Genomic DNA, 55,924 nt, shown 5'->3' with positions numbered 1-55,924 from the left:
GATCGGTGATCCACCCGTTCTCGGCCCACATCGGAGTCTCGTAGTTGGAGATCATCACGACGTCGAACTCCCCGCCTTCGGTGGCGACGGAGGCGGTGATCTTCGCGCGGGCCTCGTTTTCCGGAAGCGAAACGAAGCGGACGTCGATGCCCGGATGCTTGGACCGGAAGTCATCCATCAAGGAGATCGCGTCGTTCATCTGCGGGTTGGAGACGATGGCCACGATCAGGCTGGTCTTCCCACCCGCCGTCGCCTGTCCCGAGCAGGCGCTGAGCCCCGCAGCGGCCACGGCACCGATCCCGGCGCCCATGAATCCCCGGCGGCTGAGGGGAAAATCCCGTATCGCCATTATCTGCTCCTCGCTCGAGCGACCGCTTCGCTCATGTGATAACCATCAAGTGCTCATTTGTTATGTGACTCTAGTCATATAAGATCATTTGAGCAAGACATTCAACTCACATGAGTCGGACCCGAGGGAGTGCCGACCTAAACGAAGGAATCCACCCCATGCCCGAACGGCACGAGGAAATGTTGGCGCAGATCGCCAGCGAGTACTACCTCGAAAACACCTCGAAGGTCGAGATCGCCAAAACCCACGGGATCTCCCGCTTCCAGGTCGCCCGCTATCTTGATGAGGCACGCCACGAAGGCATCGTGCAGATCACCATCCGTCGCCCTGCAGCCGTACCCGTCGAAGAAGCGGAACTGGCCCGCGCCCTGGGCATCACGTCGGTGACCATCGCTCCGACCCCGACGGGAGCCCTCGACGAACGCGACCGACTGGCCCGTGCGGCAGCAGCAGTCGTCGCCGGGGTCGTCACCGAGGGGTGCCGACTGGGGGTCTCCTGGTCGCGCACCTTGCAGGCCATGGCCGGCCACCTGCCAACACTGCCCGGTTGTGACGTCGTCCAGCTCGCCGGCTCCATCACGGTCACCGGCGGCAGCGGTTCGGGGGCGCTGATCCATCGGCTCGGGGCAGCAGCCGGTGGCCGGACCTGGCCCCTGCCGGCCCCGCTCATCCTTGAAACGGCCGAGACGGCAGCGAGTCTGCGCCGCCAGCCGGAGATCTCCGACGCCCTGAAGGCGGCAGAGGACCTCGATGTCGCCGTCGTCGCCCTGGGCGATTGGGTCCCCGGGAAGTCAACCGTCTATGAACGCCTCTCCCCCACCCAGCGTCAGGCCGCCACCGCGGCGGGCACCGTCGCCGAATGCTCGGGCCGACTGCTGGCCGCCGACGGTTCAGCGGCCGCGGCAGGGGTCGATGATTGTGTCATCGCCGTCTCGCTGGCCCAGCTGAAAGCCACCCCGCAAGTCGTGATGGTCGCCCCCAGCCCGGACGGTGTCGCGGGGGTCCGCGCTGCGGTGGCCGCCGGAATCGTGAACCATTTGGTCCTTGGCCCATCACTGGCCCACGCCCTGGCCACGGAACTTGACCTGATTGAAGCAACCGCGACGGAGGATCCAGCATGAGCGACGTCGTCGTCGGCATTGATTCCTCGACCCAGTCCTGCAAGGTGCTGGCCCTGGATGCCGCCACCGGGACCGAATTGCGTTCGGCCAAGGTGGCCCACCCCGATGGGACCAGCATCGATCCGCGGATCTGGGCCTCCGCCCTGCACCGCGCCTGGAAAGAAGCAGACCCTGCGGGGGCAGGTACGGTGATCGGCGTCGGGCTGGCCGCCCAACAACACGGCATGGTCGCCCTGGACGTGTCCGGGGAACCGGTCTTCGAAGCGCTGTTGTGGAACGACACCCGCAGCGCTCCCGAGGCCGCGGCCATGGTCTCCGACCACGGGGCGGATTTCTGGGCCCGGGAAGTGGGATCGGTGCCGGTGGCCTCCTTCACCCTGACGAAGCTGGCCTGGTTGGCCAGGAACGAGCCCGAAGCCGCGGCACGGGTACACCGCGTGGTGCTGCCCCACGATTATCTGAACCACGTGCTCACGGGCCGCTGGTTCACCGATCGCTCGGATACCAGCGGCACCGCCTACTACCACCCCGCTACCGGATACCTCCCGGAACTGCTGACCGAATATTTCGGTCGCGCCCCCGAACTACCCGAGGTGATCGCCCCGGATGCCGTCGGAGGCCGTCTCCTGCCCGAGTTCGGGGCCGACGGTGCGGTCGTCTCGGCGGGCGCCGGCGATAATGCCGCAGCCGCCCTGGGCCTGGGCCTGCAATCCGGGGAAATCGCCGTGTCGATCGGCACCTCGGGCACCGTTTTCGCCTCCGTACCAGATCGCCCCACCGCGGATGCCACGGGGGCGGTGGCCGGTTTCGCCGATGCCACCGGTGGCTATCTCCCCTTGCTCGCGGTCATCAATTCGGCTCGGGTGATGGCCTCCACCGCCGAACTGCTGGGCGTTGGGCTGGCCGAATTCGACCGGCTCGCCTCCTGTGGGGACCCGTTGGCCGGAGGACTGAACCTCATGCCCTATTTCGATGGCGAACGCACGCCGAACCTCCCCGGGGCCACCGGGAGCCTGACCGGAATGAGCCGGGCCTCGTTGACCCGGGAGAATCTGGCCCGGTCCTCCGTCCTGGCCGTGATGAACTCGTTGGCCGATGCCGCCGAAGCCCTCTCCGAGGTGTCCCGACCGGCCCAACGGGCCCTACTGATCGGCGGTGGCGCGCGATCGGCATCCTTGCGCGCGGTGGCCCCCGAACTGCTGGGTATCGACGTGGACGTCCTGGAAGCCGGCGAATACGTGGCACTCGGGGCCGCCCGCCAGGCGGTGTGGTCAGCGACGGGCGAACTTCCTGCCTTCGAACGCCGGATCGAGACCCGACTCAGCCCCTCCGGAGCCGGCTGGGGCGCGCAATCCCGCAACCTCTACGCCACCGAACGCACCCGCCTCTACGGGGTGTAGGCCCCTCGTCGAGGCAGTAGCAGGGAGTTGGAGTCCTACGTCCAGCCATCCGCGCGCAAGGTGCGCAACAAAGCCAGCGCCCCGCCGTCGTCCAGGATGGCCAGCGCCTCCAGGTAGGGCCGGGTGAACTCCTCCTGGTCGGCCAGATCGCCAAAGAGTTCCCGGTCGCGCAGGAACGCCAACGGGTCCTGATCCTGGGCGGCCGCCGCCGCCAGGACCCGGTCGCGGAGCCGGTCCACGACCTCGATGGGTTGCCCGGCCTCGTCCACGCCGCGGGCGTAGCGGGCCCAGGAGGCGACGATCGCGGCGCTGAGGCGCACCGCACCGCCGTCGGACAGGTTCGCACGGATCACGGGGACCAGCCAGGTGGGGATCCGGTCGGAGGATTCGGCGGCCAGACGGGCCAGGGTGTCCTGGACCTGTTCGTTGGCAAACCGTTCGATGAGTTCGTGCCGGTACGCGTCCAGATCGATCCCCGGCACGGGCTGGAGGGTGGGGGTGGCTTCGCGTTCCATATAGGCGAGGAGGAACTCGACGAGCAGCGGGTCGGAGCAGGCCTCGTGGGCGAAGCGGTAGCCCGCTAGATAACCGAGGTAGGCGATGCCCTGGTGGCTGCAGTTGAGCAGGCGCAGTTTCATCAGCTCATAGGGTTCGACGTCGTCGACCAGCTGGACTCCTACCGACCCCCAGTCGGGGCGCCCGGTGGGGAAACTGTCCTCCAGGACCCATTGAATGAAGTCCTCGCAGACCACCGGCCAGGCGTCTTGAACCCCGTATTCGGCGGCAATGGCAGCCCGGTCGGCCTCGGTGGTGACCGGGGTGATCCGATCGACCATGGAGTTCGGGAAGGGCACCTGCTCGGCCACCCACGCCCCGAGCTCCGGATCCTTCAACCGGGCAAAGGTGGTGAAGACCTTCGCGGCCAGATGCCCGTTGCCTTGGATGTTGTCACAACTCATCACCGTGAACGGTTCGATCCCGGCGGCTCGGCGGCGACGCAGGGCCTCGGTGACGAACCCGAACGTGGTGGTTGGCACGGCCCCCTCGGCCAGATCCGCGGCGACGGCTGGGGTGGTGGCATCAAATTCCCCGGTGGAGGGGTTGTAGTTGTAGCCGCCCTCGGTCACGGTGAGCGACACGATCCGCACCATCGGGTCGGTGAGCTGCTCCAGGACCAGCTCGGGTTCGTCCGGGGCATAAAGGTAACGGGCGATGGAACCGATGACCCGGGCATCACGGGTTCCGTCGGGGGCCTTGGCCACCAAGGTATACAGCCCGTCCTGGTCGGACATGACATCGCGCATGCGCTGGTCGTGGGGCATGAGCCCAACCCCGCAGATGGCCCAGTCCAGGTCCTGACCCGCGTTCATCAGCGCGTCGAGATACATCGCCTGGTGGGCCCGGTGGAATCCTCCGACGCCGAAATGCACGATGCCGATCCGTCGTTGCCCCAACGGATACCCGGGCACGGAGACCGGGTCCTTCAGTACGGGCAGGGCCCCGGCATTCAGACGAGTCATGATGTGCTCCGATCGTGATGTAGCTAACAATCAAGAGCATAACATATGAGCATCTCACCATACTCAAATGAGCATACGAGTGAAGGGTGGCCCACTTGCTAGGGTGGGGCTTCGTGAACAGCTCAGATCCTTCCCGCGGTAATTCGGTGTGGCGCGCCCCCGGAATGCCGGCATTGCTGTCCCTGACGGCCGCCGGATTCGCCGGATTCGCCGCCCTGCTACCCATGGCCCCGCTGTGGGCCGTCCGCGGCGGCGCCGACGAGGCCGGATCCGGCCTGGTCAATGGCGCACTGCTGCTGACCACCGTCCTGACCCAGGGGTTCGTCCCCCGGCTGCTCCAGCGTCTGGGCACTGGTCGCGTTCTGGCTGCCGGCCTGCTGCTGCTCGGCGGACCGTCCCTGCTCATGCTCCTCTCCGACCAGCTCGGCTGGATCCTGGCCCTGTCACTGATCCGTGGGGTGGGGTTCGGGATCCTGACGGTCACCGGTTCCGCGGCGGTGGCCCACCTGGTGGCACCGGCGAGGCATGGTGCCGCCATCGGCGCCTACGGCGCGGCGATCGCAGTACCCCAACTGCTCCTGCTGCCTGCAGGACCCTGGTTGGCCGACACGATCGGCTTCTGGACGGTCTTCGCCCTGGGGACCCTGCCGCTGCTGGGCATCGTGGCGGCCCCGCGACTGGCGCTGGCCCTACGTGAACGCGAAGCCGAGCAATCCCGTCGCCGCCCGGCCCCGGCGACCCCGGCCGAGGAGAACACGACGACCGGGAAGCGACGGGCCCCCCGGCTTCCGGGCGGACTGCTCCGTCCCATGCTCCTGCTGCTGGCCGTCACCCTCGCCGGTGGGGCACTGATCACCTTCGTCCCGCAGATGAGCTCCTCGCCCGCCGCGACGACCGGGGGACTGGCCCTGCTCACCGCGACCGCGGCCCTCAGCCGGTGGCGTCTGGGCGCCTGGGCCGACCGGCACGGGACGAAGGCCTTCCTGTGGCCGCTGGTCCTGCTCACCGCCATCGGGCTCGTGCTTGCAGCCTGGGCCGTGAAGGATCCCGACGCGACCCGCGTCCCCCTGCTGCTGGTGGCCATGACGATCATCGGCATCACCTACGGAGGCCTGCAGAACCTCACGTTGCTGCTCTCCCTCTCGGCGGTGAGGCCCTCCCAGTACGGGACGGCGAGCGCCGTCTGGAACATGGGCTTTGATGCCGGAACCGGTCTGGGATCGGTGCTCGTGGGAGCCCTGGCCGCAGGGCTGTCCTTCCCCATCGCCCTGTTGGTGGCCGCCGGAATCTCGCTGGCCACTCTGCCTCTGGCGCTCATGCGCCAACGGGCGGCTCCTTCGGCCTAGGCTCAGGGGATGAAGAACACCGAGAAGGCGGCCGCAGAAGCCCGCAAGGCAGCTCGCAGCGAGTGGTTCGAACGCGCGGCCCGACTCGGCTACGTGGCCAACGGGGTGCTGCACGGCATGCTGGGCCTCCTGGCGTTGAACGTGGCCTTGGCGCGTGGCGGGGACGCCGACCAGTCGGGCGCCATGAGGGCACTCTCCGCGCAACCCGGGGGCGGGATCCTGATCTGGCTCTGCTTCCTGGGCTGCCTCCTGCTGGCAATCTGGAGCCTGACCCAGGCCGTCGTTCCCAGCCACAAGGGTGCCGGCTTCATCGTTAAACAGGCGGGCACCGGCGTCGTCTTCGCGGCCATCGGCACCACGTTCGGCAGCTACGCCCTCGGCGCCGGAAAGGACTCCTCCCAACAGAGCACGTCCATTTCGGCCACCCTGATGTCCTCACCCGCCGGAAGCGTCGCCCTGATCATCGCCGGTCTGGTCGTCATCGGCGTCGGGATCTACTTCATCTACTCCGGCGTGGCCAGAAAGTTCACCAAGAGCCTGCGCCGGCCCTCCAGCCCCACGGTGCAGCGCACCCTGATGATCCTGGGCACCGCGGGTTACGTGGCCAAGGGGCTGACTCTGGCCGCGCTGGGACTGCTGATCGTCGTCTCCACGGCACAACACGACCCCGAGGACTCCACCGGACTGGACGGGGCCCTGAAGGCAGTGCGCGATCAGCCGTTCGGGTCCTTCGCCCTCATCGCGATCGCCGTCGGCCTGCTGGCCTACGCCCTCTTCTTGTTCATGCGCTCGCGCTATGACGAGATGAAACAGGGTGCCGGGCTCTAGGAGCGCATCAGGTTGCGCCGCTCGATCGCCGGGCAGGCATCCATGACCACATCCAGCCCGGCAGCCGTGGCGCGGGCCGCAGCGGCCTCATCGACGACCCCGACCTGCAGCCATACGGCCTTCGCGCCGATCTCGATGGCCTGGTCCACGACCGCTCCGACCCGCTGCGAGTTCACGAAGCAGTCCACGACGTCGATGGTCCCGGGGATCTCGTCGAGCCGGGTGTAGCCCCGCTCCCCGTGGACGGTGTCCCCCTTCAGCGAGACCGGGACGATGTCCATGCCCAGGTCATCACGCACGATCCGCGCCACCCCGACGGCGGCTCGCATCGGATTATTGGACAGACCGACGATGGCCCAACGGGCCGGGGTGGTGAGCAGACGCCGGATGGTGTCCGGATCGTTGATGTGGTGCTGGCGCAGCTGTGGACCGTCGGTCCCGCCATCACCGAGTACCGGCTCGCGCAGCACCGGTTCGGAAAGCACCGGATCGGACACGTTCAGGACCGGCTCAGTGGTGCGCAGCTGCGGATCGGTGGTGCCCAACGGTGGTCCTTCGACCTCGGGAACCTCCGGTTCAACGACGGCTCCGCGACGGCCGGTCCCCGCAAGGTCGAGACCTGGCGGTGCCGATTCCCCGGGGGTGGACGGCGGACGGACCGGTGCCGCGGGGATGTCGACATCGGCAATATCGGCCTCCGGGATATCGGCTGCGGGGATCTCCAGATCGGGGATCCCTGCCAGCTCGGCATCGGACGGTTGGTTCTGCGGTGCTGGTTCCGTCATGGCCACCACCCTACAAGGCCCGTCGACGCCCGTCAGCCCACCGGGGTTGCCTGCTGCGTGGCCGCTGCCGAGCAACCGGAGAAAGCTCCCCGGTAGACGGCGGCCGGGTGGTTGTCTTCCAGAGTGGCGCCCCGGCCGAAGACCTTTTCCCGCAGGGTGCCGGGCGCGTACTCGCTTTGGGCCAGACCGCGGGCCCGCAACTCCGGCAGGACCCCCTCGATGAAGTCGGTATAGGAGCCGGGAAGTATCTGGTTGACGATGTTGATCCCGTCGATCCCGGCGTCCTGCCAGCGCTCGAGTTCGTCGACGATTTGTTCGGGGGTCCCCGAGATCTGTTGTGCTTTCGCCCGCGAGCGGGCCAGATCCCCCACGGTCGGCTTTCCGCCGGGCACCGAGGCGATGACCGCTTCGAGGATTCCGCGGGCCCCTTCGGTTTCGATATCGCCCAGCGGGGTGTCCAGGTCCAGGCCCCCCAGGTCCACGCCGATGCCCCCGCCGATATGGGCGATCAGGGCGTGGGGGTCCAGGTAGTCGTCGTACTCCGCCTCCTTGCGCCGGACCTCGGCCTCGGTGCTGCCCACCACGAAGGACAGTCCTGCGAAGATCTTCGCGTCCCCCGGTGACCTGCCCGCTTCGGCCTCCAGCGCCCGGATGGCCGTGGCTTGTTTGCGCACGTAGTCGGTGGTCGGGGCGAACAGGAACGTGGCCTCGGCATGGGTGGCAGCGAAGGCCTTGCCTCGCGGTGAGCTGCCGGCCTGGAAGAGGAACGGGGTGCGCTGCGGGCTCGGCGAGGACAAATGCGGGCCTTCGATCGAATAGCGCGGGCCCTGGTGGTGGATCTTATTCACCCGGGCCGGATCGGCATAGCGACCGGTCTGCTTATCGGCCAGCACAGCCCCATCCGCCCAGGAGCCTTCCCACAACTTATAGACCGCCGCCACGTACTCCTCGGCCCAGTCATAGCGGTCCGCGTGGGCGGCCAGGCCCGTCGCCCCGAAGTTGCGGTGGGAGTTCTCCAACACGCTGGTCACGATGTTCCAGGCCACCCGGCCACCCGAAAGGTGGTCCAGGGTGGAGAACTGGCGGGCCATCTGGAACGGGTCGGACTGCACCACCGAGCTGGTCAGCGCCAAGCCGATCTGAGAGGTCGTCGCGGCCAGCGCGGAGGCCAGCACCAGAGGGTCATTGGAGGGAACCTGGAGACCCTTCTCCACCAGGGAGGCCCACCCGCCCCCATGGTTGCCGTAGAGGCCCGCCACGTCGGCGAAGAACAGGGCATCGAATTTTGCGTCCTCGAGTTGGCGGGCCAGATCCACCCAGAGTCCGAGTTCGTTATAGCGGTGCTGTTGCGCCTCGGGGTGGCGCCACTGGCCTCCCAGGATATGGCTGGGGGTGTTCATCAAAAAGGCGCTCAGCAGCAGGCGCGGGCGTTGGTTGGTGCTCATGCTCGGGTGGTGTCCTTCGGAGTCGTGGTGGCTTCGCCGATGCTGTTCAGGCCGATGGGGATGGTGGCGTTGATATGGAAGTCACCGACGGAGCGGGCCTTGAAGGCCGCCGGGTTGTGGGTGGCCACGGTGCGGGCGTTGCGCCAGTGCCGGTCCAAGGATTTTCCGCGGCTGGTGGCGGAGGCCCCGGTCACGTCGAAAAGGGCCCCTGCGGCATCGAGGACCAGCGGCGGGACAGTCACCTGGGCTTTCTGCACGGCGATTTCCGCGCGCAGGAACGCCGCTTCCGTGTCCAGGGCCACAGCCGGATCGACGGCGGCGTCCAGGTCGCGGGCCGCTGCAGCAACCACTGCTTCGGCGGCATAGACCCGTGCGGCGAGGGTGCCGACGTGTTCCTGGATCTGTGCGTCATCGCGGAAGAGTCCGCCGGAGCCGGTATTGAACGTGCGGGTGCGGGCGGCGACGAGTTCGGAGGCGTCGCACAGGGCGGCCCGGCCGATCCCGGCCAGCACGGCCAGCAGGACCAGTTGGAAGAACGCCGGTTCCAGCGTGCTGGTGACCTTGCGGGAAATGATGTTTGCAGACTCGACGGCCACGTTGTCGAAGATCGCGGTTCCGGTGCCGGTCAACGGTTGGCCGAAGCCGTCCCAGTCATCGTGGATGGTCACCCCGTCGGCCCCGACCGGAACGACGGCGTACTGCCGGCCTTCGACACCTTCGGTGCTGGCCATCACGACCACCCAGTCGGCGAAGATGCTGCCGGTGGTGTAGTACTTCGCACCGTTGAGGACCCATCCGCCGTCGTGCTCGCTCAGTTTCGTTGCCGTGGTGCCCAGGGCGTTGCCACCGCGTTCGGTGGCCGCATTGCCGAAGATCTGCCCGGCCAGCACCCGCGGGAACCAGGTGTTGCGGAAGTCCCGCGGCTGCAAGGCGATGGTTTCGACGAAGGAAAAATGTGATCGCAGCAGATGGGCCACGTTGGAATCGGCGGCAGCCAATTCCACCAGCAGCCGGAACAGGTGTTCATGGTTCACCGGGTTCCCGCCGTATTCGGCCGGCACCCGCAAGGTGGTGAAACCGGCCTCCTGGAGGCACCCGACTTGTTCGAAGGGAAGCACATGGTCCTGTTCGCGGGCGACGGCGTCGACGGCGATGGCGTCGAAGACGGGGCGGAAGCGTGCGGCCAGGGCAAGATAGCGGGCTTCGGAGCCCTCCGGCACGGGGGTGTCGAAGGCCGGTGGGGTGGTGGTGGTTTCACTCATGGTCGTTCCTAACTGACGAGGGTATGTTCGGGCTCGGAGACGGGGCAGGCGTCTTGGCGTGCGTCCAGATCCCGCGCACTGGTTTCGGGGGAAAGCAGGGTGGTGACGACGGTGAGCGCGCCGACCGCAACGAAGTAGGCGATGACCCAGATCGGGCTGCCGCCGCCGGCGGCCAGCAGCGCGGTGGCCACCAGCGGGGCCAGGCCACCGCCCAGGACTGAACCGATCTGATAGCCGATGGACACCCCGGAAAAGCGGACCCGGGTGTCGAAGAGCTCGGAGAAGAACGCCGCCTGCGGCCCATACATCGCGTCGTGGCCGATGTTCATGCCCAGCACGACGGTCAGCACGATCAGCACGAAGCTGCCGGTATCGAGCAGCGGGAAGGCGATCAGGGCAACCAGGATGCTGAATATCCCGCCGAAGAGGTAGGTGCGCCGGCGCCCGATCCTGTCCGATACCCAGCCCCAGAACGGGACGGTGACCAGTCCGAGGGCGGAGGCGATGAGAATGGCCTGCAACCCGGTTTCGCGGCTGATTCCGCCCTGGGCCAGGTAGGTCAGGATGAAGACCGTGTAGACGTAGTAGAACGCGTTCTGGGCGATGCGCAGCCCGGTGGTCAGGGCGACTTGGCGGGGATGGGTGCGCAGCGATTCCAGCACCGGGCGGCGGGAGACCTGCTGCGTTTGAACCACCTGTTTGAAGGAGGCGCTGTCCTCGATCCTCAGCCGCACCACCAGACCGACGACGACCAGCAGGATGCTCGCCAGGAACGGCAGCCGCCATCCCCAGGCCAGATAGGCGGCATCCGGCAGGGCTGATTCCAGTCCCAACAGCACCGCCGTGGCCAACAGCATGCCCGCGCTCGGGCCGATTTGGGTGGCGCTGCTGGTCAGTCCGCGGCGTCCGGGGGCGGCGTGTTCGACGGTCATCAGGGCGGCTCCCGCCCATTCGGCACCGTAGCCGATGCCCTGGGCCACGCGCAGGATCAGCAGTAGCGCCGGGGCAATCCATCCGGCAGTGTCGTGGGTGGGCAGCAAACCGATCGCCGTGGTGGCGATACCGGTCAGCAGCAGGGAGGCAACCAGCACGGTCTTGCGTCCGATCCGATCCCCGTAGTGCCCTCCAAGAAGCCCACCAATGGGGCGGGCGATGAACCCGACGGCATAGGTGGCGAAGGCCGCCATGGTCCCGACCAACGGGTCGGCCGGTGCGAAGAACAGCGGGCCGAAGACAGTCGCCGCGGCGAGCCCGTAGAGCACGAAGTCGTAGCCCTCGATCGTGGTGCCGATGAAGCTGGCGACGGCGACGCGTGAACGCATCCTGCGGGTTGGCGGGGTGGGCGTGGTGGTGGTCATGGTGGTTCCTTTCCATCGGTCCCGGCGGAAGCACCTGCCCGAAACGGGTGGTTGCTGCGGAGTCAACGAGCCAGGTCTCTCGTCCGCTCTGGATGGTGGTTCTCGTAGGTGCTGCTAGCTGGTGGCCAGTTGTGCTCCCGCGAGCCGGTAGTCGGCGGCCCGGTGGCTGTCCTTGACCCGGTCCCCGGCGCCGAAGAGCTTCTGGCGCAGGGTCCCCGGCGCGTATTCGGTGGGGTAGGCACCCAGGGCCTGCAGTTCGGGGATGACGAATTCGACGACGTCCTCGAACGTGCCCGGGGTGATGGCGTAGGCGATGTTGAAGCCGTCCACGTCGGTGTCCTCGACCCATTCGACGAGCTTCGCGGCGACCTGGGCCCCGTCACCGACGGTGACCGGGCCGAAACCGCCGACGCCGATCCATTCGGCCAACTGGCGGATGGTCCACGGTTTGCCGTCATCCCCGGAGGCCTTCTTGAACGTCTCCACCGAGGACTGGATGGCATTGGACTTCACGTCCTCACCGATCACGTCGTCAAGGTCGTACTGTGACATGTCGATTCCGGTCCAGCCCGAGAGCAGGGCCAGCGACCCGTTGATGTCGGCGTAGGAGGCATAGTCGGCGTATTTGTTCTGCGCCTCCTCGTCTGTGGCAGCGGTGATGATCGTCTGCATCGTGTAGATCTTCACGTCGTAGCGGTCGCGGCCGGCGGCCTCGACATTGTCCCGGATCCTCCGCACGGTGTCGGTGAGGATTTCTTTGGTCGGACTATTCACGAAGACGGATTCGGCGTTCGCCCCCGCGAATTCCAGGCCGCGCGGGGAGGCACCGGCCTGGTAGATGACCGGGGTGCGCTGCACCGAGGGTTCGGTGATGGCAATGCCCGGGACCTTGAAGTACTTGCCCTCGTGGCCGATCTCGTGGACCTTCGACGGGTCGGTGTAGACCCCCGATTCCCGGTCGCGGAGAACGGCGTCGTCCTCCCAGGAACCCTCGAGCAGCTTATAGACCACTTCGAGGTACTCATCGGCGTGGTCGTAGCGTTCGTCGTGTTCCATCTGGTCTTCCTGGCCCATGTTCCTGGCTGCCGAGGGCAGGTATCCGGTCACCACGTTCCAGCCGAGGCGGCCGTTGGTCAGGTGGTCCAGGGTCGCCAGTCGGCGGGCGAACGGGTAGGGGTGTTCGTAGGCGGTTCCGGCGGTGACCCCGAAGCCGAGGTTCTCGGTGACGGAAGCCATCGCGGAGACCAGCAGGAACGGGTCGTTGACCGGGACCTGGGCGCCGGCGGAGAGCGGGGTGGAGTTGGTGGATCCGTAGACGTCGTAGGTGCCCAAGACGTCCGCGATGAAGATCCCGTCGAACAGCCCCTTCTCCAGCGTCTTGGCCAGTTCGGTCCAGTAGCCCAGTTCCTTATAGCGCCACGCCTGGTCCTGCGGATGACGCCACAGCCCCGGCGATTGGTGGACCACGCAGTTCATGTCGAAGGCGTTCAGGCGGATCCGGCGGCGTGCTGGTGTGGTGCTCATTTTTCTCCTTCAGGGGTCTTGAGGTCGCCGACGGCGCCGAGTTTGCGCGGCGTCGCGGCGTTGACCTCGTAGTCGCCGACGATGCGGGACTTGTACATGGCGGGGTTGTGGGTGGCTATGGTGCGCGCGTTGCGCCAGTGGCGGTCCAGATTGCAGGCGGTGGAGGTCGCCGAGGCGCCGAGGCCGTCGAAGAGCTTACTGGTCGCCTCGAGCACGAGTGGTTGGATGCTCGTCTGGGCCCGGTTGGCGGCCAGCTCACTGACCGCGTACTGCTCCGCGGGGCTCAGCCCCGGTTGGCCGATCACCGATTCGAGTTCGGCGATGGCGGCCAACAGGATCGCGTCCACGGCACAGGCGGTCGCCGAGATCTCTCCGATGACCTGCAGGACCTGGGGTTCATGCCGGGAGGGGACGCCGGTTCCGGTGGTGAAGGCGCGTTCACGCAGTTGGGTGTGGGCGCGGGCGTCGGCGAGGACCGCCCGGGCGATACCGGCCTGGACGGCGAGCAGTACCAACTGGAAGATGGCCGATTCCGGGTGGACGTCCAGCACCTCGGGGTCCAGGAGCGTATCCACGGGAACCCGGGCGAATCCGGTGGTCCCGGTGCCGGTGAGCTGTTGGCCGAATCCGTCCCAATCGTCGTGGATGACCACCCCCGAATGCTGGGTGGACACCACCGCGACGTGGCGTCCTTCAACCGCTGGCGCCATGGCGGTGACCGCCACCCAGTCGGCGAAGATCGTCCCGGTGCAGTAGTACTTCTGCCCCGTGAGCATCCAGCCGGCCTCGGACTGTTCGACGGCGGTGTTCAGGTGGCCCAGGTCGTTGCCGCCGCGCTCGGTGTAGGCGTTGCCGACGATCTGCCCGGCGACGAAGCGGGCGAACCAGCGCGCCTTGACCGCCTCGTCGTGGAGCAGCAGCACCGATTCGACGAAGCCGATATGGGCCCGCAGCAATTGGGCGATCTGCGAGTCGGCCTCCCCCAGCTCGATGAGCAGGCGGAAGGAATCAACCAGCGAGGCGCCGAAGCCGCCGACCTCCCGGGGGACCCGCAGGGCACCGAAGCGGGCCTGGTTGAGCCAGCCGACCTGTTCAAAGGGCAGGATCCGCCGGGCATCTCGGTCGGCGGCGCCATCGGCGATGCTGGCGAACACGGGTCTGAAGACCGCCGCGAGTTCGTCGTAGTGTCCGTCGGCGGGCACGCCGGGGGTCAGTTTGATCAGGTGTCGCGGGGTCGCTTCGTCGATCGGCAGGGCAGCCACAGAACATCACTCCATCGGTTCCGGCGTGAGCACCTTCCTCCCGACGGATCGGGAAGGGGTTGCTGCGGCGTCATCGAGCCAGATCTCTCGGCCGCTCTGGATGGTTGTTGTCTCCATTGGGCCACATCATGGGCCCTCAGCGCCACCGTTGGAGTCAACGGAAACCACTTTTCCGGGGTGTTTCAGCCCAGGTTCCGAGCCCCAGGCAATCCAAGCAACATCGAATATTTCCGTTATTTGCACGGGTTCTGGACACGAAAGTTCAATCCGGGCACCTCGCAGGAAACATCAATGAAATATTTCGCAACGCGTCGTGTGAAGTTGCTTCTTCTGGTGCCGGTGGCCTTTAGTGGAAAGGTACCCATCCCGAGCGGCCGAGAGATCTGGCTCCGTGACGCCGCAGCAACCACGCCGAACAAGGCCCCGCCACCCCGCGGAACCCGTCACCGGCGAAGGTGCTTCCGCCAGGAACGATGGAGCTGAGTTCATGAGCATTGCCCCGACCCGTACGACCGACGCACAGCAGACCCGCCTCGGGGGCTCCGTCTCCCCGAAAGCCCACGACAAACGCATTCGTTCCCAAGGGACGTGGCAGGGATCCATGCGGACGAAGATCCGGATCCGGGCCTTCGGCTTCGAAGTGGACGAGCCCGAACCCGTTGGCGGGACCGATACCGCCCCCACTCCCATGGAATACATGGTCGGCGCAGTCAACGCATGCCTGGGCGTGGTGGTCGAACAGATCGCCGAGGAACTGCAGATCGGTCTCGAAGCCATCGAGACCTATTGCCTGGCTACCCAGGACACGCGCGGATTCGCCGGTACCGCCGATGTCCAGCCCTTTTTTCATTCCTGCCGGATCGCCGTCCACGTCCAGACCGGAGAACAAGATGCCAGCCGGTTGGACCAGCTGACGACGTCCGTGGAATCACGTTGTCCGGCGCTGACCCTGATCCGCGCCGCCGGCGTTGTCGTGGATCTCCGCTGGCATTTCGCGGAGTTGATCGATGTCGACGCTCCTGAAAGGGAATGCAACAACGCGGATGCCCTCTCTCGCGGTCTCGACTCGCGGTCCCGAAAGGTGGAGCAGTGACATCGGCGGGCGCATGGACCATCGGCTTAGCCGTGGGCTATACGGCTCTTTTGCTCTTTGGCGGCCGCTGGTCCCGCGTGCGCGCAGGGCGTCCCGGCGGACAGGGCTTCTTCGATGGCGGCCGTTCCTTCAGCCCTTGGACCGTCGCCTTCTGCATCACGGGGCTCTTCTCGGGCTCTTCATATATTTCCATCATGGAACTCAGCTATCGGACCGGGATTTCCGCTGCCTGGTACGGAGTGGCCGAAACGGTGCAAATTCTGCTGATCGCCTTGTTGCTGGTGAAACCGCTGCGGGAGAAGCTCGTCGTGACGGTCACCGGCATCATCGGTGATCGGTTCGGTCGGGCGGCTAAAGCCATCGCGGGCGTCATTACGGCGGTCACTTTCCCCATGTGGTCGGTGGCCACAACGATCGCCTTCGCCTCGGCTTTGACGGCGTTCACCGATTTGCCGCTGCAATGGACGGTCACTGCGACCGCGCTGCTTCTGTTGGTTTTTCTCTGGTCGGGCGGCATGAGGTCCGTGGCATTCAATCAGACGTTGAACTGCCTGGTCTTCGTCGTCATGCTCGTCATCGCGGGCTTCGTAGTGTTGTCGAATCCCGGCCCCGGCGGTTGGCAGGAATTGGCAGCCACCCGTCCGGCGATGGTCGACCCCGGAAATGCCGGGCTGTCCCTCATCGTCGCCTGGTTTGGGACATTCATCGTCAATGTGCCGCTGGCGCAGGCTGCCTTCCAAATGACCATGTCCTGCCGCTCTCCGCGTGACGGCCAGAAGGGCCTGTATGCGGCAGCCCTCTTCGGGATCCCCTTCATCGTCCTCGGTGCCCTGGTGGGGACCTCCGCAGCCATTGCGGTTCCCGACCAGGAACTTGGCCTCGTGGCTGTCCCCTATTACATCAGCGAGACCCTGCCGGCGCCGCTGGTCGGCCTCTTCTTCCTTGGCGTCTGGGCCTGCGCCATGGGCTGGGCGGGGCCATGCCAGTTTTCCGGAGCCACGTCCCTGGGCCGTGATGTCGGCAGCGCATTACGCCCCAAGGCCACCGAACAAGATCTGGTTCGCTACACCCGGTACTCCTTGGTTGCCCTGACGGCCTTGATGATCCTTTACGGGATCCTTCGCACCGAGCAGGCTGCCTGGTGGAACGTCCTTGCCTGGACCTTGCGCAACGGGGCCACGTTGGCGCCGGTTCTCGCGGTCTTCCTTTGGCCGTTGGCCAGCCGTCGGGCAGTACATGCAGCCATGCTTTCCGGGTTCCTTGCCGGCATTGCCTGGAACCAGCTCTCGGGCTGGTCCGCCACAACGTTCTTCGCAGGAATCCATCCCGTGTGGGTTGGAATGGGCATCAACCTTGCAGTCATGGTCGTGGTCACGCTGGTGACCGTGCCCTGGGAATCCACCCCGGATCGAAAACGACGAACGGCCGGCATCCGCTACACCGCGGGTGGAACGTTGGTCGCTGCAGCACTGCTGACGTTCGGAGAATGGCTGGGACATTTCGGGCTTCTGGGGCTGGGACTCTTCACCGCCGTGACCCTCTACTCACTGGCGATCTTCAATCTCACCGTAGGAACCACCCGCCGGCAGCACCTGCCCACCACGGAAGAAACCATCCCGGTTTCCGCCTAGGACCCCACCGGTCATCTCCCGGGGGCCGCTACCCACCGCGGGGAAGCCTTACATGGCCCCGCGTCATACTGCCCACCCGATTGGAGCACCCATGACCAACGTACCGACAATGGACTCCCCCACTGCCGACGCCCAGCTCGATGTCCTGAACGCCGAAGCCGCACGCCTGGACTTCTGGGCCGAGGCCGCGGCACGCCTGGACTGGACCGAACCCTGGCATACGATCCACAGCACTACCGCCGTGGACCCGGTGGCCCGCCGGGGCCCCGAACTACGCTGGTTCGAGGGCGGGAAACTCAATGCGGCGGTGAACTGTGCCGACCGGCATGTCGCCTCCGGCCAGGGGGAGAAGGTCGCCCTGCATTTCGAGGGCGAACCCGGGGACCGGCGCAGTGTCACCTACGCCGAGCTGACCGGCATGGTCAGCCAGGCGGCCCACGCCTTGACCTCCCTGGGCATCGGCGTCGGGGACCGCGTGGTCATCTACCTGCCGGTGCTGGTGGAGACCATTGTCATCACCCTGGCCTGCGCCCGGATTGGTGCGGTGCATTCGCTGGTCTTCGGCGGCTTCTCGGCCGAGGCCCTGCGATTCCGGGTCGAGGACACCGGGGCGAAGCTCCTGGTCACCACCGACGGCCAGTTCCGCCGCGGAACCGCGGTGCCGGTCAAGGCCCACGCCGACGCCGCGGTGGCCGGGGACAACGCCATCGAACACGTATTGGTCATCCGTCGCACCGGCAGCGGGATCGCGTGGACCGAAGGCCGGGACCTGTGGTGGCACGAGGTGGTCGAGAAGCAGCCGCGCACCCACGCCGCCGAGGCCTTCGACGCCGAAACCCCGCTGTTCATCATGTACACCTCGGGGACCACCGGGAAGCCCAAGGGTCTGGTGCACACCACCGGCGGCTACCTCACCCAAGCCTCCTGGAGCCACGAGTTCCTCTTCAGCCATCCGGACCCCGGCCAGCGGGACCTGGACGTGCACTGGTGCACCGCCGACCTGGCCTGGGTCACCGCCCACACCTACGAGATCTACGGACCACTGTCCAACGGTGTCACCCAGGTCCTCTACGAAGGCGTCCCCAACGCCCCGCATCCGGGACGGCACTTCGAGATCATCGAACGTTATTCGGTGACCAGCTACTACACGGCCCCGACCCTGGTGCGCTCGCTCATGGGCTGGTTCCCGGACGGTATCCCCGCCGATCACGACCTCTCCTCCATCCGGATGGCCGGCACCGTCGGGGAGGCCGTGAACCCCGAGGCCTGGCGTTGGCTGCGCACCCAAGTCGGCCGCGATTCCGTGGTTCCCGGTGAGCCCAATGCAGGCATCCCGATGGTCGACACCTGGTGGCAATCCGAAACCGGCGCCACGGTCCTCTCCCCCCGCCCCACCGACATAAGCTTCAAGCCCGGCTGCGGCACCCGCGCACTTCCCGGGGTGGCCACGGACATCGTGGACGAGGACGGCGCCCGGGTCCCGGCGAACGTGCAAGGGAACATCGTGCTCACCGCCACCGGCCCGGCCATGGCGCGTACCGTGTGGGGCGATCCGGAACGCTACTTCACCAGCTATTGGCAGAAGTACGCCGCGCAGGGCTGGTTCCTTGCCGGAGACGGCGCGAAGTACGACGACGACGGCGACATCTGGATCCTGGGGCGCACCGATGATGCGGTGAACATCTCGGGTCATCTGCTCTCGACCATCGAGATCGAATCAGCTCTGGTCTCCCATGCGGGGGTCGTCGAGGCGGGGGTCTGCCCCTCCGTCGATGCCACGACCGGCCATGCGGCAACGGCGTTCGTCGTGCCCCGCGACAAGGCGCTCCTCGGGGGCGGCACCAGTTCCGGGTCGACGCCCTCGCAACTGGCCGCCGCCGCCGATCTGCGCGCTCACGTGGCAACCCAGATCGGCCCGATCGCCAAACCGCGCGACATCGTTTTCGTCCCCGATGTCCCCAAGACACGGTCCGGGAAGATCATGCGCCGGCTATTGACCCAACTGTTCGAAGGATCCGCGTTGGGCGATACGACGAGCCTGCAGAATGAAGAGTGCCTGCCCGCCCTGCAGCGAATTTGTACCGCTGGCTGATCATTCGGTGTCCGACACCGACACCTTCCGCTGGTAGCCGCGCTGGGTCAGGTGGTCACTGACGTCCTCTTCGGTCCAGCAATCGATGTTCTTGATTTCCGGCATGTCGGTGGCCAGGAAGACCGGGTCCAGGCCCTGGGCCCGTTGGGCGTTGTAGTGGCGCAGGAGCTTGAGTGCGGTGGGTGCCAGGATGGTGATCACCACCAGGTTGATCATGGCAATGAAGACCATCGTGACCCCGGCCAGCGACCAGGCCAGGTCAACGGAGATCACGGACCCGAGGAAGACGACGGCGGTGACGGCGAGCGCGAAGAGGGTCCGCACCCGCTTGTTCCGGGTGATGAAGTTGACGTTGGCTTCCCCGTAGGAGAAGTTGCCCAGCACCGAGGTGAAGGCCAGCAGGAACATGATCACCGCCAGGGCGATCGCCGCCCACGCCCCCAGGTTGCCGACCAGGGATTCCTGCACCATCACCAGGCCTTCGCCGCCTTGTCCGAGGTCCGGGAAGGCGATGAGGACGATGAACGCGGTGATCGAGCAGATCAGCAGCGTATCGAAGTAGACGCCCAGCGTCTGGGTCAGTCCCTGCTTGACCGGGTGGCTGACCGAGGCGGTGGCGGCGACGTTGGGGACCGAGCCCATGCCGGCTTCGTTGGAGAGCATGCCGCGCTGGACGCCCTGGACGATGGCGACGCCGATGCCGCCGCCGACGGCTGCCTTGACGTTGAAGGCCCCGTCGACGATCTGGCCGATGACGCGTGGGAGCTCTTCGAAGTTCATGAGCACGATCACGAGGCCGAAGCTGACGTAGATCAGTGCCATCAACGGCACCAGGTTCTGCGCCACGAAGGCGACGCGGCGCATCCCGCCCAGGACGATGGCGGCGGTCATGCCGGCCAGCAGCAGCCCCAGGGCCCAGGGTAGCCAGGTCACGGATTCCGGATCGGTGAAGGTGCCGACCGCGCCGGTGACGGCGTCGACGATGGTGTTGGACTGCAGCGAGGTGAAGGCCAGCGCGAAGCAGAAGATGAACAGGGTGGCGAAGAAGACGCCGAAGCCCCGGCTGCCCAGGCCGCGGTGGATGTAGAAGGCCGGACCGCCCTTATAGGTGTCTTCGCCCCGGGTCTTGTAGAGCTGGGCCAGCGTGGATTCGATGAAGCTCGCGGCGCTGGTGAACAGGGCCATGATCCACATCCACATCACCGCACCGGGCCCGCCGATGAACAAGGCACCCGCAACGCCCGAGACGTTGCCGGTCCCGACGCGGGCTGCCGCGGAGACGATGAACGCCTGGAACGCCGACAGGGACTTCGTGTTGCTGTCCTCGTCGCGTTGCGCTTTTTCCGTGATGGATTTGAACATGGCCGGCAGCATGCGGAACTGGACGGCTTTGGTTCGAAGGGTGAAATAGAGCGCCAGGACGACGACGACGGGCATGCCGATGAAGGTCCACAACCAGCCTTCAGAGGTACCGAGCCAGTCATTCAGGTTCGCGAGAGTCATTGAAAAACCGTATCAGAACCTGTGGCATACATCACCGGCCTAGTGGACGGGTGTCGAATTCCGTCGCACCATCGTGTTCTCGAGCTGGCAGGTGTCGGTGAGCACGATCTCCCCGTTCTCCAACCGCGGGTGGACGGCGTCCTGCAGGGCGCTCATGACCAGCCGGATGAGGGTCCCGTGGGCGACGACCACCAGATCAGCGTCCGGATGCTCCCGGACCAGGCCGACCAACGCGGCCAGCCCCCGGTCGACGACCTCGGCTTCGGGTTCGGCACTGAGCAGTAGTTCGTCGATCCGGGGGCGAGGCATCCCGAGCACCGCCCGGCCTTCGCCCTCGCCGTAGTGGCGTTCCTGGAGCCCCACAACGGGTTCCACCGCCTCGAGACCCAGCGCGGTACCGATCAGCGTGGCGGTCTCCACGGCCCGGCCCAACGGCGAGGAGACCAGGGTGCCCCAGTCGCCGTCATGCTCGGCCAATCGCTCCCCGGCGGCGCGGGCCTGGGCCCGGCCGGCCTCGTTCAGGGGGATGTCGGTCTGCCCCTGAAGACGGCCCTCGGCGTTCCATGCGGTTTCCCCGTGGCGCACCAGCGCAATGCGTGTTCCCATGCACCCATCCTATCCGGGGCCCGCAGCGTGCAGTTTGTTCGGACCGGCCACGAAAAAGCGCCACGTGGCGAAACATTCTTTGATGGAACCCGGAGATTTGTCACGATGGGGGATCGGGAACCTCCCGACCCCACCCCGAAGGAGCCACCACGTAGATGTCCGATCACCGGTTTGGATTCCGTACCCGCGCCCTGCACGCCGGAGGCACCCCCGATGCCGAGCACGGGGCCCGTGCGGTCCCGATCTACCAGTCCACCTCGTTCGTGTTCAAGGACACCGACGACGCGGCCAACCTGTTCGCCCTGCAGAAGTACGGGAACATCTACTCCCGGATCGGCAACCCCACCGTCGCGGCCTTCGAGGAACGCGTTGCCTCCCTGGAAGGGGGCATCGGGGCGGTGGCCACCGCCTCGGGCATGGCCGCGGAGTTCATCACCTTCGCCGCACTGACCGGCGCCGGAGACCATATCGTCGCCTCCTCGAAGCTCTACGGGGGCACCATCACCCAGCTGGACGTGACGCTGCGCCGCTTCGGCGTGGACACCACCTTCGTGGACAGCAACGAGGCGGCCGACTTCGCCGCCGCCCTCCGCCCGGAAACCAAGGCCCTCTACACGGAGGTCGTCGCCAATCCGTCGGGGGACATCGCCGACCTCAAGGGCCTGGCGGCCGTCGCCCGCCAGGCGGGCATCCCGCTCGTCGTCGACTCCACCCTCACCCCGCCGTACATCCTGCGCCCCATCGAACACGGTGCGGATATCGTCATCCATTCGGCCACCAAGTTCCTGGGCGGCCACGGCACGACGATGGGCGGGGTCGTCGTCGAATCCGGCCGCTTCAACTGGGGCAACGGGAACTTCCCGACCCTGACCGAACCGGTGCCCTCCTACGGCAACGTGTCCTGGTGGGGGAACTTCGGCGAATACGGGTTCCTGACGAAGCTGCGCTCCGAACAGCTCCGCGATATCGGTCCTGCCCTGTCCGCCCAGTCGGCCTTCCAACTGCTGCAGGGGGTCGAGACGCTCCCGCAACGCATGGACGCCCATCTGGCCAACACCTCGACGATCGCCGCCTGGCTCGAGGCCGACCCCCGCGTCAGCTACGTGAACTTCGCCGGACTACCTTCCCACCCCCAGCACGAACGGGCGCAGGACCTGCTGCCCGATGGGGTCGGCTCGGTCTTCAGTTTCGGGATCTCCGGCGGGCGCGAGGCCGGAGGCCGGTTCATCGAGGCGCTGCAGCTGGCCAGCCATCTGGCCAATATCGGTGACGCCCGCACCCTGGTCCTGCATCCGGGATCGACGACGCATCAGCAGTTGAACCCCGAACAGCTGGCCGCCGCGGGCGTGCCGGAGGACCTGATCCGGCTTTCGGTGGGGCTCGAAGACGTCGAAGACATCATCTGGGATCTGGATCAGGCACTCACCGCCGCCCAGGCCACCTCCGCCGACGCCGCCGGAGCCGATGCGACCCCAGCAGATAGCGCCGAAGAGATCGGAGTCTTCTCGTGAGCACCGAAACCACCGAGCGCGGATGGATCGGCCCCTCGGCCCCCGAACGGTTGAACATCCTGCGCAACACCCGTTCGATCGCGATCGTGGGGGCTTCGAATAAACCCTCCCGGGCCTCCTATTTCGTGGCGACCTACCTGCTCTCCTCCACCAGCTACACGGTCTACTTCGTGAACCCGGTGCTGGACGAGATCCTGGGCCGGCCGGTCTACGCCTCGTTGGCCGAGCTGCCCGAGGTCCCCGATCTGGTCGAGGTGTTCCGCAAGAACGACGACCTGCCCGGCGTCCTGGACGAGGCCCTCGCGGTCGGGGCGAAAACACTGTGGCTACAGCTCGGCGCCTGGCACGAAGACGTCGCGACGAAGGCCGAAGCCGCGGGAATGAACGTGGTGATGGACCGCTGCGTGAAGATCGAACACGCCCGGTTCCACGGCGGCCTGCATCTGGCCGGTTTCAACACCGGCGTCATCTCCTCCAAACGGCAGGTCCTGGCCTAGAAACTACGACGGCGGCCCTCCCGAAGCCCGGGATGGCCGCCGAGGTCGGCCCCCCTCAAGCATTGATGTCGGTGCCGATCCGCCGGTTGGCCAGCACCGGCAGGAACTGGCGGACTTCCTCCACCCGGCGACGGGTGACGTCGACGGTCGCCAGCGCCTCGGTTTCCTCGCCCAGGAAGGCCACCGGGATGCCCAGCGGATCCAGGATCGCCGAGTGGCCCACGGTGTTCGTCGAGCTCGTCCCGGCGGCAGCCACCCAGACCGTGTTCTCCACGGCGCGGGCCTTGAGCAGGGTCTCCCAGTGGTCGATCTTGTGGTCGCCCTTGAACCAGGCGGCGGCCACGAGGACCACGTCCGCGCCGGCGACCGCCAGACGGCGGGCCACCTCGGGGAAACGGATGTCGTAGCAGGTCATGATCCCCACGTTCAGTCCGCCGATCTCGAAGACGGGGACCGCCTCGACGTCGCCGGATTTGATCCGGCTGGACTCCTGGTAGGAGAAGGCGTCGTAGAGGTGGATCTTGCGGTACGTCCCCAGGATGGCACCGCTGGAATCGATGGTCACCAGCGTGTTGTAAGGCTGGGGGTCTGCACTGGGCTCGTATCCCCCGGCGACGATCGCGACCCCGAATTCGGCGGCCAGGAGCGAGAGCTGCTGGACGAAGGTGCTCCAATCCCGCTCCACGGCGGTGCTCAGATCCCCCTCGACCTTGCGGACCGTGAACATCGTTTCCTCGGGGAAAAGCACCAGTTCCGCACCGGAATCCTTGGCGCGGGCGACCAGGCGGCGAACCACCTGCAGGTTCTCTGCCATTTCGCCGCTGGGTGAGAGCTGTCCAACACTGATCTTCATGGTTTCCGCCTTCCGCTGTGCGTGCCTCCAGCCTACCCATGATCGATCAAAAGGTGGATGGATCCAGACGGTGCAGACCGTAACGTTGAGGACGTGAAGAAGCCTCAACCCAATAAGTGGGCCGCCCTGGCCGTTCTGGCCGCCGGCCTATCCATGATCGTGCTCGACGGCACCATCGTCGGCGTCTCCCTGCCGACGATCATCACCGACCTGGGACTCGACCTCGGCGACGCCCAGTGGGTCAACAGCCTCTACTCGGTGGTGCTGGCCGCCCTGCTGCTCAGTGCCGGCCGATTGGGCGACCGGGTCGGACGACGCAAACTCTTCGTCGCCGGCGTCGTGCTGTTCATGGCCGGCAGCCTGTTCTCCGCGATGGCCGACTCCTCTTCCTCCCTCATCCTGGGCCGGGCCATCCAGGGCGTCGGCGGTGCCGCCGTCCTGCCGTCCACCCTGGCCAGCGTCAACGCCAACTTCCAGGGGCGCGACCGTGCTGCCGCCTTCGGTGTCTGGGGCGCCGTGATGTCCGGGATGGCAGCCGTCGGCCCGCTGCTGGGCGGCTGGCTCTCCTCCAGCGTCGACTGGCGGTGGATCTTCCTGGTCAATCTGCCCTTCGGTCTCCTGATCCTCGTGGGCACCGTGCTTTTCGTTCCCGAAACCAGTGACACGCATGCGTCTCCGGGATTCGACGTCGTCGGGCTACTGCTCAGCGCCTCCGCGTTCGGCCTGTTGGTCTTCGCGCTGATCGAGGGCCCCACACTGGGTTGGTGGACCCCCCAGCAGCCCTTGACCATCGGCCCCGTATCCTGGCCCGCAGGCAGTTCTCCGGTCATCCCGCTGGCGGTCACCGGCGTCGTGCTCCTCGCGGCGTTCCTGGGCTGGCAGGGGCACCGCGCCACCGTGGGCAAGGCCGCCCTGCTGGATTTGACGCTCTTCAGGATCAGCACCTTCTCCTGGGGAAACACCGCCGCAGCTGCGGTCGCCGTCGGCGAATTCGGCCTGCTGCTGGTCTTGCCCCTCTTCCTGGTGAACGTGCTGGAGACCGGCACCCTCGGAGCCGGGCTGATCCTGGCAGCCATGGCGTTGGGTGCCTTCGGCTCGGGGGCAGCGGCACGGCATCTGGCCGATCTGATGGGCGCGGCCCGGGTGGTGATCCTCGGTCTGGCGCTGGAGGTCGTCGGGGTACTGGTGCTGGCGATCTTCACCAGCAACAGCCTGCCCATCGCCCTGTTGGTTCCTGTGCTGGTCGTCTACGGTCTGGGGCTGGGCCTGGCCTCGGCACAGCTGACCGGGACCGTCCTGCGGGACATCCCCACCGAAGCCTCGGGCGAGGCCTCGGCCACCCAGTCCACCGTGCGCCAGATCGGCTCCGGGCTCGGCTCGGCCATCGCCGGAACCATCCTGGCCGTCGCCACGGCGGCCAGCGCCATGGGCCTGCTACGCGATGCCGGCGCCGACGAGGCCACCGCCACCAAAATGGCCTCGGGGCTCAGTGACTCCGCAGGCGGCCTGATCTCCAGCGTGAATCCCGCCAACCCGTTGCATGATGCCCTGACCGCAGGGTTCGCCACGGGCGTGCAGTGGTCGCTCTTCGGCGCTGCAGCATTCCTCATTCTCGGGCTGATCGCCTCGTTCCGGGTCGCCTCCGCGGCCCGGTTGACCGGCAAGGGCGCCACGGGCGCCGACGCGGGGCTCAGCCAGGAGTAACCTGAGCGCATGGAAACCGACCAGCGCACCGTGGACGTCTGCGTCGTCGGCGCCGGGCCCACCGGACTGATGGCGGCGAACTGGCTGGAACGACTCGGGGTCGAGGCGGTCATCATCGACGGCAAGGCGGGGCCCACCCGTGAATCACGGGCCTTGGGCGTCCAGGCCCGGACCATGGAGATCTACGCACAGCTCGGCGTGGTGGACCAGGTCCTGGCCCAAGCGGTCCCGGCCAACGAGATGCGCCCGGGAGTCGGTCGCAGCTCGTGGCATCCGGTGCCGCTGGATCGGATCGGCCAAGGGCTGACCCCCTACCCGGGGATCACCATCCTGGAACAGCACGCCAACGAAGAGATCCTGGCCTCCCGGCTCGCATCCCGCGGGCGGGCGGTGGCCTGGAACACGAAGCTGCTCGGTCTCCGACAGGACGGCGACGGGGTCGACCTGGACGTCGAGTCCGCCGATGGGCCCCGGCAGACGATCCGTGCCAGGTACGTGGTGGCCGCCGACGGCGCCTCCTCCCCGACCCGCGGGCAGTTGGGGATCGGCTTCGAGGGCGAAACCAACGAAAAGGTCTTCTACGTCATCGACGCCCACGACGTCCACGGCACCGGATCGGGCATCAACGTCCGGCTCGCCGGCGATGACTTCCTGCTGACCTTCCCGATGTCCGACCCCTCCCCGGACGCCCGCAGGGTCAGGCTGCTGGGCATCCTGCGTGAGGCCGCCGGGGCCCGGAGCAGCACAGCCCACGCTGCCAGTGGCGATCAGGTCGGCGTCGATGAGCAGCGCGCCCGGGGCGCGCTGGAGCAGGACTTCGGGGTGAGCTATTCCCAGGCGGGCTGGTTCGCCACCTACCGGGTCCACCACCGGGTGGCCGATGCCTTCCGTGCCGGGCGGGTCTTCCTGGCCGGGGATGCCGGTCATGTGCACTCCCCCGTCGGGGCCCAGGGCATGAACACCGGACTGCAGGATGCCCATAATCTTGCGTGCAAGCTCGCCGATGTCCTCTCCGGTCGCATGCCCGAGTCCTATCTTGAACGCTACGAGGCCGAACGCCGTCCGGTCGCCCGCAGGCTGGTCGCCACCACCGACCGACTCTTCTCACGGGTCACTTCCTCCACGGCCCGGGCACGGTTCATCCGCAGCCGGGTGATGCCGTTGCTGTGGCCGGTCCTGGTGCGTGTGGCCCCCCGGGGCCCGCTCGGCACCCGGATCTTCGGCTACGTCTCCCAGCTGCGCATCCACTATTGGATGACCGAGCAGGAGCGGACCCGGGCCGAGGCGCGCCACGGTGTGGCGAGGATCCGGCGCCGGGATCCGGTGGTGGGCCGCCGGCTGCCCTGGATCGGGGCGACGAACCCGGGCGAGGACAACCACGCCCCGCTGGCCTCGGCCCGGTGGCAGGTCCACGCCTACGGGGCGCGGGCCGCAGGCCGGGGAGCCATCACGGCCCAACAGCATGGCGTCGAGTTGCACCTCTTCGGGGCATCGCCGCGGCGTGGGCTACCCGACGGGACCGTGGTGGTGGTGCGCCCCGACGGGTTCGTGGCCGTGCGGCATCGGGTCAGGGCGCACCGCCGCGAGGCCTAGAGCGAGTCGTCGATCAGGTCGTGACGCACGATCGTCTGCTCGCGGTCCGGGCCGACCCCGATGGCCGAGATCCGGGTTCCCGAGATCTTCTCCAGCGACAGGATGTAGTTCCGCGCGTTCTCCGGCAGATCCTCCATGGTCCTGGCCTTGGTGATGTCCTCGGTCCAGCCGTCGAAGTATTCGAAGATCGGCTTCGCGTGGTGGAAGTCGGTCTGCGTCATCGGCATCTCATCGTGGCGGACGCCGTCGACGTCGTAGGCCACGCACACCGGGATCCTCTCGATGTTCGAGAGCACGTCGAGTTTGGTCACGAAGTAGTCGGTGAAGCCATTGACCCGCGAGGCGTGGCGGGCCAGAACGGCGTCGTACCAGCCGCAACGGCGGGCCCGTCCGGTGTTCACACCGAACTCACCGCCAGTCTTTTGCAGGTACTCGCCCATCTCGTCGAAGAGCTCGGTGGGGAACGGGCCGGCCCCGACACGGGTGGTGTAGGCCTTGATGATCCCGACCGAGCGGGTGATCCGGGTCGGCCCGATGCCCGAGCCGACGGAGGCGCCGCCGGCCGTCGGGTTCGAGGAGGTCACGAACGGGTAGGTGCCGTGGTCCACGTCCAGGAACGTGGCCTGCCCGCCTTCCATGAGCACCACCTTGCCGGCGTCGAGCGCCTCGTTGAGCACGAAGGTGGAATCCACGACCAGCGGGCGCAGCCGCTCCACGAAGCCCAGGAAGTACTCGACGATCTCGTCGACCTCCGCGGAGCGGCGGTTGTAGACCTTCACGAGCAGTTCGTTCTTCTGCCGCAGCGCCCCCTCGACCTTTTGGCGCAGGATGGATTCGTCGAAGACGTCCTGGACGCGGATGCCCAGCCGGCCGACCTTGTCCATGTAGGCCGGGCCGATGCCCCGGCCGGTGGTGCCGATGGCCCGCTTGCCCAGGAAGCGTTCGGTGACCTTGTCCATGGTCTGGTGGTAGGGGGCCACCAGGTGGGCGTTGGCCGAGATGCGCAGCTTCGAGGTGTCGGCGCCGCGGGCTTCGAGGCCGTCGATCTCCTCGAACAGCGCTTCGAGGTTCACCACGCAGCCGTTGCCGATGATGGGGGTCGCGTTCTGGGACAGGATGCCCGCGGGAAGGAGCTTCAGCTCGTACTTCTCGCCACCGACGACGACGGTGTGCCCGGCGTTGTTGCCGCCGTTGGGCTTGACCACGTAGTCGACACGGCCTCCGAGCAGGTCAGTGGCCTTGCCTTTTCCCTCGTCACCCCATTGGGCTCCGACGATCACGATTGCTGGCATGGGATCCTCCCCCTTGCGTGGGTCAGCGGCCGGCTTGCGCCGGGTTCCGGCGGTGCCGGACACAAGAACGCCCCTGACCTCCGCACCCCGCCCCGAAACCGGGCTGGAGCGTAAGAGTGAAAGGGGCTCTTACGCATCAAGGTTACCCAAGTGCCCGCCAACATGCGACTTTTTCCACGCATTGGACCAGTCATGAAGCGTCGGCGGCCACCGGGGAGAGCCAGCGCAGCGCTCCCGCACGGAACCGTGCCCCCGACCACGACCCGGCCTGCTCGGGGATGCGCCCGAGCCAGGGGGTCGAGGTGGTGGCGCACCGGTGGCGCAGATACTCCTCGTTGGTGGCATGGAGGATTTCGGGGTCTTCGGGCCAGCTTCCCAACAACAGCCCAGTCAGTTGCAGGCCGCGGGCCCGGGCGGCTTCGAGGGTGAGCAGGGCGTGGTTCAGGGTGCCCAGGTCGGGGCGGGCCACCAGCACCAGGCCTCCGTCCACGGCGGTGCACAGTTCGGCCAGGGTCTGTCCGGCGGCGGTGAGTTCGACCAACAGACCCCCGGAGCCCTCGACCAGGACGAGGTCCACGTTCGAGGCCAGGGCCCGGATGGTGGCCACATGTTCGCTCAGCGGTGGCAGCGCGACCCCGGCGTCCCGGGCCGCGGGCACCGGAGCCAGGGGCAGCGGCAGCCGGATCCCTTCCTTCACGACGACGTCCTCCCCGGCCAGCCGGTTCACCTCGGAGACATCCGCCGGTTCCGGTCCGCTTCCCGTGGCGGGGATGCCGGTCTGCACCGCCTTATACACACCGACGCGCAGCCCTTCGTGCTGCCAGCGGGCGGCCAGCGCCGCAGTGGCCACCGTCTTGCCCACACCGGTATCGGTTCCGGTGACCATCACGATCTTCATGTTCCTCCATCGATCTGCGCCCGGACCGCCCGAGGCGCCTGAAAGGAGAGCAGCCGCAGCCACTCGGGTTCCGGGCCGGAAGGCACCGCGTCCGGTAGGGTGCGGGCCACCTCGTGGAGCACCAGTCCTGCTTCGAGTTCCGTCAGGCGGGCGCCCAGGCAGCGGTGCAATCCGTGGCCGAAGGCCAGCCCATAGCCGGCCCCGTCCTCGGCCACCGCGTCCGGGGCGTGGTGACCGGTCAGTTCCAACAGGATTTCGGCCCCTGCGGGCAGTTGGCGGCCGGACAGCGTGGCCCCCGGCACCGTTGTACGTCGCCAGGTGGGGACCGAGGACTCGGTGGCCAGCACCTGACGGACCCGCCGCTTGCTGGCTGTCAGCCCGTCGGGTCCGCCGCATTCGGCCCAGGCCACGGGATCGGCCAGGGTGCGGTGGAGGACGGTGTTGATCAGCAACGCCGTCGTCTCCTGTCCGGCGATGACCAGGAAGTAGCCCAGCGAACAGATCTGCCGTACTCCCAGCCCTGCCTCGTGCAGGACCCCGAACAGGTTCGTACTGCCCCTGCTGGCGGTGACCGATTCCCTGAGCCAGGCATGGAAGTCGGCGGCCCCGTGGGCGAGTTCGACCTGGCGGTCCGGCCCGGGCCACCCCCAGAACAGTTCCAGCGAGTCACGGCTCCACCGTTGCAAGGTCTCCTGCTCCGGTCCGGGCACCCCGATCAGTTCCCACATGATCTGCGCGGGGATCCCGCCCACGCGTTCGCCCAGGTCCAGCGTGGATCCCTGTTCCAGTGCGGGCCGGGCTCCTGCTGCCTGTTCGCGGGCCAGCGAGCTGACCCGGTCGGCGACGGCTGCGACCTTGGCCGGGCTGAAGAAGCGGGCGACCAGTCTCCTGACGCGCAGGTGTTCCTCCCCCACGGCCGAGGCCAGTACCGGCGGCAGGGCGAAGCCGACCCGGGCCAGGACACGCAGCGCCTCCGGGCCCAAGGGTTCGACGGCGGTCAGGGCGTTGGTAGGGAGGAATTCCGTGGTGCGCTGAAGGACCTCGCGTACCTGCTGCGGGTCGCTGACGGTGAAGTAGTCGGCGGCTTTCATGCCGTCACCCGGGCATGGCGTGACACCGTTCTGGCCACCGTGGCCAAAACCTCCACCAGCTCCTCGGGGTGCTGGGTGGCCCGGGCCGTCAACCGGATGCGGGAGATGCCGTCCGGGACGCTGGGCGGTCTGAAGCATCCGACGGCGATCCCGGCCCCACGCAGTTCAGCGGCGATCATGGTGGCCGTTTCGGCCGATCCCACCCGGAGGGAGACCACGGCCCCGGCCCCGGATTCGATGACCTCGACCTCGACCTGGTTCCTCTGCCCCGGACTCGAACCGGCAGGGAACAACCGGCCCAGCGTGCCGGTCATCAGCGCCACGCGCTCCGGCACCAGCCCGGCCAGAGCGGGGTCTTCCTCCAGGATCCGCACGGCTTCGCCGGCCGCCGCCGCGCTGCCGGGCGCCAGGGCGGTATCGAAGATGAAGCTCCTGGCGGTACTGGCCAGGTGGGTGCGCAGCATTCCTGCCGGTTCCCCGCCGAACAGCACGGCCCCACCTTGGGCGCCGAGCGCCTTGGACAGCGTCGCGGTGACCACCACCGAGGGGTCCGCGGCCAGCGAAGCGGCCCGCACCGCCCCACCGGCGGTGCCCACCCCGAGTGAATGGGCCTCGTCGACCAGCAGCAGGGCGTCGTACCGGCGGCAGGCGGCAGCGAGTTCGGCCAGCGGGGCGGCGTCCCCGGAGACCGAATATACGGATTCCACGACGACCACGGCCCGCGGTTGGCTGCGGCTGGCCAGTAGGTCGATGGTTTCCTTCACGGAATGATGGGAGGTCCAGGCCAGCGGGCTGCGGGCCAGCCGGGCCCCGTCGATGAGACTGGCATGGGCCTGCTCATCGAGCACCAGCAGTGTTCCAGGCCCGCCGAGCGCGCCGAGGATCCCCAGATTGGCCAGGTAGCCGCTGGAGAAGACCAGTGCCTCGTCCCTGCCGGTCAGCCGGCAGAGCCCGTCTTCGAGTTCCCGATGCACCGGATGTGTCCCGGTGACCACCCGGCTGGCGGAGGAACCGGTCCCGTGGCGCAGGGTCGCCCGGTGCGCCGCCTCGGCCAACCGGGGGTCGCGGGCCAGGCCCAGGTAGTCGTTGGAGGCCAGATCGTAGAGTCCGGTGGCTTCGTCGGTGGCGCGGGCCAGTCCACGCACCTCTCGGACCCGGGCACGTTCTAGGAGCCAGTGCTGCCAGGCGCTCATGCGTGGACCTCGGCGATCGCCCCGGTCACCGCTGAGCAGAGCCGGGAGATCTCCTCCGCCTCGGCTACGTAGGGCGGCATGAGGTAGACGAGGTTCCTGAAGGGGCGGACCCAGGCGCCGGCCCGGACGGCGGCATGGGTGAGCGCGGTGATGTCGACGGGCCGATCCAGTGCGATGACGCCGATGCCTCCCAGCACCCTGACGTCGCTGACGCAAGCAAGTTCCATCGCCGGTTGCAGTCCGGTGAGCAGGCCGGCTTGCAGGGCAGTGACCGCGGTCTTCCAGGCGGGCACCCCGGCGGCGTCCGGGGTGGCGAGCAGGTCCATCGAGGCGGCGGCGATGCGGCAGGCCAGCGGGTTGCCCATGAAGGTCGGTCCATGCAGGATCGCGTCGGTATCGGAGGCGGCGATGGCGCGGGCCACCTTCTGCCCGACCAGCAGTGCCGCCAGGGTCACGTAGCCGCCGGTCAAGGCCTTGCCCACGCACATCAGATCCGGGACGACGCCGGCCCATTCGCAGGCGAAGTACCTTCCGGTGCGCCCGAAGCCGGTGGCGATCTCGTCGAGGATGAACACCAGATCCTCCGCGTCGGCGATCTCCCGCAGGATCCGCAGGACCTGCGGCGGGTAGACATACATGCCCCCGGCCCCCTGGAGCACCGGTTCCACCACGATCCCCGCCAGGGTGTCGGAGGACTCGGCCACCAGCCGCCGGACCTGGCCCTCCCAGGCATCGAGTGCTTCGGTGTCATAGGTCCAGGTCCCGCCCTCCGGGGTCCCCGCGTCGGGCTCGAAACGGGCCGGAGGTGGACGGGAGGCGAAGAGGTGATCCGCCACCAGACCGGGGAAGGCCGAATGCATCCCGTCCACCGGATCGCAGACACCCATCGCCCCGAGGGTGTCACCGTGGTAGCCGCCCCGCAGGGCCAGGAACCGGTGGCGGCCGGTGTGGTGCCGGGCCCCCTGGTATTGCACGGCGGTCTTCAACGCCACCTCGATGCTGACCGATCCGGAATCGGCCAGGAAGACGTGCTCGAGCCCGGGTGGGGCGGCAGCCCGCAGGCGTTCGGCCAACTCCACCGCCGGGGCATGGGTGAGCCCACCGAACATGACATGGCTGTAGACCTCGATCTGGGCGTGGGCCGCGGCGTTCAGGGTCGGATGGTTATAGCCGTGGACCGCCGACCACCAGGAGGACATCCCGTCGATGACCCGGTGGCTGCCGCCGGGGCCGGCGAGTTCCAGCTGGCTGCCGGCGGCGGAGGTGACGGAGTACAGCGCCCCGGCGTCCAGGCTCGCATAGGGGTGCCAGAGCAGGCCCGCGTCCCGGTCGAGCAACCTGGGTGTGGCAGTGCTGGTGTGGGGCGCACTCATGCGTTGGGGGCCACTTCCGTCCCGGCACCACGACGGCGGATGGTTGGGTTCGCCCCGACGTTTTCCCTACTGGCGCCCAGGACCTCGAAGCCCGCATCGGAGATCATGGCCAGATCCGCCTCGGCCTCCTGGCCTTCACTGGTGAGGTAGTCGCCCAGGAAGAGCGAGTTGGCGACCTGCAGCGCGAACGGCTGCAGGGAGCGCAGATGCATTTCGCGTCCCGCGGCCATCCGGACTTCGGAGGCCGGGGCCGCGAGTCGGACCAGGGCCAGGATGCGCAGGCATTTGAGCGGGGTCAGTTCCCACGTCCCTTCCAATGGCGTGCCGTCGAAGGGCATGAGGAAGTTCACCGGGATGGAGTCGGCGTCCAGATCCCGCAAGGCGAAGACGGCCTCGACGAGCTGCTCGTCGGTTTCGCCCATCCCGACGATGAGTCCCGAGCAGGGGGACAAACCCGCCGTCTTGGCGGCCTGGACCGTGGCGACCCGGTCGGAGAACTCGTGGGTGGTGCAGATGTCCTCGTATTTGGATTCGGCGGTGTTCAGGTTGTGGTTGTAGGCGTCGACCCCGGCCTCGCGCAGTTTTTCGGCCTGACCGGATTTCAGGATCCCCAGGCAGGCGCAAACCTCCACCTCGGGGTTGCGTTCCCGGAGCTGGCCGACCATCCCTGCGACCCGGTCGACGTCGCGGTTGGCCGGCCCCTTGCCACTGGCCACCATGCAGACGCGGCTGGCGCCGCCTTGGATGCCCAGCTCGGCCTGCCTGACCGCTTCATCGGCGTCGATCCAGGTGTACTTCAGGATCTGGGCGGCCGAACCCAGCCGTTGGGAACAGTAGGTGCAGTCTTCGGGGCAGAGACCCGATTTCAGGTTCACCAGGTAGTTGACCTTCACCGTGTTCGAAAAATGACGACGTCGCAGCTCCCCTGCGGCGCCGACGAGGGCGAGGGTCTCCTCATCGGGGGTGGCCAGGATGGCCGCTGCACCCTCGGCGTCGAGTCCGTGACCGGCGGCCACCTTCTCGACGACCCCACGCCAACTGCTCGGAGTTGTATTGGCTACGGTCTGCTCATCGGTCGACTCCGCGACCCTGGCCTCTGGTGTTCCTGCTGGCATTGCCACGTTGCGTCTCCCTCATAAATCATGATTGAACACCGTTCAGCGGTGTCGTCGATCCAGCGTACAATAAATTGAACGGCGTTCAGCCACTCCCCGGGCACCGTAGACTACGGGCATGGCGTTGACTCGGGATCAGGTGGTGGGCTCCGCCGTCGGCATCCTCACCGAGTTCGGTCTGGCCGATCTGTCGATGCGTCGCCTCGCCCGCGAGCTCGAGGTCCAGGTCGGCGCCTTGTACTGGCACGTGAAGAATAAACAGGACCTGCTCGTCGACGTCGCAGCCCGCCTGCTGGGCGGAATCACGCTCCCGCCCCTGGCCGCCACCTCCTCCCCCGGCGGACCGGCCGAATCCCGCGCGGCGATCATCGAGGTGGCCACGGCCATCCGCTCCGCCCTGCTGCCGGTGCCCGACAGCGCCGAAGTGGTGCAACTGGCGCAATCCATGCAGCCGGCGGCCCTGCTCCCGCTGACCGGGCTGCGTGATCTGCTCGAGACCTCCGGCATCGATCCGGCCCATTCGGCCTGGGCGCAGCATCTGATCCTCAACCACATCCTGGGTTCCGTCGCGGCCGGTCAGGAACACGCCAAACTCGCGGCCCTCGCGGCCACCGACCCCTCGATCCCCGGCGGCCCGCAATTGGGGGCCGACGCCTTCGCCTGGGGTTTGGGCGTCATCCTCGACGGAGCCCTCCCGGTCCGCGAAGCGTCGAACGCATAACGAAGCCGCCGGGTGCATTGTGGGCCCACTGCCGGTTCCGTACCTTCGATGGAGGAACCCGGTCTTCCGGGTTCGGTCTCAGTACTTCCGAAGGGGAACAGCAAGTTCAATATTTCGCAGACCAGCCGTCACCGCTCCGGCGCCGCAGTGGCTTCCGGCCCGTCGCGCACCTCGGCCGGCCCCCGTTTGCTGGCCGTTGCCGCCGTCGGACTCCTGTCCCTGACGGCCTGCAGCAATGCCAACGGCGCCGGGGAGGCCAGCGCCTCGTCGAGCCCCGGCGGTGCTTCGGACAGTTCCGAGGCACCGGCCTCAGCAATCCAGGACCCGGGGGTGATCACCGAAGGAGCCGCCGACGAAGCCTGGAAGGAACAGGCCCGCTCGGCGGGCGCGGAAGGCAGCGAGATCGACGCCACCCGCTGTGTCGACGAGCTGCTGGACCAGAAGGCCCTGGATGCCGTGGCCACCGCCCTGCCGGAAGTCGGGGGGATGTACCTCAGCGGCCTCTACACCCACGCCGGCTGCACTTTCACCGCCACCAATCTGGACGCGGACGCCCACCAGGCGTCGGCCATGGTCCAGGTCCGCAGGTACTACCCCGGCAACGACGAGGAGTACAAGACGCTGGACGAGTCCGGTTTCCTCAAGCACGGCCAGTGCGCGGACGACGTCGAAACGGACGAAAACGGTGTCGCCACCGTCAATAAGCACGGCGTGAAGGAAAGCAACATCCCCGGGGCCTCCGCCGCCGTGGAGCTGCAGGCCGCCTGGCAGTGTTCCGAGGACGGGGCGACGAGCTCCGCCGTCCTCATCCATGCCGCGGACGACGAACAGGACGGCTTCTCGGATCCCACGGTCCTCACCGAACCGGAGCTGGCCCTCGAGATGGCCACCCACCTATCCGAGACCGAATCCGACTGGGCTCCACAAATGGACGAGATCTACGAGAAGAACTTCAAGGACGCCATGGGCCAGTAGCCCTCCCCTTCGACGGCGTGGCCCCGAAGCGTCGAAGGCATAACGAAGGCGCAGGACCCATTGGCCCGTCGTTCCGAATTCCGTAGTTTCGATGAAGCAACTTGTTTTTTCGGGTTCGGTCCCAGCAGTCGAAAGGAACAGCATGTTCAGCACATCGGAGTCCAGCCGCCCCACCGCAGTAGTACCGGGACGGAAACGCACCACCGTCCTTCCGCGGCTGATGGCCGTCACGGCCGTGGGATTCCTGTCCCTGACGGCCTGCAGCAATGCCGACGGCGCCGGGGATCCCAGCGCGTCCTCGAGCCCCGGTGGCACCTCCGAAAGTGCCCAAGCCCAGGAATCTGCGAGCCAGGACACCGGGATGATCACCGAGGGAGCCGCCGACGAGGCTTGGAAGGACCAGGCCCGGAAGGCAGCTTCGAAGCAAGCGGCGAAGCGCAACTCGGTGGACCCCGCTCCCTGCGTGGATGGTCTGTTGGACCAGAAGACCCTCGACGCCGTGGCCACTGCAATTCCGGAAATCGGCGGGCTATCCATGAGTGGTCTGTACACGCATGTCGGTTGCGGCTTCACCGCCACCGACCCCGACGATGAGGACCTGCTCCAGGCCGCCGCGGAGGTCCAGATCCGCAGGTATTACCTCGCCAACGACGAGGAGTTCAAGACCCTGAACGAGTCCGGGTATCTGAAGCACGGCCAGTGCGCCGACACCGTCGAGACGGACGAGAACGGCGTCTCCACGGTCAATAAGCACGGCGTGAAGGAAAGCAAGATTCCAGGTCCTAGCATCGCGGCCGTTGACCTGCAGGCCGCCTGGCACTGCTCCGCGGACGGGGCGACGACCTCCGCCGTCCTCATCCATGCCGCGGAGGGCGAAGAGGACCGCTTCACGGATCCCACGGTCCTCACCGAACCGGATCTCGCCGTCGAGATGGCCACCCACCTATCGGAGACCGAATCCGACTGGGTTCCACAGATGGACGAGATCTACGAGAAGAACTTCAAGGACAACACGGGCCAGTAGCCCCGCCGATCCCGCCCCGGGGACCACGAACCTCAGGGGGCGAGTTCGGCATACCCCTTGAAGGCAGGAAGCTGGCTTGATTCGGCATCCGCCACGGCCCGGCGGATATCCCAACCGTCTCCCGGCACGCGGGGGCTGATCACCACCTGCACCGTGAGTGTCAGCAGCGTGCCACCGGCGTCCGGGGACAGCTGATAACCGTAGATGGTGTGCACATCACCGTCACCGGTGGAGATCACCAGCTCCCGCTCCGGGGTGAAAACGGCCAGGCTGTAGGTCCGCACGTTGTCCCCCATCCGGACCTCCAGCTCCACGCCGGGGCCCAGCGGGGCATCCGCATGCATCTCCGTCACCCCGGTGAGCCACAGTGGTGCCGCGGTGAAGTCGGTCAGCAGGGCCCAGACGCGTTGGACGGGCAGGCTGATGTGTTCGCTGGCCTGGTAGGCGGTGGTCTCGTCATCCTTCGCTGCGGTGCCCATGACTGCAGCATGCCCTGCGTGGCGGCGGAAGTGAAGACTTCGCTGCAAGCGGTCATCGCCCTGATGTCCGGAGCGCGGGCCGGATCAGTTCCCCAGCCGGCCTTCCGAGGCTTCGAGGTAGCAGGACCCGCACAGCGATTCGTACCAGACGTCCTGCCCGTCAATGGCGACCTGGTCGCCGTCGAAGACCACCGTGTCACCGATCCTTCGGGTGTTGAAGATGGCCTTGCGCCCGCACCGGCAGATCGTTTTGAGCTCTTCGAGGGTGTGCGCCAGTTCCATGAGCCGCAGCGATCCGGGGAACATCCGGGTCTTGAAGTCGGTGCGGATGCCGAAGGCCAGGACCGGGACGTTCTGCCGCACGGCGATGCGGAAGAGGTCGTCGACCTGATCGGCGGAGAGGAACTGGGCCTCATCGATGAGCAGGCAGGCCACCGGCTGCTGGTCCACGTGTTCCAGCAGGGCATCCGGATCGTCTCCCGAGGCGTGGGCGTTGAACAGGTCGACGGCGGATTCCCCGGGCGGGATGAGGAAGTCGACGGTACGGCTGACGCCGAGCCGGGAGACGATCTGGTCATCGCCTTTGGTGTCGACATCCGGCTTGGCCAACAGAACGCGTTGTCCACGCTCCTCGTAGTTGAAGGCCACCTGCAGCAACCCCGTGGACTTGCCGGAGTTCATGGCTCCGTAGCGGAAATAAAGCTTGGCCAATGGGTTCCTTTTCGTTGCGGCGTGCGCACCGAGTCTATGCGTTGGGTGGCCACCGGGGAGGCATCAGCCCAGTTGGACGTCGCGACCGAAGACCACGGCCTGCAACACATCCTCCAACTGCCAGAGGATGTAGGAGCTGTCCGTCGCCCACAACCCCGGATGATCCCTTCCGGTCTCCGGGTGCTCGATCAGGCCGATGCGGTAGTTCCCTCGGGGACCCACATTGACGTAGGTGATCGGATCGATGGATGTCGTATCGCCTTCCGCTTGGATTTCCCAGATGAACCACGGGTGGTTCCAGACCTGTTCCATGGCCTCGTTCGCCCCGCTGGGCAGCGGCGTTTCGCCGGCGAAACGTTCGTCCAGCTGCCCGTTCTGCAACAACAAGGGCTCGACGTGGACATTCCATGCAGGTCCTGCCCCGACCCAGCGCGACGCGCAGGAGGACAGTTCGCTCAACGGGATGAGCTGGACGTTGAACATCGTCTCGTCGTCGGGGTGCCAGGACTGGTTCAGTACCCGGGGGCCGTACCCCTGCTCGGCGGCCACCAGGGCCAGATCCCCCACGACGAAGGCCTGCAGCATCGTTTCCCCGTCCAGGAACCTGCCGGTCAGCCGCATCCGGGTCGTCGCCCCGTTCAGCATCGCGGCCATCACGTCGCCGATCTCGCTGAGTCGGCCGCCTTCCAGGACTCCGAGTTCCTGCAATTCGGCCAGTACCGGATCCTTGGCTCCTAGGCCCAAGCGTCCCAGCACCGAGTCCTCCAACTCCCCCATGCGCGCGATGGCGGCACCGGTCAGCCAGGTGCCTTCGCCGATCCACGACCCGGCTGCCTGGTAGAACGAATAGTCTTCCAGCACCTCACCCCGGGCACGACTGGCGACTTCATCCACGGATGCTTCCGGGGATCCACTCGATGATTCCTCCCCGGCCGGTTTTTCTTCGGTGTCGGCTGCTGGCTGCAGCACCGATACCGACCGGGCGATCGCCTCGAATTCCTCCGCGAAAAGGTGCCGGGTCTGCAGGGCTGTGGTGGTGCTGATCTGGATGGCCCATCCCTGGTGGATGACGAGGTAGTCGACACCGCTGACCGTGTGCCCCACCGGTGCACGATGCGTGTATTCGATGATCCGGCCGGAATGACCCAGCGCCTCTTCGGTGGAAGCCCCCGGGCGGAAGTCCCATTCGGAGACATCCACGATCCGACCCTCCGTCAGATCGGCGACGATCCCGGAGACGGCCAGCCGTCCGAAGTCCTGCACCGTGCCCGAGTACGGGTTCACTGTCACGACGACGTTGGGCGTGAATTCGCCCTGCACCGCCGGCATGCTGCCGAAGAGCTCTACTTCGGGACGTAGCTGCTGGCCGGTCCATGGGGCCGGGAGCTCGAAGGCCAGGATGCCTTGGTATCCCTCATACCGATCCGTGGTGTGTGCCTGCGTCATGCCCATCCTTTTCTTGCTGCCCTCGCGGGCACCTGCTCTCCCGGCCCCCAGAGAGGCGTTTCTTCCGTGCCGCCGCGAGCGACCCACTCCTTATGCCAACGCGGCGTCACGGCGGCCGGCCACCACCAGCGCATCCCGAACACGATGGGGACGAAAATCACCAGGAGCACCGTCCACAAGGTTTCGGCGTACTCCGCACGAGCCAAACTGGCGAAGACCGCCGGCCAGATGCACAGCACCGCCACCCCGCCCACGCCCAGATACATCGGATCGTAGTTTCTCTGCGTAAAGATGAAGGGACCGGGCTGCTTAACCGCCCAGGTCCGCCACCGTCCGCTCCAAGCCAACCCCCAGGCCGTGAGCAATGCCAGCCCGGGAAGGCCGAAAATCAAAACGGAAAGTAGAAAATCTTCCATGCTGTGAACCGTATCGCTCCCTAAGCTAGCCGAATGGGTTGAGTGATTTGAGGATCTTTTTCCCGGTTTCCTTCGCTGCTTCGCCGATGGATCCAATGTCACCGTGGCGGAGGTCGTTGATCGTCGATCCTATGGCATTGCCTACTTGGCCGCCGACCCAGCCACCGGCCAGTCCACCGACGAAACCTCCGACGGCTGCACCCACCCCTGGAATGGGGATGAGCGCCTGGCCCACTGCCGCCCCGACGCCACGTCCGACCGCAGTACCAACGATTGCCCCGGTTTCTTCTGCGGCAGTGACGACCGCAGCATCTTTTCGAGCTTCCTTTTGATGCTCAGCGTGGGTCATCTCCGGGTTGCGAAGCACACTATCGTTATAGCCTTCGCCGTAGGCCCCGACAAAGGTCATTCCGGCGCCGGCTACGGTAAGTAGCTTCCCTCCGGGGCCCTGGGTGAACTTATTGACCTTTTCCAGCGCCTTGGGCAGCTTGACGGGCCCGGTGCGCGTGTTGGGGTTACGTTCATGGCGTCCGGGGCCTCGAGTCAATTGCTTGGTCACCCGCACATGCGCCCCGTCCCTGATGGGCTTCACGTTCCATGGGTACTTCGCAGCCAGTGGCCCTCCGCCGACGGCGAGGGCCATCGGGTTGGCTGCATGTTTCGGGATGTAGTGATTCCCGGCGAGACGGGCATGCTTGGGGACGTAGCTCGGGTTTTTCCTACCGCCTCCGTCGGCGATGCGCTCCGCGTAAGACTTCGGAACTCCGAGTTTCTGCAGCCTCTTCTCCGTAATGCCGTACCGCTTCGGCTGGAACCCCTTCTTATGCTCATTCCTGTCTGAGTTGTAGACAAAGAACAGCTTTCCGTCCCTGTACTCGAAGGACGAAGCAGTGAGGCCGAGCACTGTGAGCGCGGTTACAGCATCCCCTCCGTACCCGGCTGCCTTGTTCGCATTCTTGAGGCCATCCCCGAATAGCGGGTTGAGCTCGGCGATCTTGGAAGCGCAGGTCGAGACCGCATCGTCATATAGCTCGGCAACGGCATTGACTTCCAGCTGAATATCACCAGTGGTGTCGAAATAATCGTCAGGGCGGGCCTCTTCCCTCATCTCGTTGTGACTCGCCGCACGCGATACGACTGCGTCATATCGTGCTTTGAGACCAGCGATCCTGGACGAGAAGTCCTCCAGCGCCTTGGCGGTGTCGTCGGTGACGGTGCCCACGGCATCGATTGGTGGGGACAACACCGTTGTCACCGCCGCGTAGACCTTGTCTTGATGCGGGGATTCGAAGACCGCTCCCAAACCAGACCAGTGGCTTTGGACATCGTCACGGATATCCCCGCAGTCCGTTCCGACCTTGCGCACGGCCTTGGCCTTGGAATCGATCGCAGCGGTATCGGGAAGCCTGTCAGGAAGCGGGGAAATGACAACGCTCATCAGGCACTGGCCTTGGTCTTCGGGGGAGCCGGGATCGAGTAGATCTCGGCCTCCGCGTCCGCAGCCATCTCCCAGTGGGCATCGGCGTAGGCCCCGATCGATGCCTTGGTGTTTCCGCAGATGGAATATCCCGCGTTCTTGCCGGATTCCAGCAGCTTGCCTAGAAATTCTCCGAGGAGCCCATCGAGTGCCTCCCCGATTTCCAAGTGGTCACAGGCCGTCGCCGCTTCGTTGAATGCCGTGTTCAGCTTCGTTTCCTGGCCTTCGAAGTCGTCCACCTCTCCCTGGGCCTTGTCCACAATGGAGTTCGCCGTCACGACGCTGACTTTCCACCCATCTCCTGCCACTGACTCGGCCTCCCCGTTCATGTAGTCATTTCCACTGTCCATCAGCCTATGACAGGCAGAATGAAGCCGCGATGGGGAGAACTCCCCATCGCGGCTTTACTCTGCGGGCGCGCCGAGCGCCACCAGGTGTTACTTACCGGCGGAGATACGCTCTGCCGCGGTCGGGTCGGAGTCGTTGAGGAACGTTCCGATCCGGTCGACTTCCTCGGCTTCGCCGATCGCTGCCGCGGCCCGCTGGAGGGCATACAGCGAGCGCAGGAAGCCGCGGTTGGGTTCGTGCGAGTACGGCACGGGACCCTGACCACGCCAACCGGCCTGGCGCAGCGCGTCGAGTCCTCGGTGGTAGCCCACCCGCGCGTAGGCATAGGACTCGACGGTGCGGCCGTCGTCGTAGGCCTCGTCGGCGAGCATCGCCCATGGCAATGATGACGCGGGGAACCTGGCCGCCAGGTCCACGGCTTCGTCGCCGGCTTCGAGACGCGCGTTGACGTCCTCGTCCGGGGCCAGGCGGGTCTCCGGGATGGCCAGGAGGTTGCGTCCGAGTGCTTCGCTCATATTATTTCAGGCTCTTTCCGGCGGAACCGAGCTGGCGGGCCGCCTCAACGATGCGTTCGGCCATGGAGGTCTCCGCGGCCGCACCCCACACGCGGGGGTCGTAGACCTTCTTGTTTCCGACTTCGCCGTCGATCTTCAGGACGCCGTCGTAGTTGGAGAGCATGTGCCCGGCGACCGGGCGGGTGAAGGCGTACTGGGTATCGGTGTCGATGTTCATCTTGATGACGCCATAGGAGACCGCGTCGGAGATCTCCTGCTCGGAGGATCCCGAACCACCGTGGAAGACCAGGTCGAAGGGCTTGTCCTGGCCGAGCTTGGTGCCGATCTCGGCCTGGATGTCCTTGAGGATCTCCGGACGCAGCTTCACTCCACCGGGCTTGTAGACCCCGTGGACGTTGCCGAAGGTCAGCGCGGTGATGTAACGGCCGTGTTCGCCGGTACCCAGCGCCTCGACGGTGGCCAGCGCGTCCTCGACCGTGGTGTAGAGCTTTTCGTTGATCGCGTTCTCCACGCCGTCCTCTTCACCACCGACGGTGCCGATCTCGACCTCGAGGATCTGCTTGGCAGCGGCGGAGCGCGGCAGTAGTTCCTTGGCGATGCGGAGGTTCTCCTCCAGTGTTTCGGCCGAGCCGTCCCACATATGCGAGTTGAAGATCGGGTCACGGCCGGCCTTGACCTCCGCCTCGGAAGCGGCCAGCAGCGGCAGCACGAATCCGTCGAGCTTGTCTGCCGGGCAGTGGTCCGTGTGCAGGGCGATGTTCACGCCGTAGCTTTTGGCCACTTCCTTGGCGAAGGCGGCGAAGCCCAGGGAGCCCACCACCATGTCCTTGATCGAGGATCCCGACCAGTAGGCGGCGCCACCGGTCGAGACCTGGATGATCCCGTCGGACTCGGCTTCAGCGAATCCGCGGATGGCGGCATTCAGCGTCTGCGAGGACGTCACGTTGACGGCGGGGAAAGCGTAGGAACCGGCTTTCGCCGCGTCGATCATGGCGTTGTATTTGTCCGGGGTTGCAAGGGGCATGCTGACTCCTTATGAGTTGGGCTGGGAGTAGACATCGTTGGCTAGGTCCATCCTACCGACATGCGATCAAAGCCACACCAGCGTGTGACGGGCTCAGAGACGCCAGCAGCTGGACAGCTGGCGTTTTCCGTCGAATCGGCTCTTCAGGAAGTGCAGGGCACGCGGCACGGCGGCAATATAGCCACCGATATGTGCCGGGCCGGCCGTCGCATCCCAGGAGACGTTGACCCCCTGGGCGCACCAACGCTTCGCTAGGTCCCGTCCCGTGGCATAGGGAATGACGTCATCGAGCAAACTGTGGGACAGCAAGACCGGGACCTCCGGCTTGCGGCCCACCCCGATTTCTTGTTCCTTCAGCGCGGCCTTGAAGCGGGGTTCGTCCGCCACATCACTGAGCTTCTTGCCACTCTTGGTCAATTTCGCCGTATCGACGAAGGCATGGCTTCCAATGGCTTCGATCGTGCATTCGCTCCGGGCAGCGTTCATTTCCTTCATGCCCTCGGCGTTCAGGTACGACGCGGGCGCCAAGCCGTTGGAGGTGCCCACTCCATCGATCGCGAACAGCAGGAAGGCCGTGTAGAGGCCGGAATCCAAGCTGTCGGCCACCTCGCTCAGATCGGCGGGGACGGCGCCGGCGAAGGCACCCCGGAGCTTCATGTCCGGCGCGTATTCGGGGGCCAGCTCTGCTGCCGCCGCACTGGCACCTCCACCTTGGGAGTAGCCCACCAAGGCCACAGGGTTCCCTGCATCAAGACCATCCACGCCCAACCCCTGGGCCGCACGCACCCCGTCGAGTAGTGCATGGCCTTGCGAGGCCCGTGCCATGAAGGTGTGGGATCCGGGGGTTCCCAGCCCCTCGTAGTCGGTGATGGCCAGGGCGTAGCCGGATTCCAGCAACGCAGCCATCATCGGCCCCTCGTATTCCTGCCCCACCCCCATCTGGCGGGACGGCGCACACTTATCGGCCAAGCCCTGGGTGCCCACGGCGTAACCGATCACCGGACGCTCACCGGAGCCGGCCCACTTCTTCTTCGGCACCAGCACGGTCCCGGTCACCGCCATGGCATCCCCGTGGCTGTCGGTGGATTTGTACATCATCCGCGTCACGGTCGCGTTCGGGCGGATGAGCTTGACCGGGTCCAGGAAGAAGTCGGCAGGTTCGCTGCGCACCACCGCTCCGTCGGCTTCCGGCAGGGTCGCCGGTGGGGTGTAGAAATCCGGGTCCACGCTGTTCGAAAGCTGCTCCAGCTTCTCCTGACGCTGCACGTCTCCGGGATCGGCGGCGTCGGTCTTCTCGATGGAGGCCGGGTCCGAGGGAGCGGACGTCGCCGCGGCTGCCGGGCCGAGCCCTGCGAACAACAGGGACGAGGCGGCAACACAGGAGAAGAGCACGCGGAGTCGACTTGACTGGGACACGGGGGGCTTTCGGACAGGGGACATATTCGCTCCTTGTGACGGATGGCCATGGATCGGTACGCAAAATGACAAAGCAATGACCTGATCCGTACATTACTGATGAGTAACTAGTGACTCAGTTCACACCCTAGAGCGCCGGTTGTCGGAATGGAAGACCCGTGTCCTCCCGGATTTCAACTTCCCGTCGCCGCCGGTTCATCCGGCGCTGACACGGTGAAGGCGATTCCAGCTCCCGCTCCGAAAGGTTCACGATGACTCCCGGCAACCGGACCCTCCTGCCCATGCTCGGCCACACGCGCGGCAAGCGCAGCCCGGTCACCTGCGCCCTGAAATGCGACAACGCCTGCTCCAAGGCCGTCTGCAACACCTCCTCGAACGACTATTTCCGCGATATCGTCTCGGCCCAAATGACGCGTCGCTCGGCGTTGGGACTCGGGGCCGCCGGAGCCCTCAGCGCAGCCGTCGTGGCCTTCGGCGGGGCCGATACGGCCGTTGCCGGGCCGGTGCCCACCGGCCGCCCGGCCCGGCACGGACGACTGGACTTCACCCCCATCAAACCGGTCGACGCCGCCATCGACGTGTTCGATGTCCCCGAAGGCTTCGAATGGACGCCGATCATCCGCTGGGGAGATCCCCTGTTCCGCCACACACCGGACTTCGACTTCGATGATCAGAGCCCCAAGGCACAGGCCCAGCAGTTCGGCTACAACAACGACTACACCGACATCCTCCGCTCGAAGAACGGCAAGAAGGCCGTCCTGGTGTGCAACCACGAATACGTCAATCCGGGAATCATGTTCCCGGCGGCCCCGGGCACCACGGCCGAGGAGCGCCGCCGCCGCAACATCTTCCGTCAGGCGGTGGGCCTGAGCGTGGTGGAACTGGAACGCAGGACGAAGGGGACGCCCTGGGAATACATCCGGGGCGGGCGACGCAACCGCAGGATCACCCTGGACACCGAATTCGAGCTGACCGGACCGGTCGCCGGTTCGGAACTGGTGAAGACCCGGCGCGATCAGCGCGGCCGCTTCGTCGAAGGCACGCTAGGCAACTGCTCGGGCGGGACCACCCCGTGGGGCACCATCCTGTCCGGGGAGGAGAACTTCAATGGCTTCTTCCGCACGAACGGGACCTCGGCCGAGGACAAGCGGTACGGGCTCGAGAACAAGGCCACCTCCATGGGTTGGGAGCAGGAAGACCCACGTTTCGACGCCCGCGCCGAACGCTTCGCCAACGAGCCGAACCGTTTTGGATACATCGTGGAGATCGACCCCGAGGACCCCGATTCGACGCCGCGCAAACATACCAGCATGGGCCGGTTCAAACACGAGGGCGCCAACGTCATCGTTGCCGACAACGGGCACGTCGTGGCCTATATGGGGGACGACGAACGCTTCGACTACCTCTATAAGTTCGTGTCCAAACGCAAATACCGCAAGAACAACCGCCGCCACAACATGACCTTGCTGACCGAGGGCGACCTCTACGTGGCCCGCTTCACCGGCACGTCCGACGACGAGATCGACGGCTCCGGGGACGTCCCCTCCGATGGCGGATTCGACGGGACAGGTCGTTGGCTGCCGCTGGTCAAGGACGGTACGAGCCACGTTTCGGGCATGAGTATGGAGCAGGTCCTGGTCCACACCCGGCTGGCCGCCGACAAGGTCGGGCCCACCAAGATGGACCGGTGTGAAGATGTGGAACCGAGCCTGAAGAGCGGCAAGATCTACGTCGCCTGCACCAACAACTCCCAGCGCGGCACCTCAGGCCAGCAGAAGGCCGATGAGGTCAACCCGCGCACCGAAAACCGGGACGGGCATATCGTGGAGATCACCGAACACCGGGGCGGGCACACCGGGGACCGGTTCACCTGGGACCTGCTGATGCTGTGTGGCGATCCGGCGCAGGGGGATGCGACCTACTTCAGCGGCTTCCCCGCCGAGAAGGTCAGTCCGATCTCCTGCCCGGACAACGTGGCCTTCGATTCCCACGGAAACCTCTGGATCTCCACCGACGGCGCCCCCAGCGGCATCGGCTACAACGACGGCCTGTTCAAGGTCACCGTGGAGGGCAGGGACCGCGGGAAGGTCGAACAGTTCCTCTCGGTCCCCCGCGATGGAGAAACCTGCGGGCCGGTCATCCACGACGAGGAGTCGATGGTCTTCGTGGCGGTCCAGCACCCGGGCGAGGACGGTTCCTTCACGGACCTGCGCTCGCGTTTCCCGGACTACGTCCCTTCGGAGGCCCGCCCGGGCCCCGGTGAGGTCAGGGCACCACGCCCCTCGGTCGTCCAGGTGTACCGGCCGTAGTGCTGCGACGGCGGCGCCCCGCGGCGATGGCCACCACGGTGATCGCCGCGACCGCGCCGAGCTGCTGCGCCGTCCCCAGGCCCACCCCCACGGGGACGGTGCCCAGGCATCCGGCCGCCGCAATCAACCGCACCCGGGCGGGCCCGATCTGCAACGCCCAACGGAAAAGCCCCGTCGCGCCCAGGTACACCGCCACCCCGCCGCCGACGAGCCACGCCGACACCACGGGGGCCGGGGACGACAGCTGACCCAGATCAAGTCTGATGCCGGCCGCGACACCGATGATTCCGATGATCATCAGCAGATGCGAGATGTCATAGCCGATCCGGGCCATCCACGACTGCCGCGGCCCGGACGCCGCGGCGAAGTGCTTTGCCGCGAGGTCGTCATCACCGACGAAGTAGGCCCACCACATGGCCGCGATGGCGGCCACCCCGAGCAGCCCCCCGGTGATGAGCAGGATATCGAGGGCCTGTGTCTGGGCCGCGAGTGCGACGGAGATAATCGACTCCCCCAGCACGATGATGATCATCAGCCCATGCCGTTCGGCGAAATTCCCGGGTCGGACCGCCAGACGGTGGCCGGAGGGTCGCAGATGGGAGGAGGCGAACAGGAGCGCCGCACCGCCGAACAGGATCCAGTCCCCCGCCCCGGTCACCCATCCTGCGGCGAGGACCATCAATGCGCCGGTGAGATTGACCGGCGCCACGAGTCTGATGGAGACGTCCTCCCGCGGGCCCTGCAACCACAAGAACCCCGCCAGATGCACCAGGGTCAGCAACAGGAAACCAATCCCCAACACGATGCCCGCCTCGCCAAAGGCCTGGGGTATCGCCTGTGAACAGACGAACAACGCGGCCATTCCGGCCAGGACGATCAGCCGTTGCAGGGTGCCCTCGGTCCCCATCGCGTTGGTCAACCAGGCGAATCCGCCATACATCCAAAACAGGATCGCCAGGATCAGGATCGCCTGGGCGATTCCTGCCGGGTCAGGGTGCAGGTCGATCACCTGCGTCACCTGGGTGACGGTGAAGACGAAGACCAGATCGAAGAAAAGTTCCAGGGTCGAGACATTCCCCGTCTCTGGAGCGGTCCCGGCCGGTACGGACATCGTCCACCTCCCTGGTGGGGCACGACCTCTCTCAGGTCAAGAATCCCACCGGAAGCGGCGCAGCGATACCTCTAGGCCGGCAATTGTCCGAAGACGTGGCGCCGGATCCAGGCGTGCATGGCGATCCCGGCCGCCGAGGCGGCATTGATGGAGCGGGTGGAACCGAACTGCTCGATGCTCAGCGTGGCATCGGCCACCGCATGGACCTCGTCGCTGAGGCCGGGGCCTTCCTGCCCGAACACCAGCACGCAATCACGGGGCAGGTCATAGGTCTCCAGCTGCTCCGAGTCCGGGAAGATGTCGACCCCGATGATGGCCAGGCCCTCGCCCTGGGCCCACTGGACGAAGTCCTCGACGCTGGGGTGGTGGCGCACATGCTGGTAGCGGTCGGTGACCATGGCCCCGCGCCGGTTCCACCGGCGTCGTCCAATGATGTGCACTTCCTTGGCCAGGAAGGCGTTGGCGGTGCGCACCACGGTGCCGATGTTCATGTCATGCTGCCAGTTCTCGATGGCGATATGGAAGTCGTGGCGGCGGGTGTCCAGATCCGCGACGATGGCCTCGTGCAGCCAATACCGGTACCGGTCCCCGACATTGCGGCGGTCCCCCTCCCGCAGCAGTTCAGGATCCCAATGCGCTCCGACGGGCCATTCCCCTTCCCAGGGGCCCACCCCGACTTCCGGTCGTTCCGCGGCTCCGGGGTCGGCGGCCGGAACCGCGTCCGGGGGTGGTGGGGAGGCAGGTTCGTGCGATGAGTGGTCCACCGTCCCAGCCTAATGCGTCAGCCGCGCACCGCAGGGCACGACGGTCGTCGGGGCAGATGGCAGAATATCCGCAGGAGGTGGTCATGGCCATTATCGATAACGGGATCTACGTCAACGGGCGTCGGGTGCACGATCCGTCGCAATTGGGGCACACCATGGCGCGGCTGCGCGAGCATTCCGGCATGGCCTGGCTGGGCCTCTACCGTCCCACCGAGGACGAGCTGCGATCCGTGGCCGATGAGCTCGAACTGCACCCGTTGGCCCTCGAGGACACCTTGAAGGGCCACCAGCGGGCAAAACTGGATCATTACGGGGACCACTCGCTGCTGGTGCTGCGACCGGCCCGCTATCTCGATGCCAGCGAGAAGGTCGAATTCGGGGAGCTGCACGTCTACATCGGGGAGGACTTCGTGGTGACGGTCCGCCACGCCGAATCCCCCGACCTGGCCCGGGTCCGCCACCGGATGGAAGAGGAGCCCGAACTGCTGGCCATGGGTCCACGGGCGGTGCTCTACGCGGTGCTCGACCAGGTCGTGGACGAATACGAGCCGGTCGTCGACGGCCTCTCCAACGACATCGACGAAATCGACGACCAACTCTTCTCGGGCACCCCCGACGTGTCCCGCCGGATCTACGAACTCTCCGGCGAAGTCATCGAACTGCAGCGGGCGACCGTCCCCTTGGAACGGATCCTGTCCATCCTGCGCCGGGACCTGGCCGGCGGGCAGCCGGTGGGGCCCGGCGGCCGACCGGCACCGTCCGTCGCCCGGGACGAGCAGCTGCTCGAACTGGACCACCGGTTCGCCGACGTCCAGGATCACGCCATCCGCGTCTCCGAGCGCATCGCCTCGTTCAGGGCCCTGCTGACCAATGCCCTGTCCTTGTCGGCGACCCTCGTCTCGCAGCAGGCCGCCCAGGCAGGGGTCGCGCAGAACGAACAGATGAAGAAGATCTCCTCCTGGGCGGCCATCCTGTTCGCCCCCAGCCTGATCGGCAGCATCTACGGGATGAACTTCACCCACATGCCCGAACTTGCCTTCACCTGGGCCTATCCGGCGGCCCTGGGGCTGATGGTGGGGCTGAGCGTCGGCCTGTACGTGGTGTTCAAACACAACAGGTGGCTGTAATTCCGGGTACGGCCCCCGTTCGTCCGACGGGATAGCGTTGACCCCGGAACCACCACGAGGCAGAAGAGGCTGAGAATGAGCACCGACGACCGCACACCCGCCGATATCGAATGCTGGCTGACCGACATGGACGGCGTCCTGGTCCATGAGAACAAGGCCATTCCCGGCGCGGCGGAGCTGATCGAACGCTGGGTATCGACCTCCAAACGCTTCCTCGTACTGACCAACAACTCCATCTACACCCCGCGCGATCTCTGCGCCCGGTTGGATGCCGCCGGACTGGTGATCCCCGAGGAGAACATCTGGACCTCGGCCATGGCCACCGCGGAGTTCCTGCGCCGCCAGTCACCGGGGGGAAAGGCCTTCGTCATCGGCGAGGCCGGACTGACCACCGCATTGCACGACGCCGGTTTCATCCTCACGGACCGAAATCCCGATTTCGTGGTGTTGGGGGAAACCCGCACCTATTCCTTCGAGGCCATCACCCGGGCGATCCGGCTGATCGCCCAGGGCGCGCGGTTCATCACGACCAACCCCGATGCCACCGGCCCCTCCCCCGAAGGCGTCATGCCCGCCACCGGGGCCGTCGCGGCACTGATCAGCCAGGCGACGGACCGGCAGCCCTACGTGGTCGGCAAGCCGAACCCGATGATGTTCCGTTCGGCACTGAACCGGATCCAGGCCCACTCGGAGACCACCGCGATGATCGGGGACCGGATGGACACCGATATCGTCGCCGGGATGGAGGCCGGACTGTATACGGTGCTGGTCCACTCGGGCATCACCCAGCCCGAGGACATCGAACGCTTCCCCTTCCGGCCAGACACTGTTTTCCCCTCGGTCGCCGAACTCCTCCCCCGGCTCTAGGGCACCGGGCGGCCGGCCGGCCCTGTTGATCTGCTCACCTCCGACCCTCCCCGGCTTGCCCCGCCCCGCCGCAAGCCCCTAGTTTCGACATATGCCCCTGTCGTTTTCCCTTGATTCCCCCGCCGACACCTCACCGCTGCTGGACTGGTCCTTCTGGCTGGACCGCCCGCTGAAGATCGCGATCGTCATCGTCATCGGCGTGGCGCTGAACTTCATCATCCGCCGTCTCATCCGCCGAACCACCGAACACATCGCCGCCGGTGAGGCCGCCGCCCTGTCCAAGGAGCACCGGAAGTCCGAGAAGAGCGGGCGGCGCTGGCTGGTGCAGGAGTCCCCGATCGCGGTGGCCCGGCGGACCCAGCGGGCCCAGACCGTCGGGTCGGTCCTGCGCTCTGTCACCACGATCATCATCACCGCGGTCGTCCTGCTGACCGTGCTCTCCCAGCTGGGCATCAACATGGCCCCGATCCTGGCCAGTGCCGGCGTAGTCGGTGTCGCGTTGGGCTTCGGCGCCCAGGCCCTGGTCAAGGACTACCTCTCGGGAATCTTCCTGGTCGCCGAGGACCAGTTCGGCATCGGCGACTACGTGGATCTCGGCGAGGCCTCCGGCGAGGTCGAGGCCGTGGGTTTGCGCATCACCCAGGTCCGTGACGTCGATGGCAGCCTCTGGCACGTCCGCAACGGCGAGATCCTGCGGGTGGGCAACTTCTCCCAGGGCTGGGCCCGCGCGGTCCTGGACGTCCCGGTCCCCTACGACTCGAAGATGCCCGAGGTCAACGACCTGATCCTCGCCTCGGCCCAACGGCTCCAGTCCGACCCGAAGTGGTCCCGTGAGATCCTGGACGACCCCGAGATCTGGGGGGTCCAGGACCTGAGCGGGGAGTCCATCACCATCCGGCTGGTCTTCCGTACCCGTCCGTTGCAGCAGTGGGCGGTGGCCCGGGCGATGCGGGCCCAGCTCAAGGCCGACCTCGATGCGGCAGGGGTGCGGATCCCGCTGGTCCAGCAGACCATCATCCGTGCGGCGAACCCCGAGGGCTTCACCACCGCGCATGCCGGGACCGGCCCCACCCCCGAGACGGACCCCGCCAACCCGACCGGCGAGCCGGAGGCCCACCCGGACTAGAGGCCGAGCTCCTCCTTGCCGTAGGCGAAGAAGTAGGGAACCCCGGCCTCGGACTCGATGCGTTCCTTCGAGCCGGTGTCACGGTCCACGATCACCGCGACGGCCACGACGTGGCCCCCGGCCGCCCGGACGCCTTCGACGGCGGTGAGCGCCGAGCCGCCGGTGGTGGAGGTGTCCTCCAAGACCACGACGTTGCGCCCCGAGACCTCGGGGCCTTCGACCTGGCGGCCCATCCCGTAGGACTTCTGCGCCTTGCGGACCACGAAGGCATCCACCGCGCGGCCGGCCCGCCCGGCGGCGTGCATCACGGCGGTGCCGACGGGGTCGGCCCCCATGGTGAGGCCACCGGCGTTGGTGAAGTCGATCCCCGCATCATCGAGCAGATCGAGCATGACCTCCCCGACCAATGGTGCCGCCTCGTGGTGCAGGGTGATCCGGCGCAGGTCGATGTAGTAGTCGGCCTCCTTGCCGGAGGAGAGAGTGACCTTGCCGCGGACCACGGCGAGTTCGGTGACGAGTTCGAGCAGGCGGGCGCGGGCGGGGGTGTTCGAGGTCATGGACTTCATTCTAGGTCCCGTTGGACCGTGCAGGTCACGTCCGCATCGATGACGCGACAGCCGGTCCGTCCCGGGCTAGGGTGAAACCATGAACGCTCAACGACCGATCGGATACTGGCTCAAGCTGGTGGACTCGCTCATTTCCGAGCAGTTCGCCACCTCCCTGGAGGAGCACGGCGTCACGCGCCGGCAATGGCAGCTCCTGAACCTCCTGGGGTCCAAACCCCATACCTCCGCAGAACTCATGTCCGCACTGGCCCCGTTCTTCGACGAGGTCTCCCCCGAAGGCGAGCCGGCCTCCCCGGCAGAGCATCTGGCCGAACTTCTGGAATCCGGATGGGTCTCCCAGGACGGGGATTCCTACGCGCTGACCGACCGCGGCAACATCAGCCTGGAACGGCTCACCGAACTGGTCGAGGGCATGCGGGAGCGTTCCAGCGACGGAGTCACTCAGGAGCAGTACGAAACGACGATCGCGACCCTGCAACGCATGGCCACCAACCTGGGCTGGTCCGAGGCGGACCGCGCATGAACCCAGTCGACCCCACCACCGATCCGCTCGAGGCCACCCGGACGGCCCCGCATCCCGATGAGGTCTTCCACGGGACCCCGGAGGACGACGACGCGGCCTCCCCGGTCCGCGAAGTCACCTCGGCGGCGGCGATCGCCCGGTTCATGGAACGCACCGACGTCCTGCGTTCGGACGGTCGTTACGCCCTGGTGAATTCGACGATCACTCCGCATGAGGCGATGGTGACCGACCTGCTGTTCATCCGCGATGCCCTCGACGCCGCCTCGGTGGCCTACCTGCTGGTGCGCGGCAACGACGCCCGCCCGGTCATCGCCGTCTCCTGGGATGAGCGCAAGGCCATGCGCGCCGCCCTCGTGGCTGCCTGTCAGGACGAACCGTTCTACTCTTTGGCCGTCGACACCCGCAAGGGCAAGTCCCTGCTGGTGGCCGATGGCGCGTTGGCCCGGAAACCGAAGGCACGGATGTATCGGCTCTACCGTCCCCGGATCGAACCGGCCGGCGGTCTGGCCTTCGGGGCCTCCACCGGGGTGCAGATCGAATTATGGCAGTGGAAGGACTCGGGGCTGCTGGATCTGCCCATGGAGAATTCGCTGACCCGGGCCACCCTGCCGGCGGACGAAGCGGTCCGCGGGACCGTCCACCGCTACGGCAGGGAATGGCCGACCATCGAGAACATGTTCGCCGATCACGCAGCGGACATCTCCTTCCCCATCGATATGGTCTTCTCCTGGGTCGACGGCAACGACCCCGAGCACCAGCGCTATCGCGCCTCCTTCATGGACGGCGTCGTGGTCGGCGAGGGGGATGATTCCGAGGCCCGCTACCGGCAGATCGACGAGCTGAAGTATGCCCTGCGCAGCGTCTACATGTTCGCGCCCTGGGTCAGGCACATCTACATCGCCACCGATTCACCCATCCCTGCCTGGTTGGATGCCGACCATCCACGCATCTCCGTGGTGCGGGCCCCCGACCACTTCCGCGACCCCACGGTGCTGCCCACCTTCAACTCCCAGGCCGTGGAGTCGCAGCTGCAGCACATCGACGGGCTCTCCGAACACTTCCTGTACTCCAACGACGACATGTTCGTGGGGCGCCCGCTGGGCCCGGATACGTTCTTCTCCCCCGGCGGGATCACCAAGTTCATCGAGGCCGGAACCCGGATCGGGTTGGGCGATAACCATCTGGACCGTTCGGGCTTCGAGAATTCGGCCCGGGTGAACCGGCGGCTGCTCAACGACCGGTTCGGGCGCATCACCACCCGCCACCTCGAGCACACCGCGGCTCCCTTGCGACGCAGCGTGCTCAAGGAGCTCGAAGAGGTCTTCTCCGAGGAGTTCGCGGCGACGGCGGCCAGCAGGTTCCGCGCCAAGGACAACATCTCGGTCACCAATTCGCTCTACCACTACTACGCGTTGCTGACCGGCCGTGCCGTGACCAAGGAGAAGGCGAAGGTGAAGTACGTGGACACCACCATGTATTCGGGCCTGGACGCACTGCGCAAGCTGTTGAAGAAACGCAACCAGGACTTCTTCTGCCTCAATGACGGGTCCTTCCCCGAGGTCCCCGCCCGGGAACGCCAGGAAGTGGTCACCGACTTCCTGCAGGCCTACTTCCCGCTGGCCGCCCCGTGGGAGGTGGCCCGGACCGACCGGTAGCATCCTGCGCCGCCGCGGCACCGCCATCATGCCCGGTGGCCGGGGTGCCGATGGAGTGGGGGCTCCGGCCCACGGTATCGGGGTCGATGCCGTGTTCACGCAGGATCGCGGCCACCGCCTCCGGTTCCACGACATCTCCAACACTGACACCGCTGGCCACCGGGACCACCGAATGCACCACGGTCTCGGGGAGCACGTGCACCAGGTTGTAGCCTTGGGCCTCGTCGCGTCCGCGGGTGGTGTGGATCCCCCGCACCGGATCGGCTCGTGCTGCCAGATCCTGGGTGTAACAGCTCGCCGAGGCCACCGATACAGGGATTCCGGCGAAGGTCCCGAACGTCGAGTAGTGCAGGTGCCCGGCCAGAATGGCGCGCACATCGCTGCCGGTCAGCACCTCGGCCAGCCGCGCCTGGCCCCGCAGTTCCACCAGGATGGCCAGCGGTTGGACACTGGCGATCGGTGGATGATGCATGGACAGGATGGTCCCGTCGGGGGCCGGGGTGGCCAATTCGGCTTCGAGCCACCGCAACTGGGCGTCCTCGAGGTGGCCATGGTGGGAGCCGGGAACCGTGGTGTCCAGGGTGATCAGGCGTAGCCCGCCCAGCCAGAAGACGTGGTCCAGCGGGGTGGTGTCTGCCGGCTCGCCGAGCAGTTCGGTACGCAGGTTCGACCGGTCGTCATGGTTGCCTGCGGCCCAGAGGATCCTGGTCCCCAACCGTTCGGCCGCCGGTTCCAGGATCGAGCGCAGGGTGGCGTAGGCGTCGGGTTCCCCCTTGTCCGCCAGGTCTCCGGTGACCACGAGGGCGTCGGGACGCACCCCGGAGGCCTCCAGCCGGTCCACGAGCGAACGCAGCCGTCCGATGCTGTCCAGCGTATCGGCCAACAAATGGCCCCCGCCTCGAACATGGGTGTCACTCAAATGGATGAGCACTCGGTCCGGAGCGGGGTGCTCCGGGCGGATGGGTTCCATGGCCGCTTTCCTCACGCAGGTGGTACGCCTTACCGCACCCACTATTCCCCATCCGGGGCCGGTTCGGCGACGAAACGCCACGGTGATAGCACAACGGGGGCAGGCTAGG

50 protein-coding genes and 2 riboswitches (1 of these 52 cut by a window edge) are annotated in these 55,924 nt (G+C 66.7%); of the genes, 20 read left to right on the top strand and 30 right to left on the bottom strand.

The features are described 5' to 3' along the window. Nucleotides 1-349, bottom strand: partial view of an ABC transporter substrate-binding protein gene (locus ACT3S2_RS11420; protein ID WP_444555344.1) — the 5' portion only. The gene continues 1,019 nt to the left of window position 1, outside the view; only the first 349 of its 1,368 coding nucleotides appear in the window; it begins with the start codon at nucleotides 347-349; its stop codon lies beyond the left edge, outside the window. Nucleotides 350-507: 158 nt separating this feature from the next. Between ACT3S2_RS11420 and ACT3S2_RS11415 the strand changes: the two genes are divergently transcribed. Both ACT3S2_RS11415 and ACT3S2_RS11410 read left to right on the top strand, forming a co-directional pair. Further along, on the top strand, nucleotides 508-1,470 hold the full coding sequence (locus tag ACT3S2_RS11415) for a sugar-binding transcriptional regulator (RefSeq protein WP_444555345.1): 963 nt from the start codon (nucleotides 508-510) through the stop codon (nucleotides 1,468-1,470). Next, nucleotides 1,467-2,870: an FGGY family carbohydrate kinase gene (locus ACT3S2_RS11410; RefSeq protein ID WP_444561721.1), complete on the top strand. Its 1,404-nt coding sequence runs from the start codon at nucleotides 1,467-1,469 to the stop codon at nucleotides 2,868-2,870. The genes ACT3S2_RS11415 and ACT3S2_RS11410 overlap by 4 nt, the downstream gene beginning before the upstream one ends. A 35-nt stretch (nucleotides 2,871-2,905) precedes the next feature. Here ACT3S2_RS11410 and ACT3S2_RS11405 read toward each other — a convergent pair whose 3' ends face one another. Beyond that, complete coding sequence (locus ACT3S2_RS11405) at nucleotides 2,906-4,390, bottom strand: mannitol dehydrogenase family protein (protein ID WP_444555347.1); 1,485 nt, start codon at nucleotides 4,388-4,390, stop codon at nucleotides 2,906-2,908. Between the two features lie 113 nt (nucleotides 4,391-4,503). Between ACT3S2_RS11405 and ACT3S2_RS11400 the strand changes: the two genes are divergently transcribed. Next, entirely contained in the window at nucleotides 4,504-5,736 is a 1,233-nt protein-coding gene (locus tag ACT3S2_RS11400; RefSeq protein WP_444555348.1) for an MFS transporter, read from the top strand. Nucleotides 5,737-5,745: 9 nt separating this feature from the next. Next, a complete protein-coding gene (locus ACT3S2_RS11395) occupies nucleotides 5,746-6,564 on the top strand; it encodes a DUF1206 domain-containing protein (protein ID WP_444555349.1) in 819 nt (272 codons plus the stop codon). Here the strand turns inward: ACT3S2_RS11395 and ACT3S2_RS11390 are convergent. The 6 genes from ACT3S2_RS11390 to ACT3S2_RS11365 all read right to left on the bottom strand — a co-directional run bounded on the left by ACT3S2_RS11390 (nucleotide 6,561) and on the right by ACT3S2_RS11365 (nucleotide 14,200). Beyond that, complete coding sequence (locus ACT3S2_RS11390) at nucleotides 6,561-6,986, bottom strand: CoA-binding protein (protein WP_444555370.1); 426 nt, start codon at nucleotides 6,984-6,986, stop codon at nucleotides 6,561-6,563. The two genes, ACT3S2_RS11395 and ACT3S2_RS11390, sit on opposite strands and share 4 nt — an antisense overlap. Before the next feature lie 395 nt (nucleotides 6,987-7,381). Continuing rightward, nucleotides 7,382-8,794: an LLM class flavin-dependent oxidoreductase gene (locus ACT3S2_RS11385; protein WP_444561720.1), complete on the bottom strand. Its 1,413-nt coding sequence runs from the start codon at nucleotides 8,792-8,794 to the stop codon at nucleotides 7,382-7,384. Next, complete coding sequence (locus ACT3S2_RS11380; RefSeq protein ID WP_444555351.1) at nucleotides 8,791-10,056, bottom strand: acyl-CoA dehydrogenase family protein; 1,266 nt, start codon at nucleotides 10,054-10,056, stop codon at nucleotides 8,791-8,793. Before ACT3S2_RS11380 ends, ACT3S2_RS11385 begins: the two co-directional genes overlap by 4 nt. Before the next feature lie 8 nt (nucleotides 10,057-10,064). After that, entirely contained in the window at nucleotides 10,065-11,414 is a 1,350-nt protein-coding gene (locus ACT3S2_RS11375) for an MFS transporter (protein WP_444555352.1), read from the bottom strand. Between the two features lie 9 nt (nucleotides 11,415-11,423). Then, a riboswitch (SAM riboswitch) is annotated at nucleotides 11,424-11,513 on the bottom strand. A 15-nt stretch (nucleotides 11,514-11,528) separates the two neighbouring features. Further along, nucleotides 11,529-12,938, bottom strand: a complete 1,410-nt coding sequence (locus tag ACT3S2_RS11370; protein ID WP_444555353.1) for an LLM class flavin-dependent oxidoreductase — start codon at nucleotides 12,936-12,938, stop codon at nucleotides 11,529-11,531. Continuing rightward, nucleotides 12,935-14,200 (bottom strand): acyl-CoA dehydrogenase family protein, encoded by a 1,266-nt coding sequence (locus ACT3S2_RS11365; RefSeq protein ID WP_444555354.1) that lies wholly within the window; start codon nucleotides 14,198-14,200, stop codon nucleotides 12,935-12,937. The genes ACT3S2_RS11370 and ACT3S2_RS11365 overlap by 4 nt, the downstream gene beginning before the upstream one ends. Before the next feature lie 8 nt (nucleotides 14,201-14,208). Continuing rightward, nucleotides 14,209-14,307: riboswitch (SAM riboswitch) on the bottom strand. A 380-nt stretch (nucleotides 14,308-14,687) separates the two neighbouring features. Here ACT3S2_RS11365 and ACT3S2_RS11360 point away from each other — a divergent pair. The 3 genes from ACT3S2_RS11360 to acs all read left to right on the top strand — a co-directional run bounded on the left by ACT3S2_RS11360 (nucleotide 14,688) and on the right by acs (nucleotide 19,016). Beyond that, on the top strand, nucleotides 14,688-15,293 hold the full coding sequence (locus tag ACT3S2_RS11360) for an OsmC family protein (RefSeq protein ID WP_444555355.1): 606 nt from the start codon (nucleotides 14,688-14,690) through the stop codon (nucleotides 15,291-15,293). Next, entirely contained in the window at nucleotides 15,230-16,924 is a 1,695-nt protein-coding gene (locus ACT3S2_RS11355; RefSeq protein ID WP_444561719.1) for a sodium:solute symporter family protein, read from the top strand. The genes ACT3S2_RS11360 and ACT3S2_RS11355 overlap by 64 nt, the downstream gene beginning before the upstream one ends. Nucleotides 16,925-17,015: 91 nt before the next feature. Beyond that, nucleotides 17,016-19,016 carry an acetate--CoA ligase gene (gene acs, locus ACT3S2_RS11350; RefSeq protein WP_444555357.1) on the top strand — a complete coding sequence of 667 codons (2,001 nt, stop codon included), beginning with the start codon at nucleotides 17,016-17,018 and terminating at the stop codon, nucleotides 19,014-19,016. Here acs and ACT3S2_RS11345 read toward each other — a convergent pair whose 3' ends face one another. Together ACT3S2_RS11345 and ACT3S2_RS11340 are read right to left on the bottom strand one after the other, a co-directional pair. Beyond that, a complete protein-coding gene (locus tag ACT3S2_RS11345) occupies nucleotides 19,017-20,519 on the bottom strand; it encodes an alanine/glycine:cation symporter family protein (protein WP_444555358.1) in 1,503 nt (500 codons plus the stop codon). A 39-nt stretch (nucleotides 20,520-20,558) separates the two neighbouring features. Then, on the bottom strand, nucleotides 20,559-21,125 hold the full coding sequence (locus tag ACT3S2_RS11340) for a histidine phosphatase family protein (protein WP_443381974.1): 567 nt from the start codon (nucleotides 21,123-21,125) through the stop codon (nucleotides 20,559-20,561). 155 nt (nucleotides 21,126-21,280) lie between these two features. On the opposite strand from ACT3S2_RS11340, the gene ACT3S2_RS11335 reads away from it, so the two are divergent. Both ACT3S2_RS11335 and ACT3S2_RS11330 read left to right on the top strand, forming a co-directional pair. Continuing rightward, nucleotides 21,281-22,636 (top strand): O-acetylhomoserine aminocarboxypropyltransferase/cysteine synthase family protein, encoded by a 1,356-nt coding sequence (locus ACT3S2_RS11335; RefSeq protein ID WP_443381971.1) that lies wholly within the window; start codon nucleotides 21,281-21,283, stop codon nucleotides 22,634-22,636. Beyond that, nucleotides 22,633-23,133 carry a CoA-binding protein gene (locus ACT3S2_RS11330; protein WP_443381969.1) on the top strand — a complete coding sequence of 167 codons (501 nt, stop codon included), beginning with the start codon at nucleotides 22,633-22,635 and terminating at the stop codon, nucleotides 23,131-23,133. Before ACT3S2_RS11335 ends, ACT3S2_RS11330 begins: the two co-directional genes overlap by 4 nt. A gap of 55 nt (nucleotides 23,134-23,188) precedes the next feature. Here ACT3S2_RS11330 and ACT3S2_RS11325 read toward each other — a convergent pair whose 3' ends face one another. Beyond that, nucleotides 23,189-23,986: a carbon-nitrogen hydrolase family protein gene (locus ACT3S2_RS11325; RefSeq protein ID WP_443381967.1), complete on the bottom strand. Its 798-nt coding sequence runs from the start codon at nucleotides 23,984-23,986 to the stop codon at nucleotides 23,189-23,191. A 93-nt stretch (nucleotides 23,987-24,079) separates the two neighbouring features. On the opposite strand from ACT3S2_RS11325, the gene ACT3S2_RS11320 reads away from it, so the two are divergent. Together ACT3S2_RS11320 and ACT3S2_RS11315 are read left to right on the top strand one after the other, a co-directional pair. After that, nucleotides 24,080-25,690 carry a DHA2 family efflux MFS transporter permease subunit gene (locus ACT3S2_RS11320; RefSeq protein ID WP_443381965.1) on the top strand — a complete coding sequence of 537 codons (1,611 nt, stop codon included), beginning with the start codon at nucleotides 24,080-24,082 and terminating at the stop codon, nucleotides 25,688-25,690. A gap of 9 nt (nucleotides 25,691-25,699) precedes the next feature. Then, nucleotides 25,700-27,283 carry an FAD-dependent monooxygenase gene (locus tag ACT3S2_RS11315; RefSeq protein WP_443381963.1) on the top strand — a complete coding sequence of 528 codons (1,584 nt, stop codon included), beginning with the start codon at nucleotides 25,700-25,702 and terminating at the stop codon, nucleotides 27,281-27,283. Here the strand turns inward: ACT3S2_RS11315 and ACT3S2_RS11310 are convergent. The 6 genes from ACT3S2_RS11310 to bioB all read right to left on the bottom strand — a co-directional run bounded on the left by ACT3S2_RS11310 (nucleotide 27,280) and on the right by bioB (nucleotide 34,245). Next, entirely contained in the window at nucleotides 27,280-28,575 is a 1,296-nt protein-coding gene (locus ACT3S2_RS11310) for an adenylosuccinate synthase (RefSeq protein WP_443381961.1), read from the bottom strand. The two genes, ACT3S2_RS11315 and ACT3S2_RS11310, sit on opposite strands and share 4 nt — an antisense overlap. Nucleotides 28,576-28,765: 190 nt before the next feature. Beyond that, the gene (gene bioD / locus ACT3S2_RS11305) at nucleotides 28,766-29,473 is read right to left on the bottom strand and encodes a dethiobiotin synthase (RefSeq protein WP_444555360.1); all 708 of its coding nucleotides are present in this window, start codon (nucleotides 29,471-29,473) and stop codon (nucleotides 28,766-28,768) included. Continuing rightward, the gene (locus ACT3S2_RS11300; protein ID WP_443381957.1) at nucleotides 29,470-30,564 is read right to left on the bottom strand and encodes a cytochrome P450; all 1,095 of its coding nucleotides are present in this window, start codon (nucleotides 30,562-30,564) and stop codon (nucleotides 29,470-29,472) included. The genes bioD and ACT3S2_RS11300 overlap by 4 nt, the downstream gene beginning before the upstream one ends. Beyond that, complete coding sequence (locus ACT3S2_RS11295) at nucleotides 30,561-31,757, bottom strand: aminotransferase class I/II-fold pyridoxal phosphate-dependent enzyme (RefSeq protein ID WP_443381955.1); 1,197 nt, start codon at nucleotides 31,755-31,757, stop codon at nucleotides 30,561-30,563. Before ACT3S2_RS11295 ends, ACT3S2_RS11300 begins: the two co-directional genes overlap by 4 nt. Further along, nucleotides 31,754-33,130 (bottom strand): adenosylmethionine--8-amino-7-oxononanoate transaminase, encoded by a 1,377-nt coding sequence (bioA, locus tag ACT3S2_RS11290; protein WP_443381953.1) that lies wholly within the window; start codon nucleotides 33,128-33,130, stop codon nucleotides 31,754-31,756. Before bioA ends, ACT3S2_RS11295 begins: the two co-directional genes overlap by 4 nt. After that, nucleotides 33,127-34,245, bottom strand: a complete 1,119-nt coding sequence (bioB, locus tag ACT3S2_RS11285; RefSeq protein WP_443382116.1) for a biotin synthase BioB — start codon at nucleotides 34,243-34,245, stop codon at nucleotides 33,127-33,129. Before bioB ends, bioA begins: the two co-directional genes overlap by 4 nt. A 118-nt stretch (nucleotides 34,246-34,363) precedes the next feature. Between bioB and ACT3S2_RS11280 the strand changes: the two genes are divergently transcribed. The 3 genes from ACT3S2_RS11280 (at nucleotide 34,364) to ACT3S2_RS11270 (ending at nucleotide 36,965) form a co-directional block, all read left to right on the top strand. Then, entirely contained in the window at nucleotides 34,364-34,966 is a 603-nt protein-coding gene (locus ACT3S2_RS11280; protein WP_443381951.1) for a TetR family transcriptional regulator, read from the top strand. Between the two features lie 147 nt (nucleotides 34,967-35,113). Further along, on the top strand, nucleotides 35,114-35,941 hold the full coding sequence (locus ACT3S2_RS11275) for a hypothetical protein (RefSeq protein WP_444561718.1): 828 nt from the start codon (nucleotides 35,114-35,116) through the stop codon (nucleotides 35,939-35,941). Nucleotides 35,942-36,083: 142 nt separating this feature from the next. Next, nucleotides 36,084-36,965, top strand: a complete 882-nt coding sequence (locus ACT3S2_RS11270; RefSeq protein WP_444561717.1) for a hypothetical protein — start codon at nucleotides 36,084-36,086, stop codon at nucleotides 36,963-36,965. Between the two features lie 32 nt (nucleotides 36,966-36,997). On the opposite strand, the gene ACT3S2_RS11265 is transcribed toward ACT3S2_RS11270, so the two are convergent. The 9 genes from ACT3S2_RS11265 to ACT3S2_RS11225 all read right to left on the bottom strand — a co-directional run bounded on the left by ACT3S2_RS11265 (nucleotide 36,998) and on the right by ACT3S2_RS11225 (nucleotide 44,821). After that, entirely contained in the window at nucleotides 36,998-37,444 is a 447-nt protein-coding gene (locus ACT3S2_RS11265) for an SRPBCC family protein (protein ID WP_443381945.1), read from the bottom strand. Between the two features lie 84 nt (nucleotides 37,445-37,528). Further along, nucleotides 37,529-38,155 carry a thymidine kinase gene (locus tag ACT3S2_RS11260; RefSeq protein WP_443381943.1) on the bottom strand — a complete coding sequence of 209 codons (627 nt, stop codon included), beginning with the start codon at nucleotides 38,153-38,155 and terminating at the stop codon, nucleotides 37,529-37,531. A 63-nt stretch (nucleotides 38,156-38,218) separates the two neighbouring features. Beyond that, a complete protein-coding gene (locus ACT3S2_RS11255) occupies nucleotides 38,219-39,601 on the bottom strand; it encodes a hypothetical protein (protein ID WP_444561716.1) in 1,383 nt (460 codons plus the stop codon). Next, complete coding sequence (locus ACT3S2_RS11250) at nucleotides 39,598-40,017, bottom strand: hypothetical protein (protein WP_443381939.1); 420 nt, start codon at nucleotides 40,015-40,017, stop codon at nucleotides 39,598-39,600. The genes ACT3S2_RS11255 and ACT3S2_RS11250 overlap by 4 nt, the downstream gene beginning before the upstream one ends. A gap of 25 nt (nucleotides 40,018-40,042) precedes the next feature. After that, complete coding sequence (locus tag ACT3S2_RS11245; protein ID WP_443381937.1) at nucleotides 40,043-41,455, bottom strand: hypothetical protein; 1,413 nt, start codon at nucleotides 41,453-41,455, stop codon at nucleotides 40,043-40,045. Next, nucleotides 41,455-41,844, bottom strand: coding sequence for a DUF6507 family protein (locus ACT3S2_RS11240; RefSeq protein ID WP_443381935.1), 390 nt, complete (start codon nucleotides 41,842-41,844; stop codon nucleotides 41,455-41,457). Before ACT3S2_RS11240 ends, ACT3S2_RS11245 begins: the two co-directional genes overlap by 1 nt. An 87-nt stretch (nucleotides 41,845-41,931) precedes the next feature. Then, nucleotides 41,932-42,357: a DUF3151 domain-containing protein gene (locus ACT3S2_RS11235; protein ID WP_444555368.1), complete on the bottom strand. Its 426-nt coding sequence runs from the start codon at nucleotides 42,355-42,357 to the stop codon at nucleotides 41,932-41,934. A 1-nt stretch (nucleotide 42,358) separates the two neighbouring features. Then, the gene (gene fbaA, locus ACT3S2_RS11230; protein WP_443381931.1) at nucleotides 42,359-43,381 is read right to left on the bottom strand and encodes a class II fructose-bisphosphate aldolase; all 1,023 of its coding nucleotides are present in this window, start codon (nucleotides 43,379-43,381) and stop codon (nucleotides 42,359-42,361) included. A gap of 93 nt (nucleotides 43,382-43,474) precedes the next feature. Beyond that, nucleotides 43,475-44,821 (bottom strand): lipase family protein, encoded by a 1,347-nt coding sequence (locus ACT3S2_RS11225; protein ID WP_444561715.1) that lies wholly within the window; start codon nucleotides 44,819-44,821, stop codon nucleotides 43,475-43,477. 227 nt (nucleotides 44,822-45,048) lie between these two features. Between ACT3S2_RS11225 and ACT3S2_RS11220 the strand changes: the two genes are divergently transcribed. Then, nucleotides 45,049-47,106: a PhoX family protein gene (locus tag ACT3S2_RS11220; RefSeq protein WP_444561714.1), complete on the top strand. Its 2,058-nt coding sequence runs from the start codon at nucleotides 45,049-45,051 to the stop codon at nucleotides 47,104-47,106. Here the strand turns inward: ACT3S2_RS11220 and ACT3S2_RS11215 are convergent. Both ACT3S2_RS11215 and ACT3S2_RS11210 read right to left on the bottom strand, forming a co-directional pair. Beyond that, nucleotides 47,063-48,217, bottom strand: a complete 1,155-nt coding sequence (locus tag ACT3S2_RS11215; protein ID WP_444561713.1) for a low temperature requirement protein A — start codon at nucleotides 48,215-48,217, stop codon at nucleotides 47,063-47,065. The two genes, ACT3S2_RS11220 and ACT3S2_RS11215, sit on opposite strands and share 44 nt — an antisense overlap. A gap of 71 nt (nucleotides 48,218-48,288) precedes the next feature. Continuing rightward, nucleotides 48,289-48,888, bottom strand: a complete 600-nt coding sequence (locus tag ACT3S2_RS11210) for a TrmH family RNA methyltransferase (RefSeq protein ID WP_443384295.1) — start codon at nucleotides 48,886-48,888, stop codon at nucleotides 48,289-48,291. Between the two features lie 176 nt (nucleotides 48,889-49,064). Between ACT3S2_RS11210 and ACT3S2_RS11205 the strand changes: the two genes are divergently transcribed. The 3 genes from ACT3S2_RS11205 to ACT3S2_RS11195 all read left to right on the top strand — a co-directional run bounded on the left by ACT3S2_RS11205 (nucleotide 49,065) and on the right by ACT3S2_RS11195 (nucleotide 52,101). Continuing rightward, nucleotides 49,065-50,108, top strand: coding sequence for a magnesium and cobalt transport protein CorA (locus ACT3S2_RS11205; protein WP_443384294.1), 1,044 nt, complete (start codon nucleotides 49,065-49,067; stop codon nucleotides 50,106-50,108). Between the two features lie 75 nt (nucleotides 50,109-50,183). After that, complete coding sequence (locus tag ACT3S2_RS11200; protein ID WP_443384293.1) at nucleotides 50,184-50,975, top strand: HAD-IIA family hydrolase; 792 nt, start codon at nucleotides 50,184-50,186, stop codon at nucleotides 50,973-50,975. 91 nt (nucleotides 50,976-51,066) lie between these two features. Continuing rightward, nucleotides 51,067-52,101, top strand: a complete 1,035-nt coding sequence (locus ACT3S2_RS11195) for a mechanosensitive ion channel family protein (RefSeq protein ID WP_444561712.1) — start codon at nucleotides 51,067-51,069, stop codon at nucleotides 52,099-52,101. Here ACT3S2_RS11195 and pyrE read toward each other — a convergent pair. Beyond that, the gene (gene pyrE, locus ACT3S2_RS11190; protein ID WP_443384296.1) at nucleotides 52,098-52,658 is read right to left on the bottom strand and encodes an orotate phosphoribosyltransferase; all 561 of its coding nucleotides are present in this window, start codon (nucleotides 52,656-52,658) and stop codon (nucleotides 52,098-52,100) included. The genes ACT3S2_RS11195 and pyrE overlap by 4 nt on opposite strands. Nucleotides 52,659-52,746: 88 nt before the next feature. On the opposite strand from pyrE, the gene ACT3S2_RS11185 reads away from it, so the two are divergent. Both ACT3S2_RS11185 and ACT3S2_RS11180 read left to right on the top strand, forming a co-directional pair. Next, entirely contained in the window at nucleotides 52,747-53,190 is a 444-nt protein-coding gene (locus ACT3S2_RS11185) for a MarR family winged helix-turn-helix transcriptional regulator (RefSeq protein WP_443384297.1), read from the top strand. Continuing rightward, a complete protein-coding gene (locus tag ACT3S2_RS11180) occupies nucleotides 53,187-54,845 on the top strand; it encodes a stealth family protein (protein ID WP_444561711.1) in 1,659 nt (552 codons plus the stop codon). The genes ACT3S2_RS11185 and ACT3S2_RS11180 overlap by 4 nt, the downstream gene beginning before the upstream one ends. Here ACT3S2_RS11180 and ACT3S2_RS11175 read toward each other — a convergent pair. Continuing rightward, a complete protein-coding gene (locus tag ACT3S2_RS11175) occupies nucleotides 54,778-55,815 on the bottom strand; it encodes a phosphodiesterase (protein WP_444561710.1) in 1,038 nt (345 codons plus the stop codon). The two genes, ACT3S2_RS11180 and ACT3S2_RS11175, sit on opposite strands and share 68 nt — an antisense overlap. Between the last annotated feature and the right edge of the window lie 109 nt (nucleotides 55,816-55,924).

It is taken from the genome of Arthrobacter sp. AOP36-A1-22 (genome assembly GCF_052377615.1).
Classification (GTDB): Bacteria; Actinomycetota; Actinomycetes; order Actinomycetales; family Micrococcaceae; genus Arthrobacter_H.
This window is presented reverse-complemented; position numbering and strand designations above follow the sequence as displayed.

What these genes read in the sequence shown, in the direction of transcription:
- ACT3S2_RS11415 (WP_444555345.1), top strand. Translation starts at nt 508, where the DNA reads ATGCCCGAACGGCACGAGGAAATGTTGGCGCAGATCGCCAGCGAGTAC.
- ACT3S2_RS11410 (WP_444561721.1), top strand. Translation starts at nt 1,467, where the DNA reads ATGAGCGACGTCGTCGTCGGCATTGATTCCTCGACCCAGTCCTGCAAG.
- ACT3S2_RS11405 (WP_444555347.1), bottom strand. Translation starts at nt 4,390, where the DNA reads ATGACTCGTCTGAATGCCGGGGCCCTGCCCGTACTGAAGGACCCGGTC.
- ACT3S2_RS11395 (WP_444555349.1), top strand. Translation starts at nt 5,746, where the DNA reads ATGAAGAACACCGAGAAGGCGGCCGCAGAAGCCCGCAAGGCAGCTCGC.
- ACT3S2_RS11385 (WP_444561720.1), bottom strand. Translation starts at nt 8,794, where the DNA reads ATGAGCACCAACCAACGCCCGCGCCTGCTGCTGAGCGCCTTTTTGATG.
- ACT3S2_RS11380 (WP_444555351.1), bottom strand. Translation starts at nt 10,056, where the DNA reads ATGAGTGAAACCACCACCACCCCACCGGCCTTCGACACCCCCGTGCCG.
- ACT3S2_RS11375 (WP_444555352.1), bottom strand. Translation starts at nt 11,414, where the DNA reads ATGACCACCACCACGCCCACCCCGCCAACCCGCAGGATGCGTTCACGC.
- ACT3S2_RS11370 (WP_444555353.1), bottom strand. Translation starts at nt 12,938, where the DNA reads ATGAGCACCACACCAGCACGCCGCCGGATCCGCCTGAACGCCTTCGAC.
- ACT3S2_RS11360 (WP_444555355.1), top strand. Translation starts at nt 14,688, where the DNA reads ATGAGCATTGCCCCGACCCGTACGACCGACGCACAGCAGACCCGCCTC.
- ACT3S2_RS11355 (WP_444561719.1), top strand. Translation starts at nt 15,230, where the DNA reads ATGCAACAACGCGGATGCCCTCTCTCGCGGTCTCGACTCGCGGTCCCG.
- acs (WP_444555357.1), top strand. Translation starts at nt 17,016, where the DNA reads ATGACCAACGTACCGACAATGGACTCCCCCACTGCCGACGCCCAGCTC.
- ACT3S2_RS11345 (WP_444555358.1), bottom strand. Translation starts at nt 20,519, where the DNA reads ATGACTCTCGCGAACCTGAATGACTGGCTCGGTACCTCTGAAGGCTGG.
- ACT3S2_RS11340 (WP_443381974.1), bottom strand. Translation starts at nt 21,125, where the DNA reads ATGGGAACACGCATTGCGCTGGTGCGCCACGGGGAAACCGCATGGAAC.
- ACT3S2_RS11335 (WP_443381971.1), top strand. Translation starts at nt 21,281, where the DNA reads ATGTCCGATCACCGGTTTGGATTCCGTACCCGCGCCCTGCACGCCGGA.
- ACT3S2_RS11325 (WP_443381967.1), bottom strand. Translation starts at nt 23,986, where the DNA reads ATGAAGATCAGTGTTGGACAGCTCTCACCCAGCGGCGAAATGGCAGAG.
- ACT3S2_RS11315 (WP_443381963.1), top strand. Translation starts at nt 25,700, where the DNA reads ATGGAAACCGACCAGCGCACCGTGGACGTCTGCGTCGTCGGCGCCGGG.
- ACT3S2_RS11310 (WP_443381961.1), bottom strand. Translation starts at nt 28,575, where the DNA reads ATGCCAGCAATCGTGATCGTCGGAGCCCAATGGGGTGACGAGGGAAAA.
- bioD (WP_444555360.1), bottom strand. Translation starts at nt 29,473, where the DNA reads ATGAAGATCGTGATGGTCACCGGAACCGATACCGGTGTGGGCAAGACG.
- ACT3S2_RS11300 (WP_443381957.1), bottom strand. Translation starts at nt 30,564, where the DNA reads ATGAAAGCCGCCGACTACTTCACCGTCAGCGACCCGCAGCAGGTACGC.
- ACT3S2_RS11295 (WP_443381955.1), bottom strand. Translation starts at nt 31,757, where the DNA reads ATGAGCGCCTGGCAGCACTGGCTCCTAGAACGTGCCCGGGTCCGAGAG.
- bioA (WP_443381953.1), bottom strand. Translation starts at nt 33,130, where the DNA reads ATGAGTGCGCCCCACACCAGCACTGCCACACCCAGGTTGCTCGACCGG.
- bioB (WP_443382116.1), bottom strand. Translation starts at nt 34,245, where the DNA reads ATGCCAGCAGGAACACCAGAGGCCAGGGTCGCGGAGTCGACCGATGAG.
- ACT3S2_RS11280 (WP_443381951.1), top strand. Translation starts at nt 34,364, where the DNA reads ATGGCGTTGACTCGGGATCAGGTGGTGGGCTCCGCCGTCGGCATCCTC.
- ACT3S2_RS11270 (WP_444561717.1), top strand. Translation starts at nt 36,084, where the DNA reads ATGTTCAGCACATCGGAGTCCAGCCGCCCCACCGCAGTAGTACCGGGA.
- ACT3S2_RS11265 (WP_443381945.1), bottom strand. Translation starts at nt 37,444, where the DNA reads ATGGGCACCGCAGCGAAGGATGACGAGACCACCGCCTACCAGGCCAGC.
- ACT3S2_RS11255 (WP_444561716.1), bottom strand. Translation starts at nt 39,601, where the DNA reads ATGACGCAGGCACACACCACGGATCGGTATGAGGGATACCAAGGCATC.
- ACT3S2_RS11250 (WP_443381939.1), bottom strand. Translation starts at nt 40,017, where the DNA reads ATGGAAGATTTTCTACTTTCCGTTTTGATTTTCGGCCTTCCCGGGCTG.
- ACT3S2_RS11245 (WP_443381937.1), bottom strand. Translation starts at nt 41,455, where the DNA reads ATGAGCGTTGTCATTTCCCCGCTTCCTGACAGGCTTCCCGATACCGCT.
- ACT3S2_RS11240 (WP_443381935.1), bottom strand. Translation starts at nt 41,844, where the DNA reads ATGGACAGTGGAAATGACTACATGAACGGGGAGGCCGAGTCAGTGGCA.
- ACT3S2_RS11235 (WP_444555368.1), bottom strand. Translation starts at nt 42,357, where the DNA reads ATGAGCGAAGCACTCGGACGCAACCTCCTGGCCATCCCGGAGACCCGC.
- fbaA (WP_443381931.1), bottom strand. Translation starts at nt 43,381, where the DNA reads ATGCCCCTTGCAACCCCGGACAAATACAACGCCATGATCGACGCGGCG.
- ACT3S2_RS11225 (WP_444561715.1), bottom strand. Translation starts at nt 44,821, where the DNA reads ATGTCCCCTGTCCGAAAGCCCCCCGTGTCCCAGTCAAGTCGACTCCGC.
- ACT3S2_RS11220 (WP_444561714.1), top strand. Translation starts at nt 45,049, where the DNA reads ATGACTCCCGGCAACCGGACCCTCCTGCCCATGCTCGGCCACACGCGC.
- ACT3S2_RS11215 (WP_444561713.1), bottom strand. Translation starts at nt 48,217, where the DNA reads ATGTCCGTACCGGCCGGGACCGCTCCAGAGACGGGGAATGTCTCGACC.
- ACT3S2_RS11205 (WP_443384294.1), top strand. Translation starts at nt 49,065, where the DNA reads ATGGCCATTATCGATAACGGGATCTACGTCAACGGGCGTCGGGTGCAC.
- ACT3S2_RS11200 (WP_443384293.1), top strand. Translation starts at nt 50,184, where the DNA reads ATGAGCACCGACGACCGCACACCCGCCGATATCGAATGCTGGCTGACC.
- ACT3S2_RS11195 (WP_444561712.1), top strand. Translation starts at nt 51,067, where the DNA reads ATGCCCCTGTCGTTTTCCCTTGATTCCCCCGCCGACACCTCACCGCTG.
- pyrE (WP_443384296.1), bottom strand. Translation starts at nt 52,658, where the DNA reads ATGACCTCGAACACCCCCGCCCGCGCCCGCCTGCTCGAACTCGTCACC.
- ACT3S2_RS11185 (WP_443384297.1), top strand. Translation starts at nt 52,747, where the DNA reads ATGAACGCTCAACGACCGATCGGATACTGGCTCAAGCTGGTGGACTCG.
- ACT3S2_RS11180 (WP_444561711.1), top strand. Translation starts at nt 53,187, where the DNA reads ATGAACCCAGTCGACCCCACCACCGATCCGCTCGAGGCCACCCGGACG.
- ACT3S2_RS11175 (WP_444561710.1), bottom strand. Translation starts at nt 55,815, where the DNA reads ATGGAACCCATCCGCCCGGAGCACCCCGCTCCGGACCGAGTGCTCATC.